45 protein-coding genes, 2 tRNA genes, 5 rRNA genes and 1 other annotated feature (1 of these 53 running past the window's edge) are annotated in these 57,671 nt (G+C 47.6%); of the genes, 20 read left to right on the forward strand and 32 right to left on the reverse strand.

Annotation, left to right across the window (positions count from 1 at the left end; genetic code table 11):
* Positions 1-413: a sequence feature (16S ribosomal RNA rRNA prediction is too short), on the forward strand.
* Between the two features lie 277 nt (positions 414-690).
* The 7 genes from BSZ04_RS08985 (at position 691) to rrf (BSZ04_RS09020) (ending at position 9,264) form a co-directional block, all read left to right on the forward strand.
* Positions 691-3,579: ribosomal RNA gene (locus tag BSZ04_RS08985) — 23S ribosomal RNA — on the forward strand.
* Between the two features lie 87 nt (positions 3,580-3,666).
* Positions 3,667-3,783 (forward strand): 5S ribosomal RNA (rrf, locus tag BSZ04_RS08990).
* Between the two features lie 315 nt (positions 3,784-4,098).
* Positions 4,099-5,651, forward strand: a 16S ribosomal RNA gene (locus tag BSZ04_RS08995).
* Positions 5,652-5,719: 68 nt separating this feature from the next.
* A tRNA-Ile gene (locus BSZ04_RS09000) sits at positions 5,720-5,796 on the forward strand.
* Between the two features lie 39 nt (positions 5,797-5,835).
* Positions 5,836-5,911: transfer RNA gene (locus tag BSZ04_RS09005), tRNA-Ala, on the forward strand.
* Between the two features lie 259 nt (positions 5,912-6,170).
* Positions 6,171-9,060, forward strand: a 23S ribosomal RNA gene (locus BSZ04_RS09015).
* Between the two features lie 87 nt (positions 9,061-9,147).
* A 5S ribosomal RNA gene (gene rrf, locus BSZ04_RS09020) occupies positions 9,148-9,264 on the forward strand.
* Together the 16S, 23S and 5S rRNA genes with 2 tRNA genes alongside form the textbook arrangement of a ribosomal RNA operon.
* Positions 9,265-9,585: 321 nt before the next feature.
* Here the strand turns inward: rrf (BSZ04_RS09020) and BSZ04_RS09025 are convergent.
* From BSZ04_RS09025 to BSZ04_RS09070, 10 genes are all read right to left on the reverse strand, one after another.
* A complete protein-coding gene (locus tag BSZ04_RS09025; protein ID WP_045389861.1) occupies positions 9,586-10,575 on the reverse strand; it encodes a sensor domain-containing diguanylate cyclase in 990 nt (329 codons plus the stop codon).
* 202 nt (positions 10,576-10,777) lie between these two features.
* On the reverse strand, positions 10,778-11,074 hold the full coding sequence (gene fis, locus BSZ04_RS09030; RefSeq protein ID WP_000462885.1) for a DNA-binding transcriptional regulator Fis: 297 nt from the start codon (positions 11,072-11,074) through the stop codon (positions 10,778-10,780).
* Positions 11,075-11,097: 23 nt separating this feature from the next.
* Positions 11,098-12,066 (reverse strand): tRNA dihydrouridine synthase DusB, encoded by a 969-nt coding sequence (gene dusB, locus BSZ04_RS09035; RefSeq protein ID WP_038884139.1) that lies wholly within the window; start codon positions 12,064-12,066, stop codon positions 11,098-11,100.
* A gap of 139 nt (positions 12,067-12,205) precedes the next feature.
* Positions 12,206-13,093: a 50S ribosomal protein L11 methyltransferase gene (gene prmA, locus BSZ04_RS09040; RefSeq protein ID WP_088880260.1), complete on the reverse strand. Its 888-nt coding sequence runs from the start codon at positions 13,091-13,093 to the stop codon at positions 12,206-12,208.
* A gap of 130 nt (positions 13,094-13,223) precedes the next feature.
* Positions 13,224-14,567, reverse strand: coding sequence for an acetyl-CoA carboxylase biotin carboxylase subunit (accC, locus tag BSZ04_RS09045; protein ID WP_038892504.1), 1,344 nt, complete (start codon positions 14,565-14,567; stop codon positions 13,224-13,226).
* Positions 14,568-14,581: 14 nt separating this feature from the next.
* Positions 14,582-15,049: an acetyl-CoA carboxylase biotin carboxyl carrier protein gene (gene accB, locus BSZ04_RS09050; protein WP_038892505.1), complete on the reverse strand. Its 468-nt coding sequence runs from the start codon at positions 15,047-15,049 to the stop codon at positions 14,582-14,584.
* A 59-nt stretch (positions 15,050-15,108) separates the two neighbouring features.
* Positions 15,109-15,558: a type II 3-dehydroquinate dehydratase gene (gene aroQ, locus BSZ04_RS09055; RefSeq protein WP_045389864.1), complete on the reverse strand. Its 450-nt coding sequence runs from the start codon at positions 15,556-15,558 to the stop codon at positions 15,109-15,111.
* Positions 15,559-15,865: 307 nt separating this feature from the next.
* A complete protein-coding gene (gene acs, locus BSZ04_RS09060; protein ID WP_038884130.1) occupies positions 15,866-17,818 on the reverse strand; it encodes an acetate--CoA ligase in 1,953 nt (650 codons plus the stop codon).
* Between the two features lie 217 nt (positions 17,819-18,035).
* Complete coding sequence (locus BSZ04_RS09065; protein ID WP_005440406.1) at positions 18,036-18,668, reverse strand: 3'-5' exonuclease; 633 nt, start codon at positions 18,666-18,668, stop codon at positions 18,036-18,038.
* A 35-nt stretch (positions 18,669-18,703) separates the two neighbouring features.
* Positions 18,704-20,530 (reverse strand): DUF294 nucleotidyltransferase-like domain-containing protein, encoded by a 1,827-nt coding sequence (locus BSZ04_RS09070; RefSeq protein ID WP_088880261.1) that lies wholly within the window; start codon positions 20,528-20,530, stop codon positions 18,704-18,706.
* 239 nt (positions 20,531-20,769) lie between these two features.
* Between BSZ04_RS09070 and BSZ04_RS09075 the strand changes: the two genes are divergently transcribed.
* Positions 20,770-21,960: a 3-phenylpropionate MFS transporter gene (locus tag BSZ04_RS09075; protein WP_010444143.1), complete on the forward strand. Its 1,191-nt coding sequence runs from the start codon at positions 20,770-20,772 to the stop codon at positions 21,958-21,960.
* A 151-nt stretch (positions 21,961-22,111) separates the two neighbouring features.
* Positions 22,112-25,543: a hybrid sensor histidine kinase/response regulator gene (locus BSZ04_RS09080; protein ID WP_088880262.1), complete on the forward strand. Its 3,432-nt coding sequence runs from the start codon at positions 22,112-22,114 to the stop codon at positions 25,541-25,543.
* A gap of 56 nt (positions 25,544-25,599) precedes the next feature.
* Here the strand turns inward: BSZ04_RS09080 and BSZ04_RS09085 are convergent, their stop codons facing one another.
* The 10 genes from BSZ04_RS09085 to aspA all read right to left on the reverse strand — a co-directional run bounded on the left by BSZ04_RS09085 (position 25,600) and on the right by aspA (position 37,050).
* Positions 25,600-26,985, reverse strand: a complete 1,386-nt coding sequence (locus tag BSZ04_RS09085) for a class II fumarate hydratase (RefSeq protein ID WP_088880263.1) — start codon at positions 26,983-26,985, stop codon at positions 25,600-25,602.
* Between the two features lie 16 nt (positions 26,986-27,001).
* Complete coding sequence (locus tag BSZ04_RS09090) at positions 27,002-27,382, reverse strand: hypothetical protein (RefSeq protein ID WP_088880264.1); 381 nt, start codon at positions 27,380-27,382, stop codon at positions 27,002-27,004.
* 215 nt (positions 27,383-27,597) lie between these two features.
* The gene (locus BSZ04_RS09095) at positions 27,598-28,083 is read right to left on the reverse strand and encodes a hypothetical protein (RefSeq protein ID WP_010444139.1); all 486 of its coding nucleotides are present in this window, start codon (positions 28,081-28,083) and stop codon (positions 27,598-27,600) included.
* 258 nt (positions 28,084-28,341) lie between these two features.
* The gene (locus BSZ04_RS09100) at positions 28,342-30,069 is read right to left on the reverse strand and encodes a sodium:solute symporter family protein (protein ID WP_010444138.1); all 1,728 of its coding nucleotides are present in this window, start codon (positions 30,067-30,069) and stop codon (positions 28,342-28,344) included.
* A 12-nt stretch (positions 30,070-30,081) separates the two neighbouring features.
* Entirely contained in the window at positions 30,082-30,345 is a 264-nt protein-coding gene (locus BSZ04_RS09105) for a DUF4212 domain-containing protein (protein ID WP_005448273.1), read from the reverse strand.
* Positions 30,346-30,545: 200 nt separating this feature from the next.
* The gene (locus tag BSZ04_RS09110) at positions 30,546-31,172 is read right to left on the reverse strand and encodes a MarC family protein (RefSeq protein ID WP_005428797.1); all 627 of its coding nucleotides are present in this window, start codon (positions 31,170-31,172) and stop codon (positions 30,546-30,548) included.
* A gap of 128 nt (positions 31,173-31,300) precedes the next feature.
* Complete coding sequence (locus BSZ04_RS09115) at positions 31,301-31,936, reverse strand: response regulator (RefSeq protein ID WP_010444135.1); 636 nt, start codon at positions 31,934-31,936, stop codon at positions 31,301-31,303.
* Between the two features lie 195 nt (positions 31,937-32,131).
* Complete coding sequence (locus BSZ04_RS09120; RefSeq protein WP_088880265.1) at positions 32,132-33,952, reverse strand: protein-disulfide reductase DsbD; 1,821 nt, start codon at positions 33,950-33,952, stop codon at positions 32,132-32,134.
* A 161-nt stretch (positions 33,953-34,113) separates the two neighbouring features.
* Entirely contained in the window at positions 34,114-35,421 is a 1,308-nt protein-coding gene (locus BSZ04_RS09125; RefSeq protein WP_038884119.1) for an anaerobic C4-dicarboxylate transporter, read from the reverse strand.
* A gap of 177 nt (positions 35,422-35,598) precedes the next feature.
* Positions 35,599-37,050, reverse strand: coding sequence for an aspartate ammonia-lyase (aspA, locus tag BSZ04_RS09130; protein WP_005428778.1), 1,452 nt, complete (start codon positions 37,048-37,050; stop codon positions 35,599-35,601).
* 422 nt (positions 37,051-37,472) lie between these two features.
* Between aspA and BSZ04_RS09135 the strand changes: the two genes are divergently transcribed.
* The gene (locus BSZ04_RS09135; protein ID WP_010444126.1) at positions 37,473-37,991 is read left to right on the forward strand and encodes an FxsA family protein; all 519 of its coding nucleotides are present in this window, start codon (positions 37,473-37,475) and stop codon (positions 37,989-37,991) included.
* A gap of 66 nt (positions 37,992-38,057) precedes the next feature.
* On the opposite strand, the gene trmL is transcribed toward BSZ04_RS09135, so the two are convergent.
* From trmL to BSZ04_RS09155, 4 genes are all read right to left on the reverse strand, one after another.
* Positions 38,058-38,537 (reverse strand): tRNA (uridine(34)/cytosine(34)/5-carboxymethylaminomethyluridine(34)-2'-O)-methyltransferase TrmL, encoded by a 480-nt coding sequence (trmL, locus tag BSZ04_RS09140; RefSeq protein WP_005428753.1) that lies wholly within the window; start codon positions 38,535-38,537, stop codon positions 38,058-38,060.
* A gap of 133 nt (positions 38,538-38,670) precedes the next feature.
* Positions 38,671-39,279 (reverse strand): superoxide dismutase, encoded by a 609-nt coding sequence (locus BSZ04_RS09145; RefSeq protein ID WP_088880266.1) that lies wholly within the window; start codon positions 39,277-39,279, stop codon positions 38,671-38,673.
* A 72-nt stretch (positions 39,280-39,351) separates the two neighbouring features.
* Positions 39,352-40,755, reverse strand: coding sequence for an envelope stress sensor histidine kinase CpxA (gene cpxA, locus BSZ04_RS09150; protein WP_038884114.1), 1,404 nt, complete (start codon positions 40,753-40,755; stop codon positions 39,352-39,354).
* Entirely contained in the window at positions 40,755-41,444 is a 690-nt protein-coding gene (locus tag BSZ04_RS09155) for a response regulator (protein ID WP_088880267.1), read from the reverse strand. Before BSZ04_RS09155 ends, cpxA begins: the two co-directional genes overlap by 1 nt.
* A 191-nt stretch (positions 41,445-41,635) precedes the next feature.
* Between BSZ04_RS09155 and BSZ04_RS09160 the strand changes: the two genes are divergently transcribed.
* The 3 genes from BSZ04_RS09160 (at position 41,636) to pfkA (ending at position 44,425) form a co-directional block, all read left to right on the forward strand.
* On the forward strand, positions 41,636-42,145 hold the full coding sequence (locus BSZ04_RS09160) for a CpxP family protein (RefSeq protein WP_071236402.1): 510 nt from the start codon (positions 41,636-41,638) through the stop codon (positions 42,143-42,145).
* A 123-nt stretch (positions 42,146-42,268) separates the two neighbouring features.
* Positions 42,269-43,177: a CDF family cation-efflux transporter FieF gene (fieF, locus tag BSZ04_RS09165; protein WP_038884112.1), complete on the forward strand. Its 909-nt coding sequence runs from the start codon at positions 42,269-42,271 to the stop codon at positions 43,175-43,177.
* A gap of 285 nt (positions 43,178-43,462) precedes the next feature.
* Positions 43,463-44,425: a 6-phosphofructokinase gene (gene pfkA / locus BSZ04_RS09170; RefSeq protein WP_088880268.1), complete on the forward strand. Its 963-nt coding sequence runs from the start codon at positions 43,463-43,465 to the stop codon at positions 44,423-44,425.
* Positions 44,426-44,537: 112 nt separating this feature from the next.
* On the opposite strand, the gene BSZ04_RS09175 is transcribed toward pfkA, so the two are convergent.
* Positions 44,538-45,917, reverse strand: coding sequence for an MATE family efflux transporter (locus BSZ04_RS09175; protein WP_038884110.1), 1,380 nt, complete (start codon positions 45,915-45,917; stop codon positions 44,538-44,540).
* A 228-nt stretch (positions 45,918-46,145) separates the two neighbouring features.
* Here BSZ04_RS09175 and BSZ04_RS09180 point away from each other — a divergent pair, with 228 nt between their 5' ends.
* Complete coding sequence (locus BSZ04_RS09180) at positions 46,146-46,436, forward strand: co-chaperone GroES (RefSeq protein ID WP_005381516.1); 291 nt, start codon at positions 46,146-46,148, stop codon at positions 46,434-46,436.
* Positions 46,437-46,512: 76 nt separating this feature from the next.
* Positions 46,513-48,159, forward strand: coding sequence for a chaperonin GroEL (gene groL, locus BSZ04_RS09185; RefSeq protein WP_005440463.1), 1,647 nt, complete (start codon positions 46,513-46,515; stop codon positions 48,157-48,159).
* Positions 48,160-48,187: 28 nt separating this feature from the next.
* Here the strand turns inward: groL and BSZ04_RS25370 are convergent, their stop codons facing one another.
* Positions 48,188-48,322, reverse strand: a complete 135-nt coding sequence (locus BSZ04_RS25370; protein WP_269456893.1) for a hypothetical protein — start codon at positions 48,320-48,322, stop codon at positions 48,188-48,190.
* Positions 48,323-48,633: 311 nt separating this feature from the next.
* Between BSZ04_RS25370 and BSZ04_RS09190 the strand changes: the two genes are divergently transcribed.
* Complete coding sequence (locus BSZ04_RS09190) at positions 48,634-49,197, forward strand: VC2662 family protein (RefSeq protein ID WP_005425048.1); 564 nt, start codon at positions 48,634-48,636, stop codon at positions 49,195-49,197.
* Positions 49,198-49,274: 77 nt separating this feature from the next.
* Here the strand turns inward: BSZ04_RS09190 and BSZ04_RS09195 are convergent, their stop codons facing one another.
* Entirely contained in the window at positions 49,275-49,772 is a 498-nt protein-coding gene (locus tag BSZ04_RS09195) for an MgtC/SapB family protein (RefSeq protein WP_038884106.1), read from the reverse strand.
* A gap of 96 nt (positions 49,773-49,868) precedes the next feature.
* Complete coding sequence (epmB, locus tag BSZ04_RS09200; RefSeq protein WP_088880269.1) at positions 49,869-50,891, reverse strand: EF-P beta-lysylation protein EpmB; 1,023 nt, start codon at positions 50,889-50,891, stop codon at positions 49,869-49,871.
* 32 nt (positions 50,892-50,923) lie between these two features.
* Here epmB and efp point away from each other — a divergent pair, with 32 nt between their 5' ends.
* Together efp and BSZ04_RS09210 are read left to right on the forward strand one after the other, a co-directional pair.
* The gene (gene efp / locus BSZ04_RS09205; protein ID WP_005456976.1) at positions 50,924-51,490 is read left to right on the forward strand and encodes an elongation factor P; all 567 of its coding nucleotides are present in this window, start codon (positions 50,924-50,926) and stop codon (positions 51,488-51,490) included.
* 200 nt (positions 51,491-51,690) lie between these two features.
* Positions 51,691-52,374, forward strand: a complete 684-nt coding sequence (locus BSZ04_RS09210; RefSeq protein WP_088880270.1) for a nitroreductase family protein — start codon at positions 51,691-51,693, stop codon at positions 52,372-52,374.
* Positions 52,375-52,451: 77 nt separating this feature from the next.
* Here BSZ04_RS09210 and frdD read toward each other — a convergent pair whose 3' ends face one another.
* The 4 genes from frdD to frdA are packed head-to-tail and all read right to left on the reverse strand — an operon-like array spanning position 52,452 to position 55,806.
* Positions 52,452-52,829 (reverse strand): fumarate reductase subunit FrdD, encoded by a 378-nt coding sequence (gene frdD, locus BSZ04_RS09215; RefSeq protein ID WP_009707853.1) that lies wholly within the window; start codon positions 52,827-52,829, stop codon positions 52,452-52,454.
* A 12-nt stretch (positions 52,830-52,841) separates the two neighbouring features.
* The gene (frdC, locus tag BSZ04_RS09220) at positions 52,842-53,225 is read right to left on the reverse strand and encodes a fumarate reductase subunit FrdC (RefSeq protein WP_038884101.1); all 384 of its coding nucleotides are present in this window, start codon (positions 53,223-53,225) and stop codon (positions 52,842-52,844) included.
* 2 nt (positions 53,226-53,227) lie between these two features.
* Positions 53,228-53,986 carry a succinate dehydrogenase/fumarate reductase iron-sulfur subunit gene (locus tag BSZ04_RS09225; protein ID WP_010444063.1) on the reverse strand — a complete coding sequence of 253 codons (759 nt, stop codon included), beginning with the start codon at positions 53,984-53,986 and terminating at the stop codon, positions 53,228-53,230.
* Positions 53,986-55,806, reverse strand: a complete 1,821-nt coding sequence (gene frdA, locus BSZ04_RS09230) for a fumarate reductase (quinol) flavoprotein subunit (RefSeq protein WP_088880271.1) — start codon at positions 55,804-55,806, stop codon at positions 53,986-53,988. Before frdA ends, BSZ04_RS09225 begins: the two co-directional genes overlap by 1 nt.
* 449 nt (positions 55,807-56,255) lie before the next feature.
* Here frdA and epmA point away from each other — a divergent pair, with 449 nt between their 5' ends.
* On the forward strand, positions 56,256-57,227 hold the full coding sequence (epmA, locus tag BSZ04_RS09235) for an elongation factor P--(R)-beta-lysine ligase (RefSeq protein ID WP_088880272.1): 972 nt from the start codon (positions 56,256-56,258) through the stop codon (positions 57,225-57,227).
* A gap of 143 nt (positions 57,228-57,370) precedes the next feature.
* A protein-coding gene (locus BSZ04_RS09240; RefSeq protein WP_010444056.1) for a TetR/AcrR family transcriptional regulator crosses the window boundary here: on the forward strand, positions 57,371-57,671 show its beginning. It continues 335 nt past the right edge of the window; the window shows 301 of its 636 coding nt (coding positions 1-301); the start codon lies at positions 57,371-57,373; its stop codon lies off the right edge, out of view.

The raw sequence follows: 57,671 nt of genomic DNA on the forward strand, positions 1-57,671 counted from the left end.
AGCGAGTAATGTCGGGAACTCCAGGGAGACTGCCGTTGATAAACCGGAGGAAGGTGGGGACGACGTCAAGTCATCATGGCCCTTACGAGTAGGGCTACACACGTGCTACAATGGCGCATACAGAGGGCAGCCAACTTGCGAGAGTGAGCGAATCCCAAAAAGTGCGTCGTAGTCCGGATCGGAGTCTGCAACTCGACTCCGTGAAGTCGGAATCGCTAGTAATCGTGGATCAGAATGCCACGGTGAATACGTTCCCGGGCCTTGTACACACCGCCCGTCACACCATGGGAGTGGGCTGCAAAAGAAGTAGTAGTTTAACCTTCGGGAGGACGCTTACCACTTTGTGGTTCATGACTGGGGTGAAGTCGTAACAAGGTAGCGCTAGGGGAACCTGGCGCTGGATCACCTCCTTATACGATGATTATTCACGATGAGTGTCCACACAGATTGATAGTTCACAAGCGAAAGCTTGTAGCTAACATAGCTCTTTAACAATTTGGAAAGCTGACAAATCAACAATTTATTGTTGATTGTAAAGTTCTCAATGTTTGTCTTTATGACAAACACCAATACAACACATTCAAGTGTTCTTGGAATTTGAGTCCGGCAAAATCGAGTCTGCATCATGTATAAAAATTGCAGACAACTTTGGTGACTTGTTCATCAACTCGAAACTCCTTCGGGTTGTATGGTTAAGTGACTAAGCGTACACGGTGGATGCCTTGGCAGTCAGAGGCGATGAAGGACGTATTAACTTGCGATAAGCCCAGATTAGGTAGTAAAAACCATTTGAGTCTGGGATTTCCGAATGGGGAAACCCACTTGCATAAGCAAGTATCCTGTTGTGAATACATAGCAACAGGAGGCGAACCGGGGGAACTGAAACATCTAAGTACCCCGAGGAAAAGAAATCAACCGAGATTCCGAAAGTAGCGGCGAGCGAAATTGGACTAGCCCTTAAGCTTTATATGCGTTAGACGAACGGTCTGGAAAGTCCGCGATACAGGGTGATAGCCCCGTAGTTGACAACGCACATTCAGTGAAATCGAGTAGGGCGGGACACGTGATATCCTGTCTGAATATGGGGGGACCATCCTCCAAGGCTAAATACTACTGACTGACCGATAGTGAACCAGTACCGTGAGGGAAAGGCGAAAAGAACCCCTGTGAGGGGAGTGAAATAGAACCTGAAACCGTGTACGTACAAGCAGTAGGAGCACCTTCGTGGTGTGACTGCGTACCTTTTGTATAATGGGTCAGCGACTTATATTCAGTGGCAAGGTTAACCATCTAGGGGAGCCGTAGGGAAACCGAGTCTTAACTGGGCGTTCAGTCTCTGGATATAGACCCGAAACCAGGTGATCTAGCCATGGGCAGGTTGAAGGTTGAGTAACATCAACTGGAGGACCGAACCGACTAATGTTGAAAAATTAGCGGATGACTTGTGGCTAGGGGTGAAAGGCCAATCAAACCTGGAGATAGCTGGTTCTCCCCGAAAGCTATTTAGGTAGCGCCTCGGACGAATACTACTGGGGGTAGAGCACTGTTAAGGCTAGGGGGTCATCCCGACTTACCAACCCTTTGCAAACTCCGAATACCAGTAAGTACTATCCGGGAGACACACGGCGGGTGCTAACGTCCGTCGTGGAGAGGGAAACAACCCAGACCGCCAGCTAAGGTCCCAAATTATAGCTAAGTGGGAAACGATGTGGGAAGGCTTAGACAGCTAGGATGTTGGCTTAGAAGCAGCCATCATTTAAAGAAAGCGTAATAGCTCACTAGTCGAGTCGGCCTGCGCGGAAGATGTAACGGGGCTAAGCTATAAACCGAAGCTGCGGCAATGAAGTTTACTTCATTGGGTAGGGGAGCGTTCTGTAAGCCGTTGAAGGTGTGTTGTAAAGCATGCTGGAGGTATCAGAAGTGCGAATGCTGACATGAGTAACGATAAAGGGGGTGAAAAACCTCCTCGCCGGAAGACCAAGGGTTCCTGTCCAACGTTAATCGGGGCAGGGTAAGTCGACCCCTAAGGCGAGGCCGAAAGGCGTAGTCGATGGGAAACGGGTTAATATTCCCGTACTTCTTACAATTGCGATGGGGGGACGGAGAAGGCTAGGTGGGCCTGGCGACGGTTGTCCAGGTTCAAGTGCGTAGGCTTAAGAGTTAGGTAAATCCGGCTCTTTCTAAGGCTGAGACACGACGTCGAGCTACTACGGTAGTGAAGTCATTGATGCCATGCTTCCAGGAAAAGCCTCTAAGCTTCAGATTGTAAGGAATCGTACCCCAAACCGACACAGGTGGTCGGGTAGAGAATACCAAGGCGCTTGAGAGAACTCGGGTGAAGGAACTAGGCAAAATGGTACCGTAACTTCGGGAGAAGGTACGCTCTCGACGGTGAAGTCCCTTGCGGATGGAGCTATTGAGAGTCGCAGATACCAGGTGGCTGCAACTGTTTATTAAAAACACAGCACTGTGCAAAATCGTAAGATGACGTATACGGTGTGACGCCTGCCCGGTGCCGGAAGGTTAATTGATGGGGTTAGACTTCGGTCGAAGCTCTTGATCGAAGCCCCGGTAAACGGCGGCCGTAACTATAACGGTCCTAAGGTAGCGAAATTCCTTGTCGGGTAAGTTCCGACCTGCACGAATGGCGTAATGATGGCCACGCTGTCTCCACCCGAGACTCAGTGAAATTGAAATCGCTGTGAAGATGCAGTGTACCCGCGGCTAGACGGAAAGACCCCGTGAACCTTTACTACAGCTTGGCACTGAACATTGACCCTACATGTGTAGGATAGGTGGGAGGCTTTGAAACCAGCACGCCAGTGTTGGTGGAGCCGTCCTTGAAATACCACCCTTGTAGTGTTGATGTTCTAACGTCGACCCCTTATCGGGGTTACGGACAGTGCCTGGTGGGTAGTTTGACTGGGGCGGTCTCCTCCCAAAGCGTAACGGAGGAGCACGAAGGTGGGCTAATCACGGTTGGACATCGTGAGGTTAGTGCAATGGCATAAGCCCGCTTGACTGCGAGAATGACAATTCGAGCAGGTGCGAAAGCAGGTCATAGTGATCCGGTGGTTCTGAATGGAAGGGCCATCGCTCAACGGATAAAAGGTACTCCGGGGATAACAGGCTGATACCGCCCAAGAGTTCATATCGACGGCGGTGTTTGGCACCTCGATGTCGGCTCATCACATCCTGGGGCTGAAGTCGGTCCCAAGGGTATGGCTGTTCGCCATTTAAAGTGGTACGCGAGCTGGGTTTAGAACGTCGTGAGACAGTTCGGTCCCTATCTGCCGTGGGCGTTGGAAGATTGAAGGGGGCTGCTCCTAGTACGAGAGGACCGGAGTGGACGAACCTCTGGTGTTCGGGTTGTGTCGCCAGACGCATTGCCCGGTAGCTAAGTTCGGAATCGATAACCGCTGAAAGCATCTAAGCGGGAAGCGAGCCCTGAGATGAGTCTTCCCTGATACTTTAAGTATCCTAAAGGGTTGTTCGAGACTAGAACGTTGATAGGCAGGGTGTGTAAGCGTTGTGAGGCGTTGAGCTAACCTGTACTAATTGCCCGTGAGGCTTAACCATACAACACCCAAGGGGTTTTGATGGACTCAATGTAAGAACATTGAATGTGTTAAGAACTGAAAACAGCTTTCCGAATTAAAGAATTTGCTTGGCGACCATAGCGATTTGGACCCACCTGATTTCCATTCCGAACTCAGAAGTGAAACGAATTAGCGCCGATGGTAGTGTGGGGCTTCCCCATGTGAGAGTAGGACATCGCCAGGCTTTATTTCGCACTTGCTTATTTAATAAGCAAGTCACCATAAAGTTCTAAATTATTTTAGAGTTTTATGTTGACTTTCAAAGTGGGAAGCGTATTATACGCACCTCGCTAAGACACTAACATGTTGAAAGCCAAGCTCTTTAACAATATAGACCTATCAATCTGTGTGGGCACTCGTTGATGATAATCCAATTAGAAACTTCGGTTTCAAATTAGGTTTCAATGATACGAAGTGACCATTGAGTCGAAAGACTCAGCACAGTCAATTCAAACATTACTTATGTAATGTTCAGTATTCATTGAGCCGACAAAATCTTAAATTGAAGAGTTTGATCATGGCTCAGATTGAACGCTGGCGGCAGGCCTAACACATGCAAGTCGAGCGGAAACGAGTTATCTGAACCTTCGGGGGACGATAACGGCGTCGAGCGGCGGACGGGTGAGTAATGCCTAGGAAATTGCCCTGATGTGGGGGATAACCATTGGAAACGATGGCTAATACCGCATAATGCCTACGGGCCAAAGAGGGGGACCTTCGGGCCTCTCGCGTCAGGATATGCCTAGGTGGGATTAGCTAGTTGGTGAGGTAATGGCTCACCAAGGCGACGATCCCTAGCTGGTCTGAGAGGATGATCAGCCACACTGGAACTGAGACACGGTCCAGACTCCTACGGGAGGCAGCAGTGGGGAATATTGCACAATGGGCGCAAGCCTGATGCAGCCATGCCGCGTGTGTGAAGAAGGCCTTCGGGTTGTAAAGCACTTTCAGTCGTGAGGAAGGTAGTGTAGTTAATAGCTGCATTATTTGACGTTAGCGACAGAAGAAGCACCGGCTAACTCCGTGCCAGCAGCCGCGGTAATACGGAGGGTGCGAGCGTTAATCGGAATTACTGGGCGTAAAGCGCATGCAGGTGGTTTGTTAAGTCAGATGTGAAAGCCCGGGGCTCAACCTCGGAATTGCATTTGAAACTGGCAGACTAGAGTACTGTAGAGGGGGGTAGAATTTCAGGTGTAGCGGTGAAATGCGTAGAGATCTGAAGGAATACCGGTGGCGAAGGCGGCCCCCTGGACAGATACTGACACTCAGATGCGAAAGCGTGGGGAGCAAACAGGATTAGATACCCTGGTAGTCCACGCCGTAAACGATGTCTACTTGGAGGTTGTGGCCTTGAGCCGTGGCTTTCGGAGCTAACGCGTTAAGTAGACCGCCTGGGGAGTACGGTCGCAAGATTAAAACTCAAATGAATTGACGGGGGCCCGCACAAGCGGTGGAGCATGTGGTTTAATTCGATGCAACGCGAAGAACCTTACCTACTCTTGACATCCAGAGAACTTTCCAGAGATGGATTGGTGCCTTCGGGAACTCTGAGACAGGTGCTGCATGGCTGTCGTCAGCTCGTGTTGTGAAATGTTGGGTTAAGTCCCGCAACGAGCGCAACCCTTATCCTTGTTTGCCAGCGAGTAATGTCGGGAACTCCAGGGAGACTGCCGGTGATAAACCGGAGGAAGGTGGGGACGACGTCAAGTCATCATGGCCCTTACGAGTAGGGCTACACACGTGCTACAATGGCGCATACAGAGGGCAGCCAACTTGCGAGAGTGAGCGAATCCCAAAAAGTGCGTCGTAGTCCGGATCGGAGTCTGCAACTCGACTCCGTGAAGTCGGAATCGCTAGTAATCGTGGATCAGAATGCCACGGTGAATACGTTCCCGGGCCTTGTACACACCGCCCGTCACACCATGGGAGTGGGCTGCAAAAGAAGTAGGTAGTTTAACCTTCGGGAGGACGCTTACCACTTTGTGGTTCATGACTGGGGTGAAGTCGTAACAAGGTAGCGCTAGGGGAACCTGGCGCTGGATCACCTCCTTATACGATGATTACTCACGATGAGTGTCCACACAGATTGATACGGTTTATAAAGTAAAAGAGACGATACTGGGTCTGTAGCTCAGGTGGTTAGAGCGTTCGCCTGATAAGCGAGAGGTCGGTGGTTCGAGTCCACTCAGACCCACCAATTTCCTTTGAAGTTGGTATACAGTATCGACACCTTGATGGGGCTATAGCTCAGCTGGGAGAGCGCCTGCCTTGCACGCAGGAGGTCTGCGGTTCGATCCCGCATAGCTCCACCATCTTTAAGTGCATTCAATGAGTGCTTTTAAAAATGGTTTCATTAAGAAATCTGCTCTTTAACAATTTGGAAAGCTGACAAATCAACAATTTATTGTTGATTGTAAAGTTCTCAATGTTTGTCTTTAAGACAAACACCAATACAACACATTCAAGTGTTCTTGGAATTTGAGTCCGGCAAAATCGAGTCTGCATCATGTATAAAAATTGCAGACAACTTTGGTGACTTGTTCATCAACTCGAAACTCCTTCGGGTTGTATGGTTAAGTGACTAAGCGTACACGGTGGATGCCTTGGCAGTCAGAGGCGATGAAGGACGTATTAACTTGCGATAAGCCCAGATTAGGTAGTAAAAACCATTTGAGTCTGGGATTTCCGAATGGGGAAACCCACTTGCATAAGCAAGTATCCTGTTGTGAATACATAGCAACAGGAGGCGAACCGGGGGAACTGAAACATCTAAGTACCCCGAGGAAAAGAAATCAACCGAGATTCCGAAAGTAGCGGCGAGCGAAATTGGACTAGCCCTTAAGCTTTATATGCGTTAGACGAACGGTCTGGAAAGTCCGGCGATACAGGGTGATAGCCCCGTAGTTGACAACGCACATTCAGTGAAATCGAGTAGGGCGGGACACGTGATATCCTGTCTGAATATGGGGGGACCATCCTCCAAGGCTAAATACTACTGACTGACCGATAGTGAACCAGTACCGTGAGGGAAAGGCGAAAAGAACCCCTGTGAGGGGAGTGAAATAGAACCTGAAACCGTGTACGTACAAGCAGTAGGAGCACCTTCGTGGTGTGACTGCGTACCTTTTGTATAATGGGTCAGCGACTTATATTCAGTGGCAAGGTTAACCATCTAGGGGAGCCGTAGGGAAACCGAGTCTTAACTGGGCGTTCAGTCTCTGGATATAGACCCGAAACCAGGTGATCTAGCCATGGGCAGGTTGAAGGTTGAGTAACATCAACTGGAGGACCGAACCGACTAATGTTGAAAAATTAGCGGATGACTTGTGGCTAGGGGTGAAAGGCCAATCAAACCTGGAGATAGCTGGTTCTCCCCGAAAGCTATTTAGGTAGCGCCTCGGACGAATACTACTGGGGGTAGAGCACTGTTAAGGCTAGGGGGTCATCCCGACTTACCAACCCTTTGCAAACTCCGAATACCAGTAAGTACTATCCGGGAGACACACGGCGGGTGCTAACGTCCGTCGTGGAGAGGGAAACAACCCAGACCGCCAGCTAAGGTCCCAAATTATAGCTAAGTGGGAAACGATGTGGGAAGGCTTAGACAGCTAGGATGTTGGCTTAGAAGCAGCCATCATTTAAAGAAAGCGTAATAGCTCACTAGTCGAGTCGGCCTGCGCGGAAGATGTAACGGGGCTAAGCTATAAACCGAAGCTGCGGCAATGAAGTTTACTTCATTGGGTAGGGGAGCGTTCTGTAAGCCGTTGAAGGTGTGTTGTAAAGCATGCTGGAGGTATCAGAAGTGCGAATGCTGACATGAGTAACGATAAAGGGGGTGAAAAACCTCCTCGCCGGAAGACCAAGGGTTCCTGTCCAACGTTAATCGGGGCAGGGTAAGTCGACCCCTAAGGCGAGGCCGAAAGGCGTAGTCGATGGGAAACGGGTTAATATTCCCGTACTTCTTACAATTGCGATGGGGGGACGGAGAAGGCTAGGTGGGCCTGGCGACGGTTGTCCAGGTTCAAGTGCGTAGGCTTAAGAGTTAGGTAAATCCGGCTCTTTCTAAGGCTGAGACACGACGTCGAGCTACTACGGTAGTGAAGTCATTGATGCCATGCTTCCAGGAAAAGCCTCTAAGCTTCAGATTGTAAGGAATCGTACCCCAAACCGACACAGGTGGTCGGGTAGAGAATACCAAGGCGCTTGAGAGAACTCGGGTGAAGGAACTAGGCAAAATGGTACCGTAACTTCGGGAGAAGGTACGCTCTCGACGGTGAAGTCCCTTGCGGATGGAGCTATTGAGAGTCGCAGATACCAGGTGGCTGCAACTGTTTATTAAAAACACAGCACTGTGCAAAATCGTAAGATGACGTATACGGTGTGACGCCTGCCCGGTGCCGGAAGGTTAATTGATGGGGTTAGACTTCGGTCGAAGCTCTTGATCGAAGCCCCGGTAAACGGCGGCCGTAACTATAACGGTCCTAAGGTAGCGAAATTCCTTGTCGGGTAAGTTCCGACCTGCACGAATGGCGTAATGATGGCCACGCTGTCTCCACCCGAGACTCAGTGAAATTGAAATCGCTGTGAAGATGCAGTGTACCCGCGGCTAGACGGAAAGACCCCGTGAACCTTTACTACAGCTTGGCACTGAACATTGACCCTACATGTGTAGGATAGGTGGGAGGCTTTGAAACCAGCACGCCAGTGTTGGTGGAGCCGTCCTTGAAATACCACCCTTGTAGTGTTGATGTTCTAACGTCGACCCCTTATCGGGGTTACGGACAGTGCCTGGTGGGTAGTTTGACTGGGGCGGTCTCCTCCCAAAGCGTAACGGAGGAGCACGAAGGTGGGCTAATCACGGTTGGACATCGTGAGGTTAGTGCAATGGCATAAGCCCGCTTGACTGCGAGAATGACAATTCGAGCAGGTGCGAAAGCAGGTCATAGTGATCCGGTGGTTCTGAATGGAAGGGCCATCGCTCAACGGATAAAAGGTACTCCGGGGATAACAGGCTGATACCGCCCAAGAGTTCATATCGACGGCGGTGTTTGGCACCTCGATGTCGGCTCATCACATCCTGGGGCTGAAGTCGGTCCCAAGGGTATGGCTGTTCGCCATTTAAAGTGGTACGCGAGCTGGGTTTAGAACGTCGTGAGACAGTTCGGTCCCTATCTGCCGTGGGCGTTGGAAGATTGAAGGGGGCTGCTCCTAGTACGAGAGGACCGGAGTGGACGAACCTCTGGTGTTCGGGTTGTGTCGCCAGACGCATTGCCCGGTAGCTAAGTTCGGAATCGATAACCGCTGAAAGCATCTAAGCGGGAAGCGAGCCCTGAGATGAGTCTTCCCTGATACTTTAAGTATCCTAAAGGGTTGTTCGAGACTAGAACGTTGATAGGCAGGGTGTGTAAGCGTTGTGAGGCGTTGAGCTAACCTGTACTAATTGCCCGTGAGGCTTAACCATACAACACCCAAGGGGTTTTGATGGACTCAATGTAAGAACATTGAATGTGTTAAGAACTGAAAACAGCTTTCCGAATTAAAGAATTTGCTTGGCGACCATAGCGATTTGGACCCACCTGATTTCCATTCCGAACTCAGAAGTGAAACGAATTAGCGCCGATGGTAGTGTGGGGCTTCCCCATGTGAGAGTAGGACATCGCCAGGCTTTAAATTTTAAGAAGCCCACTCGAAAGAGTGGGCTTTTTTGCATTTGGCACAAAGTAAATTTCTCCAGCAACGAATAGCTTGTTAAAGTCGCACCTAATTCCCGTTCACCATTCTTTCTTTCCAGCTAAGAAATTAGCTACGATGCAGTGCTAACGCACTACCTCTTCGCGTAACCTACAGTTTGCCATTATTCGGCCTTCTGAGGTTTACCTCAAAGCCTTTATTGTTTTACCGTATAAAACGCGTTAGACAGCGACCTAGCTATGCATTGAGAGAAGCTAGAAATGGTGTTGATTAGTTTGAAGTAAGGCAGGGAGAGCTAAGAAACTTTTTGAATTCTTAAGTTAGTAGAGTGCTGTAACTTTACATCAGGGATGCTGCCGTGATGAAGAGTCACTTGATTGCGTCCAGAGTGCTTTGAGTAATACATGGCTTTATCTGCGTTAATCATAAGCTCTTTAGCGCTAGATACCTGCTCATCATATTCTGCAACACCAATACTCACTGTCGTACTGATCTCAATGCCATCGACTTTACATGGCGCATTTTGAATCGCGTCTCTCATCCTTTCTGCGACATCATAGGCTTGTATAGCACTGGTATTGGCTAAGATAACGGCAAACTCTTCTCCTCCTAGGCGACCGATAAAATCAGTGCCACGAATAGATCGTTGGCAGATCTTTGCTACGTGATGGATCACGTGATCTCCGGAGAAGTGACCTACTTGATCATTAATCTCTTTAAAATGGTCAATATCGATCATTATGCATGAAAAGGTCTGAGATAGCCCTGCATGCGAGCTCAGAGCCTTGTCTAGGTTGGTTAAGAATGCTCGACGATTCATTACACCAGTTAGCTCATCGGTCTCTGAGAGCGTTTTAAGGCGCTTTTCAAGCAGGTGTGTTTTCGTTACATCACGAACGGACCACATTACCCAATTTTCGTCACTATGAATGCTTTCAACAGGTTTGATGATCGCTTCAAACCAGGTTTCTTCTGGGTTCTCTAATGCCTCTAGCTCTTCTATAGGCATTAGTAGGTGGTCTTGTAAGGAGATGCTGTATTTGACGACTTTTGGTTGGTTAGTACGGACGACTTCATCAATATAGCCAACGAGCTCTGCAGCTTTGCTAGCAGACAAGACTTCACTTAGTGTGAGGTTGGTATAGCTTGAGGCATTGAAGTTTTTGGAATGATACGTGCCGCCAAAACTCTCGATATAGCGACCTTGTTCATTGAGGATAAAGACATGATCAGGGAGAGTATTTAGAATAGCATAAAGCCACTCTTCCCTTTCTTTATAAATCATGAAGTTAATTCCTTTATCCAACGTAAGCTCTTGATTATATCTGTTTAAATTGAGTTCACAATCAATACTGATCACACTTCAATGTATCAGCATTGGTTAAGACTGGTTCATAACGTGACTAAGAGCTGGTCGGATAGGTAATAAAAAAGGCTTAGCCATTGCTGACTAAGCCTTTTTTACAAAATTACTGTATGGACTAGTATTAGTTCATGCCGTATTTTTTAAGTTTCTTGCGAAGAGTACCGCGGTTGATACCCATCATAGTTGCTGCGCGAGTTTGGTTACCGCGAGTGTACTGCATGATGGTATCTAGTAGTGGCTGTTCAACTTCAGCTAGAACTAATTCGTATAGTTCTGTTACTTCCTGGCCGTTTAGTTGAGCTAGGTAGTTTTTAAGAGACGCTTTAACAGAGTCACGTAAAGGCTTTTGAGTAATCTGGTCTTGTGACGTTACTGTAGTTACTGTTAATGCTTCTGAAGTCAGATTTTGTTCGAACATATTCGGTCTAGCTCTTCTCTTAATTATGATGCAACGTTATCAAAATAACCTTCTAACGCTTCAAGTTGCAGCTCAGCTGCATCGATAGCGTTAAAGGTACGGCGAAACTCACTCGCTTGTTCATGCTCTTTTAGGTACCAACCAACGTGCTTACGCGCGATACGTGGACCTAAGAACTCTCCATAGAAATCATGCAGAGCGTTCACATGACCAAGCATAATGGTTTTCACTTCCTCACTTGGAAGCTCATCCATCGTGGTGCCGTTTTCCAAATAGTGATGGATTTCCTGGAAAATCCAAGGACGACCTTGGGCAGGGCGTCCAATCATTAAAGCGTCAGCACCGGTGTACTCCAGTACAAACTTCGCTTTCTCCGGGCTATCGATATCACCGTTTGCGATAACCGGAATGGATATAGCTTGTTTAACTGCTTTAATGCTGTCGTATTCGGCCTCACCTTTGTACATACAGGCTTTCGTTCTGCCATGCAGAGCGAGAGCTTGGATGCCGCAGTCTTCGGCTAATTTAGCGATTTGGACACAGTTTTTGTTTTCTGTATCCCAGCCAGTGCGGGTTTTTAACGTTACAGGAACGTTTACCGCGTTCACTACCGCAGTCAAAATCTCTTTGATGATGTCTGGGTACTGTAGCAGTGCTGAACCCGCCAGCTTCTTATTCACTTTTTTTGCTGGGCAGCCCATGTTGATGTCGATGATTTGTGCACCATTTTCAACACTGAATTGAGCCGCATCGGCCATAAGCTGTGGATCGGAACCGGCAATCTGTACTGAGCGAATGCCCGATTCGCCTTCATGTACCATGCGCTGTTTCGACTTTGACGTTCCCCATAGTTTCGGGTTTGCAGACATCATTTCACTGACGGCCATTCCCGCACCATAGCGAAGACACAACTCGCGAAACGGTCTATCCGTTACACCAGCCATAGGGGCTACGATTAGATTGTTCTTAAGTTGATAGTTTCCGATTTTCAAAACGTCATCACAGTTCTGTACCAGCAAGGGCGCGCATTTTACGCATTTTTTCACTGCGTGAAAAGACTAATATTTGAGCATTTACAAATTGTTTTGTTAATTTGTATGAAATTCAGACAATTAGCCCTGAAAACCTTGTCTAGCCTTGCTTACGACCAGAGATACGACACCACTCACTTTGCTCTGCGATTGGGTCAATGTGAAGCTCGTCACGATAATGGTTCGCTACATCTTCTGCTTGAGTGTCTAATACACCCGACATCGCAAGGTCGCCATTTGGCTTCACTAGACCTTTAATGATTGGCGCTAGTTCACGTAGAGGACCTGCAAGAATGTTCGCAACCACAACGTCTGCAATTAGACCTTCAGGTTGGTTTTGCGGTAGGAACACTTCAAGCTGATCGGCTACGCCATTTCGTTCAGCGTTGTCGCGAGATGCTTGTAGTGCTTGAGGATCAATGTCGATCCCGATAACTTTTTCTGCACCTAGTTTGATCGCAGCGATCGCTAGGATGCCTGAGCCACAGCCAAAGTCGATAACCGTCTTACCTGATAGATCGAGACCTTCTAGCCACTCAAGACACAATGCAGTCGTTGGGTGAGTACCTGTACCGAATGCAAGACCTGGATCGAGCATTACGTTTACTGCGTCTGGCTCTGGAATTTCACGCCAGCTTGGGCAAATCCATAGACGTTCGCCGAACTGCATTGGGTGGAAGTTATCCATCCACTCGCGTTCCCAGTCTTTGTCTTCTAGCTGTTCTACTTTGTAAGCAAAATCGTCCGCTAGCATGTTGCTTGCTTTGATTTGAGTGATGATGAAGTTTGTATCAGCTTCTGCATCGTACAGTGCCAGAATGTCAGTATCGCCCCATAAGCGAGTCTCGCCAGGTAGAGGTTCGAATACAGGCGTATCCTGCGCGTCTAGGAATGTTACAGACAGCGCACCAGTCTCTTCCATTAGCATGTCGCCGATTTGCTCAGCGTTTTCATTGGTCGCATTGAGTTTGATTTGAATCCAAGGCATTTGTTTTTGCTCTTAAAGTGAATGAAGTGGCGCAGAGTTTACCAGAACTCTACGATTTGTTTGAGTATAGACTTTATACAAAACAAAAATGCCCACAGATGTGGGCATTTATTATGAGGTTAGCAAAGGCTTATTGTAGGCCTAGCTTCTTCTCGAGGTAGTGAATGTTTGCACCACCGTGCTGGAAGTTCTCATCATTCATGATTGACTCTTGTAGAGTAACGTTAGTCTTGATGCCTTCAATGATCATCTCGCCTAGAGCGTTCTTCATACGTGCAATCGCTACATCACGGTTCTCACCGTAAGTGATCAGTTTACCAATCATTGAATCGTAATGAGGTGGTACTGTGTAGCCTGTGTAAATGTGAGATTCCCAACGAACACCCATGCCGCCTGGCGCGTGGAAGCGTTCAATTTTACCTGGTGAAGGTAGGAAACGCTCTGGGTCTTCTGCGTTGATACGACACTCAATCGCATGGCCGCGGATCTTGATGTCATCCTGAGTGAATGACAGTGGCTGACCTGCTGCAACGCGTAGCTGCTCTTTGATTAGGTCTACACCGGTAACCATTTCTGTTACTGGGTGCTCAACCTGAATACGAGTGTTCATTTCGATGAAGTAGAACTCACCGTTCTCGTATAGGAATTCGAATGTACCTGCGCCGCGGTAACCGATTTCTACACATGCACGAGTACAACGCTCACCGATGTACTTGCGCATTTCTTCTGTGATACCTGGTGCCGGTGCTTCTTCAACAACCTTCTGGTGACGACGTTGCATAGAACAGTCACGTTCACCTAGATGGATAGCGCCGCCTTGACCGTCAGCAATCACTTGTACTTCAACGTGACGAGGGTTTTCTAGGAATTTCTCCATGTAAACCATGTCGTTGTTGAACGCCGCTTTTGCTTCTGCACGCGTCATAGCGATAGCTTGAACAAGTTCCGCTTCAGAACGTACAACACGCATACCACGACCACCGCCGCCACCAGAGGCTTTGATGATTACTGGGTAGCCGATACGCTTAGCGTGAGCTTTGTTTTTGTCTTCGTCGTTATCTAGTGGACCGTCAGAGCCTGGTACACAAGGAACGCCTGCTTTTTTCATAGCGTTGATTGCTGACACTTTGTCACCCATCATGCGGATGGTGTCTGCTTTAGGACCAACGAAGATGAAACCGCTACGCTCTACTTGTTCAGCAAAGTCTGCGTTCTCAGATAGGAAGCCGTAACCTGGGTGAATCGCAATAGCACCAGTCACTTCTGCCGCAGAAATGATGCGAGGGATGTTTAGGTAGCTGTCGATACCACGAGCAGGACCGATACATACTGTTTCGTCTGCAAGTAGTACGTGCTTAAGATCGCGGTCAGCTGTTGAGTGAACTGCCACAGTCTTAATACCTAATTCTTTACAAGCGCGAAGGATACGAAGTGCGATTTCACCTCGGTTCGCGATGACTACTTTATCTAGCATAAGGCAAGCCCCGCTTATTCGATTACAACTAGTGGTTGGTCGAATTCAACTGGTTGGCCGTCTTCAACTAGGATTGCAGTTACAACACCTGATTTGTCCGCTTCGATTTGGTTCATCATTTTCATTGCTTCAACGATACATAGAGTTTCGCCAGCATTTACGCTCTGACCAACTTCAACGAATGATTTCGCGTCTGGACTTGGAGAACGGTAGAAAGTACCAACCATTGGAGAAAGAACTTGGTGACCTGCAGGAACTGCTGCTGGTGCTTCTGCGGCCATTGCTGGTGCGTCTGCTACTGGAGCCGCTGCCACTGGCGCAGGTGCTGCTACTGGAGCTGCTGCGTAATGAACTGGTGCTGGAGCCGCTGCAGGGCCACTACGGCTGATGCGTACTGACTCTTCACCTTCAGAGATTTCTAGCTCAGCAATGCCAGATTCTTCAACTAACTCGATTAGCTTCTTGATTTTACGAATATCCATCTTTTCTTTCTCTTTTATCTTGTGATTAAGACAACCCAAAGGGCTGCAGAGTGTTTGGTTTACTTTGCCTGCAATTTCGCGATTGCTGCAGACAGAGCGAATTCATAACCTTGTGCACCTAAGCCACAAATCACCCCTTCTGCTTTATCAGACAGATAAGAATGATGGCGGAACGGCTCGCGAGCGTGAACGTTCGATAGGTGCACTTCGATAAATGGGATGGCTACGCCAAGTAATGCATCACGCAGCGCCACACTGGTATGAGTGAAAGCGGCTGGGTTAATGATGATGAAGTCCACGTTGCCATAAGCTGCATGGATAGCTTCAATCAGTTCGTACTCACGATTAGATTGCAGGTGTTCAAGTTCCACCCCAGAGTTGTGAGCTTGTTCAGTCAATGCATCAACAATCTGTGCTAGGGTGTTGCTACCGTAATGTGTCGGTTCACGCAGACCTAATAGGTTAAGATTTGGTCCGTTTAGAACTAGAATCCGTGACTTTGCAGACATTATGTTGCTATCTTCCTTTATCGTGAGTGGAACGTTTATATTCCCAAATATACGATAATTCAGCACGATTTTTTTGTTAAAACCGAGCAAATTTTAAAAAATCGACCAAGATTATAGCTAATTCACAGCAATTAGCAGCAATTTACTGGTCTAATCTCCCAATGTCCCCTGTCGTTTCTGTAACCAAGTTAACAAAAACAACATAATCGCCATGTGGTTATTGTGGTTTATTTTGCGTCCACGCACAAAAAAGCCACCATATGCAATGGTGGCTTTTAGGGCTAGCGTTTAAAACAGAGGCGGGGTGTTATGCCAGTTCTGCTTTCTCTGCAATTAGCTTGTCTACAACACTTGGATCGGCCAGTGTCGAAGTATCACCTAGGTTGCTGGTATCACCCGTTGCAATCTTACGTAGGATGCGGCGCATGATTTTACCGGAGCGAGTTTTTGGTAGAGAGTCTGTCCAGTGCAGTACGTCTGGTGTCGCGATTGGACCTATCTCTTTACGTACCCAGTCTTTCACCTCTTTGTGCAGCTCGGCTGATGGGAATTCACCATCATTAAGTGTGACGTATGCGTAAATTGCCTGACCTTTGATGTCATGAGGAATACCGACAATCGCCGCTTCCGCAATTTTATCGTGTGCAACCAGTGCTGATTCAATTTCTGCGGTACCCATGCGGTGACCTGAAACGTTCAGTACGTCATCTACACGACCTGTAATCCAGTAATAGCCATCTTCGTCACGACGTGCGCCATCACTGGTGAAGTACATGCCTTTGAAGGTAGAGAAGTAGGTTTGCTCAAAGCGCTCATGGTCGCCGTAAACAGTACGCATCTGACCTGGCCATGAATCAAGGATCACTAAGTTACCTTCTGCTGCGGTCTCTTCAATGATGTTACCCATGTTGTCCACTAGCGCAGGTTGTACGCCGAAGAACGGGCGAGTTGCAGAACCTGGTTTCAGGTCTGTTGCTCCTGGTAGTGGCGCAATCAAGATACCGCCTGTTTCTGTTTGCCACCAAGTATCCACGATAGGTGAATTCTCATTACCAATGGTCTTGTAGTACCACTCCCATGCTTCTGGGTTGATAGGTTCACCTACTGAACCCATTACACGCAAGCTTGAACGAGATGTCCCTGCTACCGCTTCGTTACCTTTCGCCATTAGTGCACGAATCGCTGTTGGCGCAGTGTAGAGGATGTTTACTTGATGCTTATCAACTACTTCACTCATGCGAGCCGTACTTGGGTAGTTTGGTACACCTTCGAACAGAATGGTTTTCGCCCCATTCGCTAGTGGGCCGTAAATGAGGTAAGTGTGGCCCGTAATCCAACCCACATCCGCCGTACACCAGAACGTTTCGCCTTCTTGGTAATCGAACACGTATTTGAAGGTCATGGTTGCGTACACTAGATAGCCGCCCGTGGTGTGCAGCACACCTTTTGGCTTACCTGTTGAGCCTGAAGTGTAAAGAATGAACAGAGGGTCTTCCGCTTTCATCTCTTCTGGTGGACATACGTCAGAAACAACAGCCGTTGCTTCGTGCCACCAAACGTCACGGTGCTCGTGCCAATCAATGTCGCCGCCCGTGCGTTTTAGAACGACAACTTTGTCGATGGTTTTTACTTCTGGGTTTGTCAGTGCTTCATCAACGTTTTTCTTCAGTGGTACTGCGCGACCTCCACGAACGCCTTCGTCAGCGGTGATAACGATTTTCGCATCTGAGTCGATGATACGACCGGACAGTGCCTCTGGCGAGAAGCCACCAAATACCACGGTATGAACCGCACCAATACGCGTACATGCCAGCATTGCGATAGCCGCTTCTGGCACCATTGGCATGTAAAGACAAACTACGTCGCCTTTGTGCACGCCTTGCTCTTTTAGCGCGTTAGAGAACTTACACACTTCTTTGTGCAGTTCATTAAATGTGAGGGTTTTGTCGTCCGCAGGGTCATCGCCTTCCCAGATGATCGCGACTTCATCGCCACGCTCGGCAAGGTGACGGTCAATACAGTTTGCAGATACGTTTAGTGTGCCGTCTTCGAACCAACGAATGTCGACGTGACCGGTATCGAAAGAGGTGTTTTTAACTTGAGTGAATGGCTTAATCCAATCGACAACTTTACCGTGCTCGCTCCAGAAGCCCTCTGGGTCGGTTACCGACTGCTGATACATGGCTAGGTAAGTGTCATTATCCGCATGCGTATGGTTTTTAATGTTTTCTTTTACCGGATAAACGTGGGCTTCGCTCATGGCTTCTCTCCTTGTGCCTTTAATTCTCGACCTTCGTCTTTTGTAGGGCTGTGTTCGCTCTTGGTTTATGTGTCATCAAGAACGTTGCTGTGCATATAACTGTCAGTCACAGCGCGTATTTCCACAATTAGACTTTAGGATGAGAGTGAGTAATGCGCTGCGATATTGCTGAAATAAAAGCGATTGTGGGAGGTGGATCGAAAGCTGAGTCTTAAACCTATTGGGTATACGGTACGCTCAGGTTAGGTAAATCGCCTTTGGTCAGGCGTACATACACTAAAGCGGCGGATTTTGCGTCTTGCAGGGCATCGTGTTTGTCTTGAATCGGCAGTTCAAGGTGCTTACAAATTGCATCAAGACTTAAGTCGAAGTAGGCGTTAGGCAAATGACGTTCGAGTTTATCGTGATAAATCTGGCTAACCTCGATTAATGGGTTGGGCAGTGGAAAACCTAAATGCCTCAGACAGGCGAGGTCGAGGATCTTTTTGTCGTAGCGAATGTGGTAGCCGACTAAAGGACGATTGCCGATAAAGTCGAGCAGCTTGATGAGTGCTTCTTTTTCGCTGATGCCATCCACCAAATCTTGGTGGCGGATATGGTGAATTTTCACTGAACCTGAATCGAGTGATTGCGGGGCGCGCAGTCGAACTTCGAACGGTTTACTGGTGATGATGCGATTATCGATGATTTTGGTTGCAGCGATGGTGACCAGCTCGGCACGATTTGGGTCCAAGCTGGTGGTTTCGCAATCGAGAGAGACAAATTCGCCTTTTTGCGGCGAACAGAACAGTGGCTGATAAGGTGAGCCTTTCAGCTTGTAATGCCAGTATTTCCTTTGTAGCCAATTCATCCCTGTTACCTCTCGTCTTATTTGCCTAAAAGACTCTAATCACGGATTTGATAATGGAAGCCTAAGAACTGCTTAAACTTCTTCACTACGTGTAAGCTGTGGCGCAGCAGGTCTCGTTCTGTCCTGTCTAACTGTTTGATATCGATATTGTTCAGTGCTTCCTGCTTACTCAATTGCTGGTTCAAACGGATCTTGAAGAACAGCTTCAGCGCTTCGTTGAGGTTGTCTGCGGTTTCTGGCTCTAAGATGCGTTTGTTTCTCAGTGCTTCGATACGCTCGAAGGTGTTCTTCTCTTCAATCGCGTATTCCAATGCCAAAGTGCGAATGCCATGCACGATTGGAAAGATGCCGCCGCGCTTTATATCCAGCCCATCTTTAGCACTTTTTACGTTACCAAACAGAGTAAGAGGCACGGAAAATTGCAGAGCAGGGCGAGTGAAATCGGACAGAATCAACATGCGATCTTCCATGCTGTCTCTCAGGTGCTCGGCGATAGGCGTGAGCAGCTCTCGATTGCCTGCGACCGCATGAGCGTCGCTGAAGATGGCTAAATCCATGATTTGTTCAGGCTGCGCTTTAGCAATCCAACCATCGATAGTTTTGATCCACTCTTGCTGCGTTCGAACCCACTTCGGATTGTTAACCATGACTTTGCCAGGGCAGAGTGGGTAGCCCAGTTGCTGCAAGGTGTGGGTGAGGGTTTGCATCACTTCGGAGCAATGTTCCCATTCCAACCCATCTTGGATGATCAGCGCATTGTCTTGATCGGTTTTGAGGATTTGTTCTCCACGACCTTCCGAGCCAAGCACAATCAAACAGCAGTGATCGTGCAGTGCTGGTGGCACCACAAGCTCAAACGCTTTTTCGATGATTTGTTCGTTTACGGCGGATATCAGCTCCATGATGAAGCGAGTGCGGATGCCATTGGTCAGCAAGCTATCCACCAACTGACGCTGTCGATTGGAAGCAAGGGCTAACTCTTCCACGCTACTGGCTCGTGCAATACTGAGTGTCAGTACGTGTGAGTGAGTGGAAAACGCACTGAGGATTTGCGTCATATCCAACATACCGACCGCTTGATTGCCTTCGCACACCATTAGATGTTTCATGCGATTGCGTGTCATGGTGATCATGGCGTTAAACAAGAAGTCACCATCATCCACGTGATAAACAGGGAAGGTAGCAATCTCACTCACTGGCGTATCGAGTGGGTGGCCGTCAAGCATCACGGCATGAAGCATATTGGTTCGAGTCACTATCGCGTAGGGATGCGCCGATGGATATTGCTCTAAGCGCGGGTCTTCTTGGCTAAGCTGAACCAAAGCAGCATCGATGCCATTGTCCTTGAGTGTTTTGGTGACCTGATTAATTGGCATATCAGGTGCCAATAGCATTGGTGGATGATAGATGCTGCTATCGACTTTAGTCAGAATGAATTCGGCAAGGTTTTGCTGCTGCTGAGCCGCTTCAATGAGGGCTTGGCGTTTCGATAAGTTGTTATCGAAGTAGGCGGCGAACTGTCCGTTCTCGTTATACAGCTCAAGAAACACGTCTTTGGGCAGCAAGTACGACAGGGTATCTTCCAGTGCAACATACTGATGGCGGACGCTTCCTTCGAACAACGAACGCACATCAAACATGTCGTCGTTAGCGTAGTGAGCAAACACTTCGTCTTGATCTTTTGAGCGCTCTTCTACCGCGCCTTTAATCAGTACGTGCAGATGAGGGTTGTCTTGCCCACAAGCTAAGATGACATCTCGCGTTCGGTAATACGCCACATCTAGAGATGAGCGCAGTCGATTTTGCTGTGCGTCGGTCAGGCGGTCGAACGGTGGAGATTGCATATTAAATTTGTCAGGCATGAGAGCACCTAAATTTGGTGGGAACACATTCTAAGTCTGACAAATTTCCCTGCCGAAGCCAGACGACTTTGGTCTAAATCGTCACAATCTAATTTTGCATTTCGAGAGCCTGTGCCATAGAGGAAACGGTAAGTTGCCGATTCTTCCCTTTTTCTATTACGCATTGCGATCCATAATTCCGCGTCCCAAACGTTTACGTGGTGGAAGTCTTTAGTTTTGTCGTTTTTAGGATATCTGTGATGTTGAAACCCTCTCCGTATGGCTGGATTTCCCAGTACTTTCTCGGATTCTTTTTTGCGTATGGCGTGTATCTGCCATTTTGGTCATTGTGGTTTAAAGAGCAGGGCGTTTCTCCGACAGACATCGGCCTGTTAGTCGGGCTGGGTTTAGCGACACGTTGTGTGGCGAATATGGTCATTACGCCACGTTTGCATAAGGTTGAACACATCATGCCAGCGCTACGCTGGTTAAGTTTTGCTGCCCTTATTTTTGTTGGCTTCCACTTTTTCACCGGCGGCAACTTCTGGTTAATGGCACTCGCCACTGTCTTGTTTAACTTGTGTTGTGGTCCTGTGGTGCCTTTATCTGATGCCATGGCTAACTACTATGCGCGTTTGAAGATGCTCGATTACGGTCGTACCCGCTTGTGGGGCTCTATTGCTTTTATTGCTGGCTCAACGGTGGTTGGATATTTAGTGGCAGAATTTGGCTCTGATATGATTCTCTATACGGCAATGGCCGGGGTATTCATCTCGCTATTGTTTGTTATGCGTAATACCAACCCAATGCCGGTGACCCGCGGTGACCAGCATGCTGAACGTCCAAAGCTATCAGCACTACTTACTGATAAACCTGTGGTCAAGTTTCTTGTGCTGGTGGCGTTAATACAAGGTAGTCATGCGGCGTACTATGGTTTTAGTGCCATTCACTGGAAAGCTGCAGGTCATTCTGAAGATGTGATTGGTTACTTGTGGAGCTTAGGTGTGGCAGCTGAAGTTGCCGTGTTTGCTCTGAGTAAGCGTCTATTCGCTGGCTGGTCTTTGCGCACTCTGTTTGTGATTGCTGCCGGTGGTGTGATGCTGCGTTGGGGCATGACAGCCACGACGACTTCTATATTCGCATTAGTGGTCGTGCAAATGCTTCACGGCGTGACGTTTGCGATGGCACACATTGCCGCAATTCAATACATCCAGAACTCAGCAGAGAACAAGATGGTGGCATTGCAGGCGTTGTACAATGCGATTCCACTTGGTGCGTTTATCGCACTAATGACGGTGATCAGTGGCTGGGGTTACGAGCACTGGGGGGCGAGTATCTTCTGGTTGATGGCTGCGATGGGTTTTGTTGCGTTGTTCATCAAAGTTGAGCCTCAAAATGATGAAAGTAATGTGGTCGACCTATCAGCCAATGCACCTGAAGCACAGAATTAAGCTTCTGTGACAGAGATTAAAAACTAACCTTTGTCTCTGTTGTGAAAGCAGTGTTAAATGAAACCTCTCCCTTATGGAGAGGTTTTTTTATTCTCTTGCTTTAAAAACGGCAAGAAAGGCAGAAAGGCAGAAAGGCAAGAAAGGATATCGAATGCAAGGATGGCTAGTGATTCCCGTTTCTTTGGCGTATTTGGGAATCCTGTTTTTAATCGCTTGGTATGGTGACAAACAAAAGAGATGGTTAGCACGTTGGCGACCATGGATCTACAGTTTGTCGATTGCGGTCTACTGTACGTCGTGGACCTTCTACGGCACGGTTGGACAGGCGAGCAATAATCCTTGGTCCTTCTTACCCATCTACATTGCGCCGATAATCGTGTTTACCATCGGCTGGCGCGTTCTCGCTCGGCTTATACTGATCGCCAAGCGTGAGCACATCACCTCAATCGCTGACTTCATTGCTGCCCGCTATGGTAAATCGCAAGGTTTGGCGGTGGCTGTTACCTTAATTGCCGTGGCGGGTATTCTGCCGTATATCGCTTTGCAGCTGCGTGGCATCACTATGGGATTAGAAATCATTGCGCCAGATTTGGCTTCTGATCTCAGTTATCAAAACTACAGTGTGTCTTGGTTTGTGGTGGGGGCTATGGCGATCTTCACCATGCTGTTTGGTACGCGCCATATCGATAACACCGAACACCACCGTGGCATGATGATGGCGATTGCGTTTGAATCGGTGCTCAAGCTGGTGGCGTTCTTGGTGGTGGGCGTGTTTATTGTTTGGCTCGCGATGGATACTGAGAGCTTCCATCTCGCTGATATCGCCACTGAAACCTATGAGTCGCCAAATATTCCGACTTTGTTGATTCATACCATTCTGACCATGTTGGCGATTGTCTGTTTGCCACGTCAGTTTCATACCATGGTGGTTGAGAATGAACGCGCGCAAGACCTACATGTCGCCCGTTGGCTATTCCCACTGTATCTGATTCTTATGGGCATCTTTGTTTTGCCGATCGCGTGGGTAGGACAAAGCCTGTTGAGTGGCAGTCCTGCTGATACCTACGTGATAAGTGTGCCGATGGCGGTGGGTGCAAATGACATTGCGTTGCTGGCATTCTTGGGTGGTACTTCGGCGGCAAGTGGTATGGTTATCGTCTCGACCATTGCCTTAGCAATCATGGTATCGAACGACTTGGTGATGCCGCTGATTCTGCGCCGGATGAAGTTATCAAAACGCAATCATCACCACTTTTCTACGTTGTTGTTACGTATACGTCGTGGGCTTATTCTGCTTCTTTTGATTGGCGCATGGGGCTTTTATCAGGCTTTAGATAGTATTCACTCACTCTCCGCAATAGGGTTTCTCTCGTTTGCAGCGATTACCCAGTTTGCTCCATCTTTGATTGGCGGCATGTACTGGCGTCAGGGCAACAAAAAGGGCGTGTATGTTGGTTTGCTGGTGGGTTTCACCATTTGGTTGATTACTTTAATGAGCCAAACCGACATGCTAGCGGGCGATGCAACCAATAACTTACTAATTTGGCTTATCACACCACCTGATTTATTGGCAGGCTTTGGCATTGCCGTTTCTGATTGGGGCATGATCCTCAGCGTGGTGGCGAATACCGCATGTTTTGTCGCCGTATCGCTAGCCACGCGGCCAAGCATAAGTGAACGCTTACAATCGGCATCATTCGTTGGCACACCTTTGCCTGAGAGTGAAAATATCAGCTTGTACCAAAGCCGCGTCACGGTTAGTGAGCTAGAGATGCTAGCCTCTCGATTTGTCGGACGCACGCGAGTGAAATCTGCCTTCCAAACCTATTGGAGTCAGCAACGAGAAGAGCTACTACCTAACCAACAAGCCCCCTCTACCTTGATTCGACACACCGAGCGTGTTCTCGCGGGTGTGTTTGGTGCTTCCTCTGCTAAGTTAGTACTTACTTCTGCTTTGCAGGGCAGAAACATGCAACTTGAGGAGGTGGCGACTATTGTTGATGAAGCCTCTGAGCTGTACGATTTTAGCCGTGGTTTACTGCAAGGGGCGATTGAACATATTGGGCAAGGTATCGCGGTTGTCGACAAACAATTGAGGTTGGTGGCGTGGAACCAGCGTTACCTTGAGTTGTTTGTCTTCCCGCCAGGGTTGATTCAGGTCGGGCGTCCGATTGCTGAAGTCATTCGTCATAATGCTGAGCAGGGGTTGTGTGGTCCGGGTGACCCCGAAGATCACGTTCGTCGCCGTGTTTATCACCTTGAACAAGGCACACGACATACCTCTTCCCGTGTACGCCCTGACGGCCGCGTGATTGAAGTGCAAGGTAACCCGATGCCCGGTGGTGGCTTCGTAATGAGTTTTACCGACATCACCGTGTTCCGCGACGCTGAGCAAGCTCTGAAAGATGCCAATGAGACACTAGAAGAACGCGTTCGTGCTCGTACTCGTGAGTTGGAACAATTGAATAAACAGCTGGTGGCTGCGACGCAGCGCTCTGAGCATGAGTCACAGTCTAAGTCGCGCTTCTTAGCTGCGGTGAGCCATGACTTGATGCAGCCGTTGAACGCTGCGCGGCTGTTTGCTTCTTCGTTGTCGGAAGTTGCTAAAGACAGTGAAACCCAAAAGCTGTCGACCCACATTGAGAGTGCGTTAGGGGCGGCGGAAGATTTGATTGGTGACTTGCTGGATATTTCACGTTTGGAATCGGGCAAGCTGGACGTCAATGTGCATGGCTTTGCGGTCAATGATGTATTAGCTAACTTGAATGCGGAATTCAGCGCGTTGGCGAAACAACAAGGCATTGAGTTCACGATGATCCCATCGTCTTTGATGGTGAAATCCGATCCGAAATTGCTACGCCGTGTTGTGCAGAACTTCCTTACCAATGCGTTCCGTTATAGCCCGAATGGCAAAGTGGCGCTTGGGGTGCGTCGCGTACAAGGCCGAGTGCGTATCGATGTGTGGGATAACGGTATGGGCATCGAAGAAGAGAAGCAACAGGAGATCTTCGAAGAATTTAATCGCGGTACTCAAGTCCGTTCAGACCAAGGTTTGGGGCTAGGCTTAGCCATTTCGAAAGGTATCGCTCAAGTGCTGGGGCATGAAATATCCATGCGTTCTTGGTTCGGTAAAGGCAGTGTGTTCTCGATTACCTTAGATAAAGCAGAGAAGGTACATATTCCGGCGGTCAAAGCGGTGAAGAGTGCACAATCTGACTTAAGCCATATTCGTGTCCTATGTGTTGATAACGAGCCGGATATTCTGGTCGGGATGGAAAACTTACTCTCGCGCTGGGGCTGCGACATTCGCATTGCGACTGATATTGTCGAGAGTCTTAAAACATTGGAAGACGACTGGCTGCCTGATGTGATTTTCTCCGATTACCGTTTGGATAATGGACGAACGGGGTTGGAAGTGTTGCAGCAATGTCGTTTGCGTCTTGGTGACCGCTTTGAAGGGGTGATCATCAGTGCCGACCGAACCGATGACATGATGGAAGGAATTAAAGCCAACGGGTTCAGTTTTATTGCCAAACCAGTTAAGCCTTTGAAACTGCGCTTGGTACTTAACCGAGTCGCCTAGGAAAAAAGACCTCCGCTTGGAGGTCTTTTGCTTTAAAGGGGTGATCGGCCTGTGGCTTATTCTGCCACCCCGCCTTGAGTCAGTTTGGCTGGATTGAGCAGTCTTTCTAATGTTGCACGATCCAAGTCCGTTTCTTCTTCCGCGACATCAATGATAGCGCGACCTTGTTTGTAGGCTTTCTTCGCCACTTCGGCTGCTTTTAGGTAGCCAATTACAGGGTTAAGTGCGGTGACCAGAATCGGGTTCTTCGCCAATGCAACATCAAGGTTGTCTTGGCGCACTTCAAACGTTGCGATGGCTTTATCTGCCAAAGCTACGGCGCTGTTCGACAGCAGTTCAATGCTTTCTAGTACATTGTGCGCAATTACTGGCAGCATCACGTTTAGCTGGAAGTTACCCGATTGACCTGCAACGGTAATGGTCGTGTCGTTACCAATCACTTGGGCAGACGCCATGGCCGCTGCTTCTGGAATCACTGGGTTCACTTTGCCTGGCATGATAGAAGAGCCCGGTTGCAAACCTTGCAGTTCGATTTCTCCCAAGCCTGCGAGTGGACCTGAGTTCATCCAGCGAAGATCGTTTGCGATCTTCATGATCGCAACTGCTGCTGCTTTGAGCTGTCCCGATAGGGCGACGATCGCATCCTGACTGCTGAGATTGAAGAAGAAGTTTTTGCTGGAAGCAAACTCGATGCGCGTTGATTGCGCTAAGTTATCAGCAAAAAGATCGGCGAAGCGCGGATCGGCGTTGATCCCTGTGCCCACCGCTGTTCCGCCTTGGGCTAACGCTTTCACTGCTGGCAGTGTTTGTTCGATGGCTTGTTTGGCGTGTTCGATTTGGAACTGCCAGCCGCCAAGCTCTTGGGCAAAGGTAATTGGCATCGCATCCATGAGGTGCGTACGGCCTGTTTTCACCACATCTTTCAGTGCTTGTTGCTTGGTTTCTAGAGTTTCACCTAAGTGAGACAGTGCTGGCAGAAGCTGCTTTTCAATCGCAATCGCAGAGCTGACTTGAATCGCAGTAGGCACTACGTCGTTACTGCTTTGACCCATGTTGACGTGATCATTTGGATTGACCGTTCCACCTAGGTGTTCAGAGGCCAATGTTGCAATCACTTCGTTGGCATTCATGTTTGAGCTGGTGCCCGAGCCGGTTTGGAATACATCGATAGGGAATTGGTCTAGGTGTTTACCATCAATGATTGCTTGCGCAGCATCGGCGATGGCATTGGCAATATCACCTTCTAGCAAGCCAAGTTGAGCATTGGTGAGCGCAGCGGTTTGTTTAATGTGGGCGAGTGCTTGGATAAAGCCAGTCGGCATGGTGTGTTTGCTAAAAGCAAAGTTATCGACAGCGCGTTGAGTTTGGGCTTGATACAAAGCGTTGGCTGGGACTTTGACTTCGCCCATGCTGTCTGCTTCGATACGGAATTCCGTGGTCATGGTAGGTTCCTTTTGTTTAATCGAGTGGCGTCTGTATCAGACGTAATTGTTGTTGTAATAAGAGAAATTTCACATCGCCATCCTCAAATTGGTAGTAGTAACGTTTGAGACAAAGTAGCGGAGTGTGAATGGAATCGAGGCAAACTCGGCGGAAGATGCGGCTGCGCGCAGGGTCTTGAATGGCATCAAGTAGATGGAAGTAAACCTGACGCAAATACAGTTCGCACAGCAACAGGTTTTCGTGCTCTGCATCGTGATCGTAGATGGACGACAGCACCATGCCCCAATGGATGTAATCATGAATCACATCAGGTTCGAAGCCGCTTGGCGCATACACATGAAGGAATCGGTCTTGCGCTTTAAAAAAGGCGTTGTAGATGGCTTGGCTGCTGTCCATAGATACCTCGATAATCAAGATAGTGATAATTATTATCAATTAATTGTCGGTTAGCAACCACAGCTTTTTTGAGGAAATAACACAACAAAAAAAGCCGATACTCGGACTCAGTATCGGCTGAAGTGGGTGAGCTCAATCCCTACAATTAAGCTCGGTATTCTTTCGCGAGATAATGTCGGCTCAAATGCGTCTTCAAGCCTTATGGAGCAGGTAAGTTATTTGTCCGTAAACAAAGTCTCGTATTTCACAAATGCTGTTTGCGTTTCACCGTAGTAGAGTGTGCCTTCAGATTGAATCGCAACACGTAACCAGCTGTCTGCTGATGCAGGCTTAGGCAAAGTGATACTCCAGTTCTGCCCTGCTTGATCGGTTTGTGTCATGTCGATTGGCTGTGCGTTTTGCTCTTGGCTATCCACCACTGACAGCTTCACCCCTTCCAGTGGATAAGCCGCATGCAAAGACAGCTCTAAGCTATCTTGAGTCAGCTTTTCTGAGCGGAACTTCACTTTAAAGTCGCCGTTCTCCATATCACACAAGCCACTGGTATAACGGCAATTCGACTTGCTGATCAGCTTGTAGCTTTCCCCTTCTTTAGCTGCATGAGGCTTTTCACTCAGAGCCATGTCAGTACCGAAATAAGCGATCAAAGACAGAATTGGGGCGATCAACAGAGCGATAATAAAGTGCTTGTTTTTGAACATAAAATACTAATCCCATCAATTATCTGTTCATTTTTACTGGCTAAAATCGCTAATAACTTCGTTAAAGATTTTGAAGTTAGAGCAACTAGCTTCAAAATCTTTGCCTTGTTCTAAGCGATTTTTTCCGCGTAACCCCTGAACATATAATCAATGGCATTGGTATGCTTCCTTGCTACGGTTCAGGGAATCTCTAATTATTAGAATAAGTTAAGTGAATAAAAAAGCCCCAAGCGGGGCTTTTGTGGTTTGGGTTATGTTTTAGTGGTCTACCGCACCGCCAGCGCCTGCTGGTACACGTACGTGCTCGACGAGGTCTTTTACTTCTTGTGGTGTTTCTGCTGTTACTCTTGATACACCGAATGCCACAACAAAGTTAAATACCGCACCAATTGCACCAAATGCGTTTGGCTCGATGCCTAGGAACCAGTTCTGCCCCCAGCTTTGTAGGTAAGTCCAATCAGACACAAATAGGATGCCTTTGTGTTGGAACACGTAGAATAGCGTGATACTGATACCAGCAATCATACCTGCGATTGCGCCTTCTTTGTTGATGCTCTTACTGAAGATACCCATCATCAACGCAGGGAAGATGGAAGATGCCGCCAGACCGAAGGCGAGAGCTACCGTGCCGGCTGCAAATCCTGGTGGATTCAAGCCTAAGTAACCGGCGACTGCGATGGCGACCGCCATGGAGATTCGACTCGCGAGTAGCTCTTTCTTCTCGGATATGTTCGGATTTATCACACCTTTGATTAAGTCATGGGATATCGCGGACGAGATAGCCAGTAGTAGACCCGCAGCCGTCGATAGCGCTGCCGCTAGACCACCTGCTGCGACAAGTGCGATAACCCAGTTAGGTAGCTTAGCAATCTCTGGGTTTGCCAATACCATGATGTCACGGTCAACTTTCAGCTCGTTGGTTGCTGGGTTTGATGTGTACTCAATCAGACCGTCGCCATTCTTGTCATCAAAGCCTAGTAGACCTGTTTTCTCCCAGTTCTTGAACCAGTCAGGGCGCTCATCATAAGCAAGGTGCTGACCTGGTGCTGGGTTAACGGTATCCATTAGGTTTAAACGCGCCATTGCAGATACGGCAGGTGCTGTTGTGTAAAGGATAGCGATGAAAACTAGCGCCCAACCTGCTGATGTACGAGCATCACGAACCTTAGGCACGGTAAAGAAGCGAATGATTACGTGTGGTAGACCCGCAGTACCGATCATCAGTGACATGGTGTACACGAACATGTTTAGTGTGTCGCCACGAACTTGGGTGGTGTATTCACTAAAGCCGAGCTCGGTGACCACTTGGTCGAGCCTATCGAGCAGATAGACATCGGTGCCTTGGATAGTACTACCCAGACCGATCTGTGGTAGTGGGTGACCTGTTAGTTGCAGAGAGATAAAAATTGCAGGAATAGTGTAAGCTAAAATGAGTACGCAATATTGAGCAATCTGCGTGTAGGTAATGCCTTTCATGCCGCCCATAACCGCGTACATGAATACGATACACATACCGATCAGTAGACCCGTTGAGTAATCCACTTCTAGGAAGCGACCAAACGCCACGCCCACGCCTTTCATCTGACCGATAACGTAAGTCACCGATGCGATGATAAGACACACAACCGCTACGATACGCGCTGCATTAGAGTAGAAGCGCTCGCCCACGAACTCCGGCACGGTAAACTTACCGAACTTACGTAGGTAAGGAGCAAGCAGAAGAGCAAGCAGTACGTAACCGCCTGTCCAGCCCATCAGGAATACAGAGCCGCCGTAACCCATGAAGGCAATCAAGCCTGCCATTGAGATGAACGATGCCGCTGACATCCAGTCTGCAGCGGTTGCCATGCCGTTAGCGATAGGGTTTACACCGCCGCCTGCTACATAGAATTCTTTGGTTGAGCCCGCACGCGCCCAAATCGCAATACCGATGTAGAGGACGAACGTTGCGCCAACCACTAGATAGGTAATAGTTTTCAAATCCATCTGAGTTACTCCTTACTCATCTACGCCGAATTCACGGTCGATTTGGCGCATTTTCCACGCGTAGTAGAAAATAATACCTAGGAAGGCATAGATGGAGCCTTGTTGAGCAAACCAGAATCCTAGTTTGTATCCACCTAATTGAAATTGATTAAGTACGTCGACAAATAAAATGCCGCAGCCGAAAGACACTACGAACCAGATGACCATTAGGGTAATCATGAGTTTCACGTTCTTGTCCCAGTAGGCTTTGGCTCTTTCTTCGCTTTCAAATGCCATTGCCGTCTCCTTACGATTGGTATTGTTGTTAAAAAAATGTTTCAACATGTACATTAGCAAGGTGTTGGCAAGAACTCTTTTCAACTTTAGTCGGGACGCCAAAAAGCAAAAACGCCCGTTTTTAGGGCGTTTGAGAGGAAGCAGGAATAAAAATGTGATGTTAATTTGATGTTAAATTAGCCAAAGGTCTAAGAGTTTTATCAATTAACATAAAAATCTTTTATACCAAGTAGCAAATTATTCAATGCAACGGCAGCAAGGATAAGGCCCATCACGCGGCTGATGATGGCAGCACCCACGTTTCCAATCACTTTTTGAATTGTGTTTGCACCCAGCAACAAGAAGAGGGTGACCAGCAACACCGCCATCATGACACCAGCAGTCATCGCCTGATCAACAAAAGAGTAACGGTTGTTGTCGGTGAGCATCACGATAGCCATCATGGCACCTGGTGACGCAATCGAGGGAATAGCGAGAGGGTAAACGGCTAAGTCAGCAAGATCGGAGTGGCTGACTTCTTCACCCAATTTTTGTTCTTGTTCTGGCTTGCTCTCACCAAAGATCATCGACAATGCAAACAGCAATAGCACTAAACCACCAGCGGCTTGGAAGGCAGGTAATGGGATTTGCATCGCTTCCAGCAATAACTGACCGGCAATAAGAAAAAACAGTAACACACCCATCGAAATAGCAATGGCTTTTAACGCGACGAGGCGACGCTGTTTTGCCGTGAGGTGTTGAGTTTGTGATAGATAAACGGGTACTGAACCAATCGGGTCGATGACGGCCCAGAGAACGACGAATTGAGTGACGAGAATACTTAGCAAAGTATGACCTCCCAGAGTTAGCGGTTTAACAGAGGGATGAAAAGGCTACATAATGCAGCCTGTTTATTTTAACGTCTGTTGTTCTTTTTGCGTCATATAAATGTGAATTAGATATATTTACTAACACATTACTGCTCGGGTTCCATTTGCTGCAGTAGGATGACGGCTTGAGTGCGGTTCTTCACGCCCAGCTTGCGGAAAATTGCGGTCATGTGCGCTTTGATGGTGGCCTCTGAGACATTGAGCTCGTAAGCGATTTGTTTGTTGAGTAAGCCATCGGAAAGCATGCCCAACACTTTGTATTGCTGAGGGGTAAGAGCGGCAATTTTTTCTGCCAAGTCATTACAAGCTGCGTTATTGGTGATCAAGCCTTCTGGGAAGTATGGGTCGCCATTGAGGACTTGGTTGAGTGCATTGACCAGCTCGCGCATGTCGCTCGATTTTGGAATAAAGCCGAATGCACCATGGCTTTTCACTTGCGTGACCACGCTTGGCTCTTCACTGGCAGAAACGACCACCACCGGAATATCTGGGTACTCGGCTCGAAGGTGAATCAACCCTGACATGCCATTCGCGCCTGGCATCTTTAGGTCCAATAACACCAAATCTGGCTCTTCTTCTTTTTCCAGCAACGCAAGTAGAGCATCTAGCGTATCCGCTTCAAGAAGGTTGGCCCCACTCACTGCCATGTGTACCGATTGGAACAAGGCATTGCGGAATAGGGGGTGATCATCTGCGATGATTATGGTGTAGGTCGAATCCATGACGTTAAACACTTTTGACTATTTCGTTAATGGAATTATTGTCCACCTTTAAGAATGTGGACAATGTTTATCCACTAAAAGTCTGAACCAAATCGACTTTTATTAGAAAAATTGCATATAAACGCAAGTTTCTCGAATTTATTAAGACAATAAAAAACGCCAGTGAAAAATCACTGGCGTTTGAATGATTCACAATCAGAATCGGTTGATGTGCTCTAAGAAAGGTTCGGCTTGCATAAAACCAGTTAAACGAGCGTTTGAAACATGTTCGCCGTTAGCATCCCAGAACTCAATGGTTGGTAAGCCAAGTACATTCATATGTTTAAGCAGCTCGATGTCTTGCACTTGGTTCTTGGTCACGTCCGCCTGCAGTAGAACGAAGTCTTGCAGCTTAGCTTCGACACTTGGGTCATGGAAGGTGTACTTCTCAAACTCTTTACATGCCACACACCAGTCAGCGTAGAAGTCGAGCATCACTGGTTTGCCTGCTTGTTTAGCTTGAGCAAGTGCTGCCTCAAGCTCTGCCACGTTAGTAATGCGAGTAAAGCTCACCGTTGCTTGCTGAGCTTGCGTTGTCGTGTTGTCACCAAACCAGAAGTTCAACGCCGGTTGAGCAGAAGCAAACAGACCTAGTACTGCGATAATGCCTACTGTGCTTTGCTTCCAACCGCCAAACTCTAGGCTGTTTTTGATGTGGTATAGCCAGCCAAAAGCCGCGATACCTAGTGCTGACCATAGTGCGGTTGCCCACACCTCTGGCATGATGCGCTCAAGTAGGAAGATAGGAGCTGCCAGCAGAACAAAGCCGAATAGGGTCTTAACGCGATCCATCCAACCACCTGCTTTCGGTAGCAGTTTATTGCCGAATACAGCAACAAGAATCAGTGGAATACCCATACCCATCGCCAGTGCGTAAAGTGCGATACCACCGGTGAGTAAGTCACCACTTTGTGCCACGTAAAGTAGTGCGCCGGACAGAGGTGCCGTGGTACATGGTGAACACACCAAACCTGAAATCGCGCCCATGGCGAACACGCCTGCGCTGCTACCACCTTGTTGTTTGTTGCTGAGGTTGTTTAACCACGTTTGCACGCCGCTTGGCAATTGCAGGTTATAAACGCCAAACATAGATAGTGCCAGCGCCACGAATAACACACTCAAACCAATCAACACATAAGGGTGTTGCATCGCTGCTTGGAACTGCATGCCCGCAGAGGCCACCACAAGACCGAGTAGGGTGTAAGTCAGCGCCATGCCTTGCACATAAACAAACGACAAGCCTAGTGCGCGGCGTTGGCTCAGTTTGCCACTACCAAGCACGATACTGGTCAGGATTGGGTACATCGGCAGTACACATGGCGTAAATGCTAAGCCCACACCAAGTGCTAAGAACAATAGTGGCGTCCACCAGTTATCTGCTAGGTTGGCTGCAAGGCTATCTTGCTGTGTTATTGGTGCCGATGATGGAGTATCTGCCGTGGATGATTTCGCCGCTGGTGGCGTTACTATTGCTGCTTGTTCTGCTTTTGGTGCTGTCGTCGACGTGGTTGAACCTGAGCTCGATGAAGTAAACGCACTGATAGGAATCACGCGAGTTTCTGGTGGGTAACAGAAGCCTGCTTTGGCACAGCCTTGGTATTGCACCACGACGCGAGCGCCGTCTTGCCAGTTATGCATTGGCACGTTAACAAACAGTGGTTGAGTGTAGATATGCACGTCACCAAAGAACTCATCTTTATGCGGTGTGCCTTCCTCCATTTGTAAGTCGCCTAACGCGACGTTTTCGCCCGCAACTGACAAGCGTTCTTGATACAGGTAGTAGCCATCACGTACCTGCCAATCGAGCATCAGTTTGCCGTCTTGTTGGTAGTAGTTGAACGGGAAAGCCTGATCGACAGGCACAAAAGAATCGTTGCTGCTGCCAAAGGCATTGTTTTGGTCGTTACCAAATAAGGCCATGGATGGCGCAGAAAAAGTAATAAGCCCTAAGAGTAAGACGGAGAGTAATGCACGCATAAAAGGTTCAATTCATCTTAGATAATTGCCGTTAGTGTAACTCAATCAGACCTGCTGGCTAGCCAATAAGTTTCATGGAAGTGAAGATTTGTTAAGCAAAAACGTGAGTCTCAGGCAATAAAAAAGGGAGCCGAAGCTCCCCGAGTAAGACTCTGTTTCTACTAGATCAGTAGACCACCGAATGCGAAGCCAAGTGCTACCGCTGAAGCGATAGTTGCTACACCTGGTACGAAGAACGGGTGGTTGAATACGTACTTACCGATGCGAGTCGAGCCCGTGTCGTCCATCTCAACCGCAGCAAGTAGCGTTGGGTAAGTTGGTAGTACGAATAGCGCACTTACTGCTGCGAAAGACGCAACCGCGGTAAGTGGTGCTACACCGATTGCTAGTGCTGCTGGCATCAGCGCAACAGTCGTTGCACCTTGCGAGTAAAGCAGCATTGAAGCGAAGAATAGAACAAGTGCTAGCATCCATGGGTAGTCAGACAGTAGTGCACCTGCGACTTCCTTGATGCCATCAACGTGCGCGTTAACGAATGTAGAACCTAGCCATGCCACACCAAGAACACACACACACGCTGTCATACCAGAGCGGAATGTTGCCGCTGCTGGGATTTTACTAGCGTCGATTTTACAGCTCATTACGATAGCAGCTGCGGCCGCTAGCATTACTGTCATGATTGCTTCGTTACGACCAAGCGCTGGGTTCTCGATAAGACCGACAGAGCCAGAAATTGCCGCTGCGTAACACACTACGAATGCGATCGCGCCAAGGAAGATGAACGTTGCTTTCTTCGCTGTTGGTAGGATCTCACGTTTAGATTCTGTGCTTAGCTTGATTAGGCCGTTCTCTAGACGATGTTGGTATTCAGGATCGTCTTTTAGTTCACAGCCCATGAAGTTCGCAACAAATGCACCGATCATACAAGCGATGAAGGTTGTTGGGATACATACCGCTAGTAGCGTTAGGTAGTCTACGCCGAACGGGTGAAGCATTGCCGCGAAAGCCACCACTGCCGCTGAGATTGGCGACGCTGTGATAGCGATTTGCGATGCCACTACCGCGATAGACAGTGGACGAGAAGGACGAACGCCTTGACCTTTCGCTACTTCTGCAATTACAGGTAGGGTAGAGAATGCCGTATGACCAGTACCCGCCATCAGTGTCATTAGAAATGTCACGATAGGCGCGTAGAAAGTGATGCGTTCGGGATGCTTACGTAAAAAATCTTCTGCAACCTGTACCATCCAGTCCAAACCACCCGCGACTTGCATTGCTGCGATAGCGGTGATTACAGACATGATGATCAGGATTACGTCGACAGGTATGTAAGCTTGGCTTGTTGGAACGCCCAGGATGAGAGACAACGCAATTACCCCGGCACCACCAGCAAAACCAATGCCGATACCACCAATTCTTGCCCCCAAATAAATGAAGAGCAGAACCACGAATAGTTCGACCATTACCATATTGATACCTCTTTTAGTTTTTTATTGATTCTGATTTTTTGAACACTCAGGAACAGGAGTAAATGTTCAGAGAATCAGAACCTGTTCGGCTTACGGTAATAAAAAGCTTAATAAAAGTGTGGTTAACCGTATAAAAGCCTAAAAAAGGGCCCCGTTTGGGACCCCTTAAACATGCGATTACTCGTAGCGTTTCGCTTTATAAGTCGGATGCATGAAGTTTTCAACTGATAAGATGTCATCTAGCTCTTCAGCAGTTAATAAACCGCGTTCTAGAACCACATCACGTACACTCTTACCTGTTTCTGCACAGATCTTACCAACAATATCGCCCTCGTGGTGACCGATGTATGGGTTTAGGTAAGTTACGATACCGATAGAGTTGTAAACGTAGTTCTCACAAACTTCTTTGTTCACAGTAATACCATCGATACATTTATCACGTAGGTTCACACACGCGTTGTGTAGTAGAGAGATAGACTCAAACACGCTTTGTGCGATAACTGGTTCCATTACGTTAAGTTGTAGCTGACCGCCTTCTGCTGCGAAAGAAACCGTGTTGTCGTTACCTAGAACTTTGAAGCAAACTTGGTTCACTACTTCTGGGATAACTGGGTTTACTTTAGCTGGCATGATTGAAGAGCCTGCTTGCATTTCTGGTAGGTTCAGTTCGTTTAGACCTGCACGTGGACCAGAAGAAAGTAGACGAAGGTCGTTACAGATCTTCGATAGCTTCACTGCTAGGCGTTTTAGCGCACCGTGCGTCATTACGTAAGCACCACAGTCAGAGGTTGCTTCGATTAGGTCTTCTGCGGCAACCACTTCAACACCTGTTACTTCTGCTAGGTGTTTTACTGCTAGCGCTTGGTAACCAGTTGGCGCGTTTAGGCCAGTACCGATTGCAGTAGCACCTAGGTTGATTTCTAGTAGTAGCTTAGATGTGTAGTCTAGGGCACGAATCTCTTCGTTTAACGTAACCGCCCATGCGTGGAACTCTTGACCCACAGTCATAGGAACCGCGTCTTGAAGCTGAGTACGGCCCATCTTCAACACGTCTTTGAATTCTTGTGCTTTAAGCTCGAATGCACCTTTTAGGTATTCGATCGCTTCCATCAACTGATGAACACTGTTGTAAACCGCGATACGGAAACCCGTTGGGTATGCACAGTTCGTTGATTGGCTCTTGTTTACGTGATCGTTCGGGTTGATGAACTCATATTGGCCTTTTTCCTTGCCCATCAGTTCAAGTGCAACGTTCGCGATAACTTCGTTGGTGTTCATGTTCACTGACGTGCCCGCACCGCCTTGGAATACGTCTGAAGGGAACTGATCCATGCACTTACCTGTTTCAAGGATCAAATCACACGCTTCTAGGATGTAGTTAGCAACGTCTTTTGGAATCGCACCTAGCTCTTTGTTTGCTAATGCAGCGGCTTTCTTCGTCATTACCATACCGCGTACAAACTCCGGTACGTCAGAGATGGTAGTGCTTGAAATATTGAAGTTTTCGATAGCGCGAAGAGTGTGGATGCCGTAGTAAGCATCAGCTGGAACATGACGTTGACCTAATAGATCTTCTTCGATACGAGTGGCTTGGTTTGCTGTTTTTGGAGCATCAGATAGAGTAGCCATAACAGGATCCTTAGATGATAATTCTGATAATAAAGTTATTTATTAGCCATTTCTGCAATCTAGAATCCATTCATCAGAATTTTTGGCTGGAAAATCCGTCCTGACTTATGTGGCACATAATACTGTACCTAGCGCATAAAAATAGTAACTAGATCACCTTTTTCGCTTTTGATGCGTCAATATTTTGCAAAGTATGAACGAGTTATTAATAACCCTTAATGGGTAGTCTAATTTGCTGGACAAAGTTGGATTTTAAGAGTTCGAAATTAGCCCTTTTCATATGCACTTTTTTGTATATGTCACCTTATTGTTCGAGGAGATGACACCGTGCATTCTCTTTAGTATTAACACGCTTTTTTACAACGATTCGTTTGAGCTTAGCAGCATTTTCCCTTTACACTGCAAATAACAAAGGAGGGCATGTGTTTCCTATCTTATTATTGGCGTTTATTTTCGTCCCGATCATTGAAATCGGCCTATTTATTCAGGTGGGAGGCTTTTTAGGTCTCTGGCCTACGATTGCTTTGGTATTGATCACGGCATTTGTCGGCGCGTCTTTGGTGCGTAGCCAAGGCATCCAGACGTTGATGTCAGTGCAAGGTCGCTTAGAGCAAGGTGAGCTTCCAGCTCAGCAGATTTTTGAAGGTGTGATGTTGGCCGTCGCTGGTGTGCTGTTATTAACACCGGGCTTCATGACAGATGCATTAGGTATGTTAGTGTTGTTGCCAGCACCACGAGCAGCGATTGCAAAATACTTAATGAGTAAGATGGTGGTGAAGACCATGAACGGTGGCGGCTTCCACGCCAATTACTCAAACCAAGGTCCATTCGAGCAAGACCCGTACCGTCGTGACCCATATGATTCTCAATCGGATAACGGCAACACTTTCGAAGGTGAGTACGAGCGTAAAGACGACGATGATCGTAACAAGCTCAACTGATTCACTCAGTAAGAAAAACAAAAGGGCGCATGCAGCGCCCTTTTTAGTATCTGTAGTTTGGTGCGTTTACATTGCGCCTTCAAAACCCATTTGACGCCATGCCTCAAACGCAATGATAGCAACGGCGTTAGATAGGTTTAGGCTGCGTGCGTCCGGCATCATTGGAATGCGGATACGCTGCTCCATTGGCAAACTTTCAATCACTTCTGCTGGTAAGCCACGCGTTTCTGGGCCAAACATCAGCACGTCACCTTCTTGGTACTTCGCATCCACGTGATGACCAGTGGTTTTTGTCGTGCATGCAAACAGGCGGTAGTTGCCTTGTTTCTCTTTCTCTAAGTACTCTAAGAATGCTTGATAATCTTTATGACGCGTCACGCGAGCCAAATCATGGTAATCCAAACCTGCGCGGCGGACTTTCTTCTCTTCAAGATCAAAACCTAGTGGCTCAATCAGGTGGAGATTCGCACCACAGTTAGCACACAGGCGAATGATGTTGCCGGTGTTCGGCGCGATTTCTGGTTCGTATAGAGCGATATCAAACATGGTATTGAATTAGATTGGTTAAAACAGGCGAGCAGTATATACCCAAGTCACCATGAGAAGCGAGATTCAGCACAATGACTGGGTATAGAAGAGGGCATTTTGGTGAACCTTGTCGTCCGCTCGTGAAATAGAGTTAACCTAATGCGCGAGCATAGTTCTCTTCTACCGCTCGCCAGTTCACTACATTCCACCATGCGTCGATATATTCAGGACGGCGGTTTTGGTAGCTGATGTAGTAAGCGTGCTCCCATACATCAAGTGCTAGGATAGGCTCACCTTGTTGCGCGGCAACGTCCATCAATGGGTTGTCTTGGTTGCTGGTGGAGGTAATGTGAATCTCCCCATCCTTTACGATTAGCCAAGCGAAGCCAGAGCCAAAAGTATTGATAGCTGCTTGTGCGAACTCGTCTTTGAATGTCTCGAAGTTGCCAAACTTGTCGTTGATGGCTTGTGCTAGGGCACCTTGAGGTTCACCACCACCATCTGGTGACATGCAGTTCCAGTAAATGATGTGGTTGTAATAGCCGCCACCGTTGTTGCGAATTGCTGGGCTGTGTTGAGAAATGCAAGCGAAGATGTCATCGAGGCTTTGGGTCTCGAGAGCGCTGCCCTTTGTGGCAGCCATGAATTTATCGTAATAAGTTTTATGATGTTTGCTGTAGTGAACTTCCATGGTTTTCGCATCGATGTACGGCTCTAACGCATCGTATTCGTACGGAAGCTCTGGGAAAATGTGCGACATTGTAAATCCTCCTTTATGGAGGATTTACTTTAATGTTAATGAAAATCATTATCAACTTTGATCTTTGTGGGGTTATTTGCCCGCACTGATCAATGGCAGGGTAATGGTGACACGTAAACCACCGAGCGGACTACGACTCGCGACAATCACGCCACTGTGCTGGCGGATAGCACTTTCGGTAATGGTTAAGCCTAAGCCAGTGCCTCCCGAATGTCGATCGCGCGCGGTCGATACCCGATAGAACGGGCGGAAAATTGCGTCCAGCTCTTCGTCTGGTACGCCTTCACCATTGTCATCGACCACAATGCTGAGAGTGTCGAATGAATCCTGAATGTCGATCTTCACTTCATCTTTACCGTAGTAAATCGCATTGCGGATGATGTTCTCTACTGCGCTCATCAACAATTTAGGGTTCCCCGAGATACTGCGATCAGGCAAGGCAGAGTAGCTGAGGCTTTTACCCATCTGTTCGGCTTCGAACTGCGCGTCTTTGATGATTTCTTCCCATAAGCTGGCAATTGGCTGAGTCTCACGTGTCATGTGGCTGTTCACTTGCATACGTGATAGCTCCAGCAGTTCGGCAATCATCTGCTCTAAACGCTGGGCTTCGGTATCAATACGAGTCAGCTCAGGGCTTTCACCTTGTTTACGAGTTGCTAGAGCACTTGCCATGCGCAGACGAGTGAGCGGTGATCGCAACTCGTGTGAGATGTCTGAAAGCAAACGCTGTTGACCAGAAATCATCTGATTCACGGCCTCGACCATTTGGTTGAAGCTGGTACCTGCTTGGCGAAACTCGGTGGTGCCTTTTTCCAAATTTGGGTCGATGACAAATTCACCTTTAGCAACGCGTTGTGCCGCGGTTTCCAATCGTCGAGCTGGTTGGCTCAATGCCCACGCTAACCATAGCAATAGCGGTGTACTCACCAACATGACGGCGAGGAGTAATTGCAATGGGTGATCGAACAGGCGCAGCATGATTGGTGGTGGTTCGTTCCACTTAAAACCGACGTACATCAGTAGGTCAGAATTGGCGATTTTGATCGGCACAGGGCCCGCAATCATGTAACGGCCGTAGAGTTTTTGTTTCGGTTGTGATTGATCTTCAATGCTGGTGACAAAGTTTTGCAGAGCGCGCAGCTTAAAGTCTTTGTGACTCGAGGTGCTTAGTACATTGCCCTCGTGATCTGAAAAGAAGATGCGCGGACGCGGATCGTGTTTGCTTCTTCGTTGTCCGTCAACGCTAAAGAGAATCTTGCCGAGGTTATCTTGATTGCGATACTTCTTCTCAATGCCGTCACGTATTTCTAGCATACGTTGATAATGCTCTTTTGGAATGTCGCGCGCTTTCCGTGGATCAAGGTGGGGTAATGACAGCACAGCCATCAGAACCAAAAACATAGTGAACCAAAAGATGGCAAAGATGCGTCCATACAAGCTGTTTATCTTCGGCAGTTTAAAGCGTGGTGCTCGCATTAATCCTCCTCAATCAACATATAGCCGCGCCCACGTAGGGTTTTAATGCGTGGCTTACCGTTGCTTTGATCTGGCAGTTTTTTACGTAGATTGGACACGTGCATATCGATCGCGCGGTCAAAGGCCGCGAGGCGCTTGCCAAGTACGTCAAGACTCAATGTTTCTTTAGTGAGTACTTGTCCTGGGTTCTGTACAAAGTGAGTCAGCAAGGCAAATTCTGTGGTGGTTAAATCCAGCAGAACCTCTTCACAATAGGCTTCTTGTTTACCTGGGTAGAGTTTGATTTCTTGGTACTCAATGCAGTCGCCGTTTTTGCTGCTTTTCTGAGTGCTGCTGGTACGACGCAAGATGGCACGAATACGCGCTAGTAATTCGCGGTCACTAAATGGCTTAGGCAGATAGTCGTCCGCCCCTAGCTCCAAACCGATCACACGATCTATCTCTTCACCTTTGGCTGTCAGCATTAGCACGGGTGTTTCCCAGTTTTCACGCAGGCGCTTTAAGGTTTCCATTCCATTGAGTTTTGGCATCATGACATCGAGTAAGATGAGGTCGATCTCATCATGAACAGCGGCGAGTCCTGCTTCTCCATCGTTGGCTTCGCTGACATTAAAACCTTCGAAGCTCAGCACTTCCTTAAGTAGGCTGGTTAGCTCAGTATCGTCATCAATCAAAAGAATGTTTGCCATTTGAGTACCTATTTATCATTCGTGGTCGCTTTAATATTACATGGTAATGATGAGCAACAATGAGTGTAAAAATCACTCTTTACGATTCTTTACGGTCTCTATACGTCGCTTTACCTAGCAGGTCGTATTCTACACTCAAGCGCTGTGAGAACAGCTCAGAAGAATCACTAACCTGTGTAAGGAATCGTATTATGAAAACTGCAAAGAAATTAGTACTAGCGGCTGTTGTTCTACCTCTAACTCTAGGTACAGCGAGTGCATTCGCATTTGGCGGTAAAGACCACAAAGGTCATCGCGGTGAGTGCGGCATGGGTATGGACCGTGGCATCATGCGTCAACTAGACCTGACGGATGCACAAAAAGACCAATTAAAAGAAATGCGTGAAGCAAACAAAGCAGAAATGAAAGCAAAATTTGCTGACGGTCACGAAGCTCGCATGGCAGAGCGTCAAGCTCACCACGACAAAGTACAAGCACTACTATTGGCTGATAACTTCGATGAAGCTGCGGCAAACGATCTAGCAAAAGAGATGGTTGAGAAGCAGACTGAGCGTCGCGTTAAGATGCTAGAGAAGAAACATCAAATGCTAAGTGTGCTAACGCCGGAGCAAAAAGAAAAATTTGTTGAGCTACAGAAAGAGCGCCAACAAGAGTGTGGTGAGAAGATGCAAAAACGCATGAAAAAGCATCACGAAAGCTAATTGCTGATAGATAAAATTAAAGAGGTAGCCAGAGTGCTGCCTCTTTTTGATCTTGGCGATTTCATACTCATTACATGATTCTCAAGGTATACTCAAAATACGGTATGAGTTAACTCTTTGATTATGAAACAGCAATATGCACGCTTAGTCACGATGGCTGCCTGGACGGCTACCATCGTTGCGACACTTCTTTTGATTGTTAAAGTCATCACTTGGTGGGTGACGGGATCGGTCAGTTTACTTGCCTCTTTAATTGACTCGATGTTGGATATCGCCGCTTCGGTGGTAAATCTTATTGTGGTGCGCTATTCCCTGCAACCGGCTGACAGAGAACACACTTTTGGTCACGGTAAAGCCGAGTCGTTGGCCGCTTTGGCGCAAGCCATGTTTATCTCTGGTTCTGCGGTATTCCTGATCCTAAATGGTATCGAACGTTTCTTCCGCCCGCATGAACTCAATGCCCCAGAGCTCGGTGTTTACGTCTCTCTTTTCGCCATGGTGGTGACCTTTGGACTTGTGATGTTCCAAAAGCATGTTGTACGCATGACAGGCAGTCAGGCGATCGCAGCAGACTCTCTGCACTACCAAACTGACTTGTATATGAATGGTGCCATTATGGTGGCATTAGGCTTGAGTTACTTTGGTGTCACCCAAGCTGATGCGGTATTTGCGATTGGTATTGGTATCTTCATTTTATACAGCGCTTTCAAGATGGTTAGCGAGGCGATTCAGACCTTACTGGATAGAAAACTGCCTGATGAAGAGTTGGAGCAAATTCGTCAAGAATGCTTGAAAGTTGAAGGCGTATTGGGAGTGCATCAACTGCGTACACGTATGTCAGGCCCAACACGATTTATCCAGCTGCATTTGGAGCTAGATGACAATTTACGCTTGATTGAAGCTCATCATATTGCGGATAAAGTTGAAGATAATTTGCTTGAACTGTTTCCTGAAGCGGATGTATTGATCCACCAAGATCCGTTGTCGGTGGTGTTTGGGCCAGAGAAAGAACAAAAAGCGCAAGATTGGTAACGGTCGAAAAATCGGGCTAAGTCTAACGACAAACAAGCGCTTATTGACTATCTTTCCATCACTACTTATTAAGAATCGTGATCCTGATGTGAATCAACGAAGTTGCAAAGAGAAACTGTAATACTCTTACATAAGTAGAAAAGTTACATAAAAAAGTGTGTTTTCATTGGTATTCCTGTAGAGGAAATGTAACATAACGCACAGTTCTGGATTATGCAGGTTGCTTGGTAACAAGGGGCCTAGAAGAAAATTAAATAAATTGATTGCCAAAGATCGAGGGTGAGCATGATTAAGAAGATCGGTGTTTTAACAAGTGGCGGTGACGCACCTGGTATGAACGCTGCAGTACGCGGCGTAGTTCGTACAGCACTATCTGAGGGATTGGAAGTTTACGGTGTTTACGATGGCTACCTAGGTCTATACGAAGACCGCATTGAACAGCTAGATCGTTCTAGCGTTTCTGATGTGATCAACAAGGGTGGTACATTCTTAGGCTCTGCACGTTTCCCTGAATTCAAGGAAGTAGCAGTACGTGAACAAGCGATTGAGAACCTTAAAAAGCACGGCATCGATGCACTAGTTGTTATCGGTGGTGACGGCTCTTACATGGGTGCTAAGAAACTGACTGAAATGGGCTACCCATGTATCGGTCTACCAGGCACAATCGATAACGATATCGCAGGTACAGATTACACAATCGGTTACCTAACAGCGCTAAACACAGTTATCGATGCTATCGACCGTCTACGTGACACGTCTTCTTCTCACCAGCGTATTTCTATCGTAGAAATCATGGGTCGTCACTGTGGTGACCTAACTCTGATGTCTGCAATCGCAGGTGGCTGTGAGTACATCATTACTCCAGAAACTGGCCTAGATAAAGAGAAGCTGATTGGTAACATCCAAGACGGTATCTCTAAAGGTAAGAAGCACGCAATCATCGCACTAACTGAGCTGATGATGGATGCGAACGAACTAGCGAAAGAGATTGAAGCGGCAACTGGTCGTGAGACTCGCGCCACGGTTCTTGGTCACATCCAGCGTGGTGGTCGTCCAACAGCATTCGACCGTGTTCTAGCATCTCGCATGGGTAACTACGCAGTTCACCTACTAATGGAAGGCCACGGCGGTCGTTGTGTTGGTATCGTGAAAGAGCAACTGGTTCACCACGACATCATCGATGCAATTGAGAACATGAAGCGTCCAGTACGCAACGACCTATACCAAGTTGCTGAAGAGCTATTCTAAGCCTGCTTGATAAAGTCAAAATCAAAAAAACCGCGGTTATCCGCGGTTTTTTATTGTCTGAAACTTGTCTGAGCTGAAATCCGCCTGAGATTGAGACTAGCGTTATGTGGAACTAAGAGCTCGCGTGTTCTGCTAATGTCATACGACGCTCGCGCAGGGCAAAGAGATAACCTAGTAAGCCGCCTAGTGTGTTACCCAGAGCAATGCCAATAAACAAGCCTTCGATGCTATAAAGCTGACTGCCAATCCACGCCGCGGGCAGAGTGAAGACAAATAAGCGCATAAAGCTCCATTGGAAGGCTCGCAGCGGCTTGTGCATCGCGTTATAGCCACTGACTAACATCATCACAATGCCTTGGAAACCATAGCTAAATGGCACGACTAATAGGTAATGCCACAGCAAGTCTTTTACTGCCGCTTCTTGGGAGAACAGTGCAGCAAGAGGAATGCTAAGAGGCACCATCATCAAGAAGATAAAACCTTGAAACACCACCGCAAAGCGCATGCTGAGGAACCAGCCTGAAAATGCGCGAGCAGGGTTATTGGCCCCAAAGTTTTGCGCCATAAACGGGGTAAGTGCAGAGGTCAGCGACATCAACACCAGAATCAAGATCGACTCAATACGCTGCGCTGCGCCATAAGCTGCCACCGCTGCGGTACCGTGATTGGAAAGTATCATCATCAGAATCGCGCCAGAGAGTGGCGTCATCGCATTCGAGAGAGCGGCGGGTGTGCCTATCTTGAGCGTTTGCTGCCAGTCTTGTTTGATGAGCGACCATTGCGGCGCGGCAAGCAGCTTTTCGCGTTTGATCAATACATAGAAAGAACCGCACAACGCACCAAACCAACTGAATGCACTGGCAATCGCAGCGCCTTGAATACCGAGCTCAGGGAAAGGGCCATAGCCAAAGATCAGTAAAGGGTCGAGAATGCCGTTAATAAGCCCCGCGAGCATCATGATCTTAGCTGGAGTTTTGGTGTCACCAGTGGCTCGAATGGCACTGTTGCCCGCCATTGGAATCACTAACAGAGGAATGGTCAGATACCAGACTTGCATGTACTGCTTGATCAGTGGAATGGAGTCTTCTTTTGCGCCAAGGAAGCTAAACAAAGGTTCGATAGTAAAGAAGCCCAGTGTCGAAGCGATAGTGACCAGAGCAACGGCAAGCAGTAAGCCATGACTGGTAAAACGAGCAGCTTGGGAAGACTGCCCTTGGCCAAGTAAGCGGCCGATATTAGTCGACAGCCCCATACCAATGCCCATAGTGATGCAGTTCACCGCAAAGGTCACTGGGAAGGTATAACTGATTGCCGCCAGTGCTTCGGTGCCTAACAGTGAAATGAAAAAGGTATCAACCAAGTTAAACATCAAAATCGCGATCATGCCCATGGTCATGGGGATGGTCATTTTGCGTAATGTGTCGGGAATGGGCGCGGTCAGCAAACCATGTTTGTCTTGGGCCTGATTGTCCGGCTTGTTCTTTTCCAGCATTTTTGACGTCTATCTGGTGAGGGAAGTGCAAGGATACAAGAAAGCCGTTGCCTCGGCGAGTGAGCATTTCGTACGCAAACCGTTGCCTGGCTGCTGGTTATTTTAACTAAGTCACAAAAAAATCACGTCTACCCCTTGGGATCGTTGGGTTTGCCCCTTATATAGTGATCACGTGCCCTACGCGGGCAATTATCAAATAAACATGGAAACTTTCAGGAGAGACGACCGATGAACATTCGTCCATTACATGACCGAGTTATCGTAGAACGTAAAGAAGTTGAATCAAAGTCAGCGGGTGGCATCGTTCTAACTGGTTCTGCTGCGGAAAAATCGACACGTGGTGTTGTTCTAGCTGTAGGTAAAGGCCGCATCCTAGAAAACGGCACAGTGCTGCCATTGGACGTTAAAGTTGGTGATACCGTTATCTTCGCTGAAGGCTACGGCACTAAGACTGAAAAGATCGACGGTAAAGAAGTGCTAGTAATGTCTGAAAACGACATCATGGCGATCGTTGAGTAATAGCAATCATTGAGTAATTTTTTGCTCAGATTCAAATACTAATCAAAATTTAAGAATTTAGAAAAGGAAACTAAAGATGGCTGCTAAAGACGTTAAATTTGGTAATGACGCACGAGTTAAAATGCTAGAAGGTGTAAACGTTCTAGCGGACGCAGTAAAAGTAACGCTGGGCCCTAAAGGTCGCAACGTAGTTCTAGACAAATCTTTTGGTGCACCAACAATCACTAAAGATGGTGTATCAGTAGCGCGTGAAATTGAATTGGAAGACAAATTCCAGAACATGGGCGCACAAATGGTTAAAGAAGTTGCGTCTAAAGCAAACGACGCAGCGGGTGACGGTACAACAACAGCAACCGTACTAGCGCAAGCAATCGTAAACGAAGGTCTAAAAGCAGTTGCAGCGGGTATGAACCCAATGGACCTTAAGCGCGGTATCGACAAAGCAGTTATCGCAGCGGTTGAGCAACTAAAAGAGCTTTCTGTTGAGTGTAACGACACTAAAGCAATCGCACAGGTTGGTACTATCTCAGCGAACTCTGACTCAAGCGTAGGTAACATCATTGCTGAAGCAATGGAAAAAGTTGGCCGCGACGGTGTTATCACTGTTGAAGAAGGTCAAGCACTACAAGATGAGCTAGACGTAGTAGAAGGTATGCAGTTCGACCGCGGTTACCTATCTCCTTACTTCATCAACAACCAAGAAGCAGGTTCTGTTGATCTAGAAAACCCATTCATCCTTCTGATCGATAAGAAAGTATCGAACATCCGTGAACTTCTTCCAGCACTAGAAGCAGTAGCAAAAGCATCTCGCCCACTACTGATCATTGCTGAAGACGTAGAAGGTGAAGCACTAGCAACACTAGTTGTGAACAACATGCGCGGCATCGTGAAAGTAGCAGCAGTTAAAGCGCCTGGTTTCGGTGACCGTCGTAAAGCAATGCTACAAGACATCGCTATCCTAACGGGCGGTATCGTGATTTCTGAAGAAGTTGGTCTAGAGCTAGAAAAAGTAGCACTAGAAGACCTAGGTCAAGCGAAGCGCGTTGCAATCACAAAAGAAAACACAACCATCATCGATGGCGTGGGTGAAGAAGCAATGATCCAAGGTCGTGTTGCTCAAATCCGTCAGCAAATCGAAGATGCAACTTCAGACTACGACAAAGAGAAACTACAAGAGCGCGTTGCTAAGCTAGCAGGCGGTGTTGCAGTGATCAAAGTTGGTGCAGCAACTGAAGTTGAAATGAAAGAGAAGAAAGACCGCGTAGAAGATGCACTACACGCGACTCGCGCAGCGGTTGAAGAAGGCGTTGTTGCTGGTGGTGGTGTAGCGCTAATCCGTGCAGCATCTAAGATTGTTGACCTAGAAGGCGACAACGAAGAGCAAAACGTTGGTATCCGCGTTGCACTACGTGCAATGGAAGCGCCAATCCGTCAAATCACGAAGAACGCAGGTGACGAAGAGTCAGTAGTAGCGAACAACGTGAAAGCGGGTGAAGGTTCTTACGGCTACAACGCAGCAACAGGCGAATACGGCGACATGCTAGAGATGGGTATCCTAGATCCAACTAAAGTAACTCGTAGCGCACTACAATTCGCAGCATCAGTAGCTGGTCTAATGATCACAACTGAAGCGATGGTTACTGACCTACCACAAAAAGACGGCGCAGGTATGCCTGACATGGGTGGTATGGGCGGTATGGGTGGTATGGGCGGCATGATGTAATAGCCAGCCTATCTCTTTGCTCTAAGGCTTAATTACTGCGTCGAGCATGCTCATTTACTAGCGTAAACTGCGCGTGCTCTCCTTGTTCTAAAGCCATAGAGCGTTGAGCTAGACTACCGATAAAGTTCGATAAGCCGAGGTGGATGCCTCGGCTTTTTTGCATCTGCTGTTTTTGGCGCGAGAAAAAGCAGGCGTTTGAGAAGGTTAACCTTCGTTTTTACCTCCAATATGGCATTGAGTTCCTTAACTTATTCTGAGCAATAGAATGGGGTAAGTTGATATAAAAATACGCAATTGTGCGGGTATTGTGCGTAAATCGTCAGGGAAAATGCAGATAAATAATTATGATGAATTAATTGCTTTATTTGTCAGAGAGTTAAATATGACTTCCAGCTAACATTTATTGAGTTAAAATGGCGCAAAATTTGTACATTACACTATGTTGTAAAGTGATTATTCCCCATGGAGATGAAAATGAAAAAGCTTATGACGTCATTGGCTGTTGCAGCCGCTATTGCTTCACCTGTTGCTCTTGCTGACAGCACGCCAGTTATGTTCTCGACTATCGATAACACTAACGCACCTTCTAACTCTTCTGTTGGTGGTGTTCGTCTTGCGGTTCTTCACGGTCAAGTGAACGAAGTGAAAGGTGTCGACTTCTCTCTACTTGGTATGTCTGAAACAGACCGCACAACGGGTGTTAACTTCGGCCTTTTCTTTGGTGCGTCTAAAGTAAACCAAGAAATGAAAGGTGTTTCGCTAGGTCTATTCAACTGGAACCAAGGCCAAACAACCGGTCTTAACCTAGGTGCGGTAAACGTGACTAACAACGTTGAAGGTTTGAACTGGAGTGCGGTGAACTACTCTGAAGGTTACACAATGGCAGATATCGGTCTGGCAAGTATCTCTAAAAAATCTAACTTCCAGCTAGGTTTCTTCAACATGACTGACCAAATTGACGGTGTGCAAATTGGTCTTCTAAACTGTGCAGACAACGGTTTCTTCAAGTGTTTCCCAATCGTAAACTTCGCGAAATAAATTAAGCGATCTCTTACGATAAATACCAGATACAAAAAGACCCCGGCATGATGTCGGGGTCTTTTTTATAGTGTTGTTTATTTGATTAAACGCGTAGGCGTTTTTCGTTGCTGCATTTTCTGGTGTACGCCACGACGTAGCGCTTTAACACGGTTTTCTGCTCTATCTACGCCAAGTAATACGGTCAGCGCCAACACGGTAATGATGATCGATTGCGATAAGTAGCCTAACCCAATCATCAACCCTAGCCCCGCCAAGACCCAAATCACTGCCGCGGAAGTCACGCCGTGAATTTTACCGTCTTGCGTCATCATCACCCCTGCACCTAAGAAGCCAACGCCAGTGATGATCTGGCCAAGTACGCGAGCTTGATCGAGAGTGTTTGGCGAGAGTGAAACCGCCATCGACATAAACAGGTAAGTACCAGAGATAACGAGAATTGCGGTTCGAATACCAACAGGCTTACCGCGAGTTTGGCGCTCTATACCGATCATTAAGCCGTTGATGGCGCAACAGGCTAACGCAGGCCAGCTGAATGGGCCAAGATCGAATAATTGTTCAAAAGTTGCTTGCATCTTAACCTCCAAGATTGTCGGAGTATGCATAGATAAGACCGTCCGATCGAACAAAAGCTTTTATTTGTTACGATAAAATCCTATACGAGCAACACGCTACTCCAAGTGCAAATCCAGTGGCGTTTTGCTTGGGCGGCCGCCGATTTCTCGGGCTAGCTTAGGTACCAAGTAACCAGAAACACGTGTAATGACACCGCGCATGATTTCTTTAGCTTTATCATCAGAAACAAAGAAGTGCGCAGCGCCTTGTACTTTATCCAAGACGTGCAGGTAATACGGCAAAATGCCACTGTCAAACAAAGCCTCATTGAGGGCAACTTGTGCTTCTACGTTGTCATTGACACCTTTCAGCAATACACCTTGGTTCAGCAAAGTCACACCAGCTTGCTTTAACTTGGCCATTTGAGCAGAAAATTCAGCGTTGATTTCGTTGGCGTGATTGATGTGAGTCACCAAGAGGATCTGTAGGCGAGAAGCACGAAGTAGCTGGCACAATTCGTCAGTAATACGAGCAGGGATCACGACAGGCAAACGACTGTGAATACGTAGGCGTTTGATATGTGGGATTTGTGCGATGTGCTCCAATAGCCAGTGAATCTCATCGTCTTTGGCCATTAACGGATCGCCGCCGGAGAAGATCACTTCGTTTAACTCAGGTCTTTGCGCCATGTATTCTAGGCATTTGCTCCAAGCTTGTTTACCACTTTTATTCTCTTGATAAGGGAAGTGGCGACGGAAGCAATATCGACAGTTTACGGCGCAGCCACCTTTCACGATCATCAAAGCGCGATTGTGGTATTTATGCAGTAGTCCGGGGATGTCGTTATCTTGCTCGTCCAATGGGTCATTGGAATAACCGTCATGTACCTCAAACTCAGCACTCAAAGGTAATACTTGGCGTAAAAGTGGATCGTAAGGATTGCCTTTTTCCATCCTATCGACAAAACTTTGCGGTACACGCTGTGCAAACAGCTTGCGCGCAGCAAACCCGTCTTGCCATGGCGATGGATCAATTTCCAACATTTCTAGCAGTTTTGCAGGATCAGAGATCCCATTCGCTAACTGTTTGAGCCAGTTTTGCTCAACAGATTCGACTTTTCGGGTTATTATGTGCGGCATTGAATTTAGCTCTAAGAATGTAAGAGGACAAAATGGCTACAGTTAGCACCAATGAATTTAAAGGCGGCCTTAAGTTAATGCTTGATAACGAGCCTTGTGTAATCCTGGAAAACGAATACGTTAAACCAGGTAAAGGCCAAGCGTTCAACCGCGTTAAAATTCGTAAACTTCTTTCTGGTAAAGTGCTAGAGAAAACATTCAAGTCTGGTGACACTTGTGAAGTGGCAGACGTAATGGATATCGATCTAGATTATCTATATTCAGACGGCGAATTCTACCACTTTATGAACAACGAAACTTTCGAGCAGATCGCTGCAGACGCGAAAGCGGTTGGTGAAAACGCTAAATGGTTGGTAGAAAACAACACTTGCATGATCACACTTTGGAACGGTAACCCAATTACGGTTACGCCACCAAACTTCGTTGAGCTAGAAGTTACAGATACAGATCCAGGTCTGAAAGGTGATACTCAAGGTACTGGTGGTAAACCAGCTACACTAGCAACTGGCGCTGTTGTTCGTGTTCCACTATTCATCGCAATTGGCGAAGTGATCAAAGTTGACACTCGTACTGGTGAATACGTAGGTCGTGTGAAATAGTTTCACCCAAACGTATCATATGGAAAAGGTCGCTTTGGCGGCCTTTTTTATTGCCTGTCACTCTTCCTTATTTTGCCTGTCATTTGTCGATGAATATTTGCGCTTTATCTCAATATCACATTGATTTTATGAAGATTAAAAGGCGAGGGTGAAATTTGTGGCTATAGTGAATCAACACCCAACAAGCGCAAGGAAGCACTATGTCGACTCAAGAACAACATCATCCACTCATCGATTTTGTGGAATATCCTCCGCAAGAAATGGCGGCAAGAGCTGTACATAATCTTGAGCAACTTCAACGCCGTCATTCGATTCGTAGCTTCTCCGACCGCCCAGTGGCGAAAGAAGTCATTGAGCACTGTATTCGAGCGGCAGGTACAGCTCCGAGTGGGGCAAACCATCAGCCTTGGCATTTTGTTGCGATTAATAGTGTGGAAGTGAAAGGCCAGATCCGCCAAGCCGCCGAAGAGTTAGAGCGTTCTTTCTATGAAGGGAGAGCAGGGCAAGAATGGCTAGATGCACTGAAACCTCTAGGTACCAATGCCAGCAAGTCTTATCTAGAAAAAGCACCGTGGTTGATCGCGGTGTTTTCGCAGAAGAAGGGCGGCATGAGTAACGATGGGGAGCAAACCAATTATTACGTGCACGAGTCAGTAGGGATTGCCACAGGCTTTTTGCTTCAAGCACTGCACAATGCAGGGCTGGGGACGCTGACTCACACGCCAAAGCCGATGAGTTTCTTGAGCAAGATTTGTGGGCGAGACAACGATGCCGACCGTCCATATATGTTGATTGTGACGGGCTATCCGGAAGAAGATGCGACCATTCCAGAACATGCGATGCACAAAAAGTCACTGGATGAAATCGCGACCTTTATTGAGTAGCGCTTGGCATTCAAACACGAGTTACAGGCAATAAAAAAGCTGGCGAGGTGCCAGCTTTTTTCATTTTCTTCAGATTCTTAGATCATGAAGATAAAGATAACTGCGAGTGCAGAGATAAGGCCTGCAAACGCGTAACATGCGATCTTACCTACCACACCAGTGTGGAATTTTAGGTCGTGCATGCCGTGGTGTACACGGTGCATTGCATGCCACATTGGTAGTGCTAGTGTACCGATGATGAACAGTGCACCAATGATGCTAGTCGCGAACTCAGATACGCGCTCGTAGCTCATTGCTTCTGCATCAATGATGCCTAGTGGAACTAGGATACCCAGTACTAATACCGTGATTGGCGTGATCATCGCAAACCAAGTACCACCGGCGCCAAATAGACCCCACCAAATTGGCTCATCAGAACGCTTTGGTGCTGTGTTAACACTATAATTCGGTTTCATTACTAAAGCTCCTTACACCACGATGAGAACGATCAGTGAGATGAACGCGACCGCTGCCCACTGAGTCAGAACGATGATTTTCTTATCCACTGGTTTGCCTTTCAGGCGAATTGGCATTACCTGTGGCATCATGCTGAAGAAGGTTTGTGCGTGGAACAGGCTACCTAGTAGAGCAACGATGTTGATTGCTACGACGATAGGGTTCGCCATGAAGTCCAACCAACTTTGCCAAGCTTCAGGCCCTTTCACTAGTGAGCCTAGGCCGACTGTTAGGAAGATCGTGAATAGGATCAGAGGAAGCACCGTTGCTTCACGTACCATGTAGAAGCGGTAGAAAGGATGGTTCTTCCACCATGTGCGTTTTATTTCGCGAACGTAAGGTTTACGGTTGCTCATCCTTATGCCTCCACTTTCTTTGGTGAACCATCAGGTTTCAACATCGCAATCACGAAGTCCATAGAAGACTCCACTTTGCCTTGGTTTACTGCCGCTGCAGGATCTACGCTCTTCGGACAAACTTCAGAACAGTAACCAACAAACGTACAACCCCAAGCGCCGTTTTCGCCGTTGATCAGCTTCATACGCTCGGCTTTACCGTTGTCACGGCTGTCTAGGTTGTAACGGTGTGCCAGAGTCAGTGCTGCAGGGCCGATGAACTCAGGGTTCAAACCAAACTGAGGACAGGCTGCGTAGCAAAGACCACAGTTGATACAGCCAGCAAACTGCTTGTATTTCGCCATTTGCTCTGGTGTTTGTAGGTTTGTGCCGTCTTCTGGTTTGCGGTCGTTACCGATGATGTAAGGCTTGATAGCTTCTAGGCGCTCGATGAACGGCGTCATATCAACGATCAAGTCTTTCTCGATTGGGAAGTTTGCAAGTGGCTCGATAGTTACGCCATTCGGGTAATCACGTAGGAAGCTCTTACAAGCGAGCTTAGGCACGTTGTTTACCATGATGCCGCAAGAACCACAGATCGCCATACGACAAGACCAGCGGTAAGACAGATCTTTGTCTAGGTGATCTTTGATGTAACCAAGTGCATCAAGTACGGACATGGTTTCATCAAATGGAACTTCGAATGTTTGTTTGTATGGTTCCGCGTCCTTCTCAGGGTCGTAACGCAGAATGTCTACTTTTTGAATGCGGTTTGCTGACATTATGCTTGCTCCTCTGCGCTCTTCGCTTCTGCTTCAGCGGCTTTCTCTGCAGCAGCTGCTTTCTCTGCCGCTTCACCGTATAGACGTGCTTTTGGCTGAGATTTAGTGATCTTCACGTTACTGTAGTCGATGCTTGGTGCTGCATCTTCTTGGAAGAATGCGAGTGAGTGTTTCAGGAAGTTCTCATCGTCACGCTCAGTGCAACCGTCGTCTAGACGTTGGTGCGCACCACGAGATTCTTTACGTAGGATTGCTGAGTGAACCATCGCTTCTGCTACTTCTAGGCCGTAACCCACTTCGATAGCGTATAGAAGGTCAGTGTTGAACACTTTGCCTTTGTCTTTGATGCTGATTTTCTTGTAACGCTCTTTCAGCTCAGTGATTTTCTCAATGGTTGCTTGCATCAAGTCTTCTTGGCGGTAGATACCACAACCCGCTTCCATGGTGTGACCCATTTCAGTACGGATATCTGCCCAGTTTTCTTCGCCTTCTTGGTTCATCAGTGCTTCGATACGTGCTTCAACCGCTTTCACTTGAGCAGCGATAGACTCTTCGTTCCAGCCTTTGAATTCGGCAGCACGTTTCACGGCTTGTTCACCCGCAACGCGACCAAATACCACGAACTCAGCCAGCGAGTTAGAACCTAGACGGTTTGCACCGTGCAGACCAACAGACGCACATTCACCGACTGCGAACAGACCTTTAATGCGAGTTTCACATTCGCCGTTGGTTTCAATACCACCCATGGTGTAGTGAACGGTTGGACGAATTGGAATTGGCTCTTTTGCTGGGTCAACGTTCACGTAAGCTTTTGCTAGTTCACAGATGAATGGCAGACGCTCTTGTAGGTACTCTTCACCTAGGTGGCGAAGGTCTAGATGCACCACATCACCAAGAGGGTGTTTGATGGTGTTGCCTTTCTGTTGTTCGTGCCAGAAAGCTTGAGAAACTTTGTCACGAGGACCAAGTTCCATGTATTTGTTTTTCGGCTCGCCCACAGGAGTCTCTGGGCCCATGCCGTAATCTTGTAGGTAACGGTAGCCGTCTTTGTTAACGATGATACCGCCTTCACCACGACAACCTTCGGTCATCAGGATACCTGTGCCAGGAAGACCAGTAGGGTGGTACTGAACGAATTCCATATCACGTAGAGGAACGCCGTGACGGTAAGCCATCGCCATGCCGTCGCCCGTTACGATACCGCCGTTGGTGTTACAGTGGTAAACGCGACCTGCGCCACCTGTTGCTAGTACGACAGACTTCGCTTTAATCGTAACTAGTTCACCTTCAGACATGTGGATTGCAATCAGACCTTGTACTTCACCTTCATCAACAAGCAAGTCGACAACAAAGTACTCATCAAAGCGCTTGATGTTGTCGTACTTCATCGACGTCTGGAATAGCGTGTGAAGCATGTGGAAGCCAGTTTTATCTGCAGCGAACCAAGTACGTTCAACCTTCATACCACCAAAGCGGCGTACGTTGACTTCACCGTTCTCTTTACGACTCCATGGGCAACCCCATTGCTCCATTTGGATCATTTCGCGAGTCGCGTTCTCTACAAAGTATTCAACAACGTCCTGTTCACATAGCCAGTCACCACCGCCAACGGTATCGTTGAAGTGATTGTCTAAACTATCCTCATCCTTGATAACTGCTGCTGAGCCACCTTCTGCAGCAACCGTATGGGAGCGCATTGGGTAAACTTTAGAAATAAGTGCTACTTCTAAGTCCGGGTTTGCTTCAGCCGCTGCAATAGCAGTACGAAGACCAGCGCCGCCTGCGCCGATGACTGCGATATCTGTGGTGATAATTTGCACAGTTATCCTCCAGTGTGTGATTGCGGAAATCCGCTTGTTATTGTGGGTGTGAGGAAGGCCTTTTTGGGCTATCCCTCAAAAGTAGTAGGGTTAGTGTAGGGGAGGCTTGTGGCAGAAAAATTGATGTATTTGGGTTTTTTCTCCGGTAATGCACACAAGAGCATAGAAATTCTAGGTTATGTGACTGCTATCACGGCACGAAACGCATGACATACAAACGTAATTTCTATCAATGTTGCACTTCTGTTGCGCGACATTAGTATCATTGATAATAGGCTTAGTTGTGAATGTTTTTTGTACTGTAGAACGTGGAATGCTTGCTTCAATTTTAATCGATTGTTATTCGTATTTACTCAATCACATTTGAGCAATTTCCCCCCTCGATGAACTAGGCAAAGCATGCCAAAATTGCTATTTTCCCCGCTCATTAATGTACTGAGAGTTTTGTTATGCAAACCAACTGGCAGCCTACTGCGTCTATGGAACAACTTCGTCAACGTGCCGCGTTGATCACCGACATTCGTCAATTCTTTGCCGAGCGACAGGTGATGGAAGTGGACACGCCAGCCATGAGTCACGCGACAGTGACAGACATCCATTTGCATACCTTTCAGACTGAGTTTGTCGGCCCTGGTTATGCGGATGGTAGCAAGCTGTTTTTCATGACTAGCCCAGAGTTCCACATGAAGCGTTTGCTCGCTGCGGGCAGTGGTTGTATCTATCAAATCAACAAAGCATTCCGTAATGAGGAGAACGGTCGTCACCACAACCCTGAGTTCACCATGTTGGAGTGGTACCGTATTGGTTTTGATCACCACAAGCTGATGGATGAGATGGACGACCTGCTACAACTAGTATTGAAGTGTGGCGCAGCGGAGCGTATGACTTACCAGCAAGCCTTTATTGATGTGCTCGGCGTGTGCCCACTAGAAGGCTCAATGCAAGAGCTAAAAGCGGTGGCGGCTAAACTAGGGCTGAGTGATATTGCCGAGCCTGAAGAAGACCGTGATACTTTGCTGCAATTGTTGTTCAGCATTGGTGTCGAAGCCAAGATTGGTCAGCAAGTTCCGGCATTTGTTTATGACTTCCCTGCATCGCAAGCGGCGCTGGCAAAGATCAATCCGCAAGACAACCGAGTAGCGGATCGCTTCGAGGTGTACTTCAAAGGCATTGAGCTGGCGAACGGTTTCCATGAGTTGGACAACCCGAAAGAGCAATTGGCGCGCTTTGAACAAGATAACGCTAAGCGTCTGGAAATGGGCTTGAAACCACAGCCGATCGATTACCATTTGATTGGTGCATTAGAAGCTGGCTTGCCAGATTGCGCTGGTGTAGCCCTGGGGGTTGACCGCTTGATCATGCTGGCATTGGGTTGTGATCATATTGACCAAGTGACGGCTTTCCCATTCCCAATCGCTTAGTGTTATTGCTCATAGCCGGCCGAAAATAGAAGCGCTGTTGGCGTATAACTGGTCTGCTATGTTGCTGTATTTTTGCCCTCTATCGACCTACCAAAGTGAAGTCGCTATACTCGAAAGGTTAATGAAGAGGGAATACGATAACCATGAAAACGCGCGACAAAATTGTCTATGCCGCACTGGAGTTGTTTAATCAACATGGTGAGCGCAATATTACGACGAATCACATTGCTGACCATATTGAAATTAGTCCAGGCAATCTCTACTACCATTTCCGTAATAAACAAGAAATCGTACGCGAGATCTTTGCACTTTATTCTGCAGAGCTACTAGAACGATTTACTCCAATCCAAGGTTCTCAAGAAAGTCTGACCATGCTGAAAAGCTACCTCGACTCGATCTTCACTTTGATGTGGAAGTACCGTTTTTTCTACGCAAACTTACCAG

This window comes from Vibrio rotiferianus, from assembly GCF_002214395.1.
GTDB classification, from domain to species: domain Bacteria; phylum Pseudomonadota; class Gammaproteobacteria; order Enterobacterales; family Vibrionaceae; genus Vibrio; species Vibrio rotiferianus.

Coding starts and splice junctions, on each gene's coding strand:
- fis (WP_000462885.1), bottom strand. CDS start 11,074: ATGTTCGAACAAAATCTGACTTCAGAAGCATTAACAGTAACTACAGTA.
- BSZ04_RS09155 (WP_088880267.1), bottom strand. CDS start 41,444: ATGGCAAACATTCTTTTGATTGATGACGATACTGAGCTAACCAGCCTA.
- epmA (WP_088880272.1), top strand. CDS start 56,256: ATGCAAACCAACTGGCAGCCTACTGCGTCTATGGAACAACTTCGTCAA.
- BSZ04_RS09120 (WP_088880265.1), bottom strand. CDS start 33,952: ATGCGTGCATTACTCTCCGTCTTACTCTTAGGGCTTATTACTTTTTCT.
- BSZ04_RS09080 (WP_088880262.1), top strand. CDS start 22,112: ATGCAAGGATGGCTAGTGATTCCCGTTTCTTTGGCGTATTTGGGAATC.
- BSZ04_RS09075 (WP_010444143.1), top strand. CDS start 20,770: ATGTTGAAACCCTCTCCGTATGGCTGGATTTCCCAGTACTTTCTCGGA.
- BSZ04_RS09100 (WP_010444138.1), bottom strand. CDS start 30,069: ATGGATTTGAAAACTATTACCTATCTAGTGGTTGGCGCAACGTTCGTC.
- BSZ04_RS09145 (WP_088880266.1), bottom strand. CDS start 39,279: ATGTCGCACATTTTCCCAGAGCTTCCGTACGAATACGATGCGTTAGAG.
- frdC (WP_038884101.1), bottom strand. CDS start 53,225: ATGAGCAACCGTAAACCTTACGTTCGCGAAATAAAACGCACATGGTGG.
- BSZ04_RS09115 (WP_010444135.1), bottom strand. CDS start 31,936: ATGGATTCGACCTACACCATAATCATCGCAGATGATCACCCCCTATTC.
- BSZ04_RS09095 (WP_010444139.1), bottom strand. CDS start 28,083: ATGTTCAAAAACAAGCACTTTATTATCGCTCTGTTGATCGCCCCAATT.
- BSZ04_RS09210 (WP_088880270.1), top strand. CDS start 51,691: ATGTCGACTCAAGAACAACATCATCCACTCATCGATTTTGTGGAATAT.
- trmL (WP_005428753.1), bottom strand. CDS start 38,537: ATGTTTGATATCGCTCTATACGAACCAGAAATCGCGCCGAACACCGGC.
- BSZ04_RS09070 (WP_088880261.1), bottom strand. CDS start 20,530: ATGCCTGACAAATTTAATATGCAATCTCCACCGTTCGACCGCCTGACC.
- BSZ04_RS09225 (WP_010444063.1), bottom strand. CDS start 53,986: ATGTCAGCAAACCGCATTCAAAAAGTAGACATTCTGCGTTACGACCCT.
- BSZ04_RS09175 (WP_038884110.1), bottom strand. CDS start 45,917: ATGCTGGAAAAGAACAAGCCGGACAATCAGGCCCAAGACAAACATGGT.
- BSZ04_RS09065 (WP_005440406.1), bottom strand. CDS start 18,668: ATGAATTGGCTACAAAGGAAATACTGGCATTACAAGCTGAAAGGCTCA.
- epmB (WP_088880269.1), bottom strand. CDS start 50,891: ATGCCGCACATAATAACCCGAAAAGTCGAATCTGTTGAGCAAAACTGG.
- accC (WP_038892504.1), bottom strand. CDS start 14,567: ATGCTAGATAAAGTAGTCATCGCGAACCGAGGTGAAATCGCACTTCGT.
- aspA (WP_005428778.1), bottom strand. CDS start 37,050: ATGGCTACTCTATCTGATGCTCCAAAAACAGCAAACCAAGCCACTCGT.
- BSZ04_RS25370 (WP_269456893.1), bottom strand. CDS start 48,322: ATGCAAAAAAGCCGAGGCATCCACCTCGGCTTATCGAACTTTATCGGT.
- BSZ04_RS09195 (WP_038884106.1), bottom strand. CDS start 49,772: ATGCAAGCAACTTTTGAACAATTATTCGATCTTGGCCCATTCAGCTGG.
- BSZ04_RS09025 (WP_045389861.1), bottom strand. CDS start 10,575: ATGATTTATAAAGAAAGGGAAGAGTGGCTTTATGCTATTCTAAATACT.
- prmA (WP_088880260.1), bottom strand. CDS start 13,093: ATGCCTTGGATTCAAATCAAACTCAATGCGACCAATGAAAACGCTGAG.
- accB (WP_038892505.1), bottom strand. CDS start 15,049: ATGGATATTCGTAAAATCAAGAAGCTAATCGAGTTAGTTGAAGAATCT.
- frdD (WP_009707853.1), bottom strand. CDS start 52,829: ATGAAACCGAATTATAGTGTTAACACAGCACCAAAGCGTTCTGATGAG.
- efp (WP_005456976.1), top strand. CDS start 50,924: ATGGCTACAGTTAGCACCAATGAATTTAAAGGCGGCCTTAAGTTAATG.
- BSZ04_RS09125 (WP_038884119.1), bottom strand. CDS start 35,421: ATGGTAATGGTCGAACTATTCGTGGTTCTGCTCTTCATTTATTTGGGG.
- acs (WP_038884130.1), bottom strand. CDS start 17,818: ATGAGCGAAGCCCACGTTTATCCGGTAAAAGAAAACATTAAAAACCAT.
- BSZ04_RS09180 (WP_005381516.1), top strand. CDS start 46,146: ATGAACATTCGTCCATTACATGACCGAGTTATCGTAGAACGTAAAGAA.
- fieF (WP_038884112.1), top strand. CDS start 42,269: ATGAAACAGCAATATGCACGCTTAGTCACGATGGCTGCCTGGACGGCT.
- groL (WP_005440463.1), top strand. CDS start 46,513: ATGGCTGCTAAAGACGTTAAATTTGGTAATGACGCACGAGTTAAAATG.
- BSZ04_RS09160 (WP_071236402.1), top strand. CDS start 41,636: ATGAAAACTGCAAAGAAATTAGTACTAGCGGCTGTTGTTCTACCTCTA.
- BSZ04_RS09085 (WP_088880263.1), bottom strand. CDS start 26,985: ATGACCACGGAATTCCGTATCGAAGCAGACAGCATGGGCGAAGTCAAA.
- BSZ04_RS09105 (WP_005448273.1), bottom strand. CDS start 30,345: ATGGCATTTGAAAGCGAAGAAAGAGCCAAAGCCTACTGGGACAAGAAC.
- cpxA (WP_038884114.1), bottom strand. CDS start 40,755: ATGCGAGCACCACGCTTTAAACTGCCGAAGATAAACAGCTTGTATGGA.
- aroQ (WP_045389864.1), bottom strand. CDS start 15,558: ATGTCTGCAAAGTCACGGATTCTAGTTCTAAACGGACCAAATCTTAAC.
- BSZ04_RS09190 (WP_005425048.1), top strand. CDS start 48,634: ATGAAAAAGCTTATGACGTCATTGGCTGTTGCAGCCGCTATTGCTTCA.
- BSZ04_RS09090 (WP_088880264.1), bottom strand. CDS start 27,382: ATGGACAGCAGCCAAGCCATCTACAACGCCTTTTTTAAAGCGCAAGAC.
- pfkA (WP_088880268.1), top strand. CDS start 43,463: ATGATTAAGAAGATCGGTGTTTTAACAAGTGGCGGTGACGCACCTGGT.